We start from the raw sequence: 56551 nt of genomic DNA, 5'->3' as shown, positions 1-56551 counted from the left end.
GCCCGTGACCTGCGCGCGGGCGGCGCCACCGACATCCGGGCCTATGACGTGCTGCCCGCCGCTCGCGAACGCGCCGCGGCCTTCGGCGCCGAGGTTCCCGCCAACGCAGCCGAGGCGGCTATAGGGGCGGATGTCGTGTTCATCTCCGTCACGGCGGGATCCGCCCTCGCCGCGGCGGAATCGCTCGGCGGCGGATTGGCCCATGCCCCCTTCGTGGTCGATGTGAACTCGATCTCCCCCGCCGCGAAGCAGGCGAATGCGCGTGTGGTGGCAGCGGCGGGCGGCCGCTACGTCGAGGCCGCGGTGATGAGCAGCGTGCCGCCCCGGGGGCTGCGCTCCCCCATGCTGCTCGGCGGGGCGGATGCGCCGGCCTTCATCGAGCGGATGGCGCCCTTCGGGATGAAGATGACGGTCTTCTCGCCCGAGATCGGCAAGGCCTCCTCGGTGAAGATGTGCCGCAGTGTCATGGTGAAGGGGCTGGAGGCGCTGACGACGGAATGCATGCTCGCCGCCCGCCATTACGGCGTGGAGAAGGAGGTGCTGCGCTCCCTCGCCGACACGCTGCCGCATGAGGATTGGCGTGGCCTGGCCCGCTACGTGATCAGCCGCGCGCTGATCCATGGTCGGCGCCGCGCGGAGGAGATGCGCGAGGTCTCCCGCACTGTGGACGAGGCCGGGGTCGAGCCGCTGCTCAGCCGCGCCATCGCCGAGCGCCAGGACTGGGCGGCCGCGCGCGGGCGGGAGATGGACAAGGCGCAGCTCGCGACCACCGATCTGGACGTGCTGCTGGATGCGCTGGCCGCGACCATCCAGTCGCGCGCGGCCGCCGAATAGCGCCATCAGGCATCGCCCCGGCCGGGGTCGCCAAACAAGGGAGACAGGTGCATGTCCATCACACGCCGTGACGCGCTGCGGCTGGGCGGCATCGCCGCGGCCGGTACCCTGGGGGCCCCTGCCTTCGGCCAATCGCTGCCCGACAAGCCCATTCGCCTCATCGTGCCGAATGCCGCGGGGGGCGTGGCCGACCTGACGGCCCGGACCGTGGGCGCCGCGCTGTCAGAGCGACTGAAGCAGCCGGTGGTGATTGAGAACCGCCCCGGCGCGGGCGGGATCGTGGCGGGGCAGACGCTGCTTCAGGCGCCGGCGGATGGCGCGACGCTGATGGTGGCCACCAATGCCCATGCCATCAGCAAGTCGCTGTTCCGCTCCCTTCCCTTTGACCCCATCCGCGACTTCGCGCCTGTCGGGCTGATGGGCACCTTCGCCATCGCGGTTCTGGTGGCGCCCCAGTCGCCCATCCGGACGGCGGGAGACCTCATCGCCCAGCTGAAGCGCGATCCGCGCAGCGGGAATATCGGCACGATCAGCGTGGGCAGCACGCAGAACCTCGCCGCCGAGCTGTTCAAGACCAGCGCCGGGATCGAGGCGACCACGGTGCCCTTCTCCGGCACGCCCGCCCTGCTCACAAGCCTGCTCCGCAACGACGTGACGGCGGCCTTCGAGATCGTGGCGCCGCTGATGGGGCAGATCCGCGACGGCTCGCTGCGCGCCATCGCCGTCACCTCCGCCCAGCGGGCCGCCAACCTGCCGGACGTGCCGACCCTGCAGGAGGCCGGGATCGCGGGTTTCGACGTGACGTCCTGGAACGCCATCGTCGCGCCGGCGCGCACCCCCGCGCCGGTGGTCGAGCGCATCAACGCGGCGCTGAACGCCTCCCTGGCCGATCCGACCGTGCGCAGCAAGCTGCTGGAGGCTGGGGTGGAGGCCAGGGGTGACGCGCCCGCGCATCTCGGCCAGCTGATGGAAGCCGAGGCGGAGAAGTGGCGTGGCGTGATCGAGCGCGCGGGCATCGAGAGGCAATGAGCATGAAGAGCTGCAAGGCGCCGGACCCGAACCCGAAGACTCCGGCCTACAAGCTGCCGGCGGGGGCCTGTGACGCGCATTGCCATGTCTTCGGGCCGGCCGACCGGTTCCCCTACGCGCCGGACCGTTCCTACACCCCACCGGACGCGCCGGTGGAGGACCTACGCCGCGTGCACGCGGCGATCGGCGTAGAGCGGGCGGTGATCGTGCAGGCGAGCTGCCACGGCACCGACAACGCGGCGATGATCGACGCGATCGAGCGCAGCGAAGGCGCCTATCGCGGCGTCGCCATCGTGGATGGCGGCATCACCGATGCGGGGCTGGAGGAGCTGGACCGCGGCGGCGTGCGCGGCGTACGCTTCAATTTCGTGAAGCATCTCGGCGGCACGCCCGATCTGGAGGTGTTCGATCGCGTCCTGGACCGCATCCGTCCCCTGGGGTGGCATGTGGTGCTGCATCTCGACGCCGGTGACATCCTGGAGCATGCGGAGCGCATCTCCCGCATCCGCGTGCCCTTCGTGATCGACCATATGGGCCGGGTGCAGGCCAGGAACGGGCTGGAGCAGGAACCCTTCGGCCGGCTGCTCGAGCTGATGAGGAACGAGCTGGCCTGGGTGAAGATCTGCGGGCCCGAGCGCGTTTCCACCGAAGGCAGCCCCTTCCATGACGCCGTGCCCTTCGCGCGCAGGCTGGCGGAGATCGCACCGGATCGCACGCTGTGGGGTACCGACTTCCCGCATCCGAACATCGCGGGCGACATGCCGAATGATGGCGACCTGGTGGATCTCCTCGCCCTGGCGGTGGAGGATGAGGCCGTGCGCCGCAAGATCCTGATCGACAATCCGAACCGCCTGTACTGGGCGCGCTGAGAGGGATGAGCACCATGTCCGGGCAGCAGAAATCCGGCCTCGTCGTTACCGCCCATCCCGGCGACTTCGTGTGGCGCGCGGGCGGCGCCATCGCGCTGCATGCGAAGATGGGCTACCGCGTGAAGATCGTCTGCATGTCCTATGGCGAGCGCGGCGAGAGCCAGGGCGCCTGGAAGCAGCCCGGCATGACGCTTGAGGCCTGCAAGGCGGCGCGCAAGGCGGAGGCCGAGGCCGCCGCCGGGGTGCTGGGGGCCGAGATCGAGTTCTTCGATGCCGGCGACTACCCGCTGCGGATCACCGGTGCGATGATGGACCGGCTGATCGACATCTATCGCGAGGTGAATCCCTCCTTTGTCCTCACCCATGCGGTGAAGGACCCCTACAATGTCGATCACCCCGAGGCCGCGCGCATCGCGCAGGAAGCGCGCATCGTCGCACAGGCGGCCGGCCACAAGCCCGGCCCGGACGGCGTCACCTATTCCGCCCCGCAGGTCTTTCAGTTCGAGCCGCACCAGCCCGAGCAATGCGACTTCAAGCCCAACCGCATCCTCAACATCACCGAGGTCTGGGAGAGGAAGTGGAAGGCCTTCGAGCAGCTACCCGCCCAGCGCCACCTGTGGGACTATTATGAGCGCGTGGCGCTGAACCGCGGCATGCAGGGCGGGCGCAACTCGGGCAAGGCCATGAAGTATGGCGAGGCCTACCAGACCATCTTCCCGGATGCGGTGGAGGTGCTGGCATGACCCCCGTTGTCATCCGCCACAACCCGCGCGCCGACCTCGCCATCATCGAACGTTTCGCTCCCCTCGGCGTCTCCACCACGCATGAGGCGAGCGGCCGTGCGCCCAACCTGATGAAGACCTATATGCGCCCGGCCTGGGCCGGCGCCGCGGCGGTGGGCAGCGCGGTGACAGTGCTGGCGCAGCCCGGCGACAACTGGATGATCCATGTTGCCGTCGAGCAGTGTCAGGAGGGCGACATCCTCGTCGTCGCCTGCACCACGGACAACACGGACGGCATGTTCGGCGACCTCCTCGCCACATCGCTCAGGGCACGCGGCGTGCGCGGGCTTGTCATCGATGCCGGGGTGCGGGACGTGGCGGTGCTGCGGGAGATGGGCTTCCCCGTATGGTCCCGCGCCATCTCCGCGCGCGGCACGGTGAAGGCAACGCTGGGCTCGGTGAACATCCCCGTGGTTTGCGCGGGCGTTTCCGTGCGGCCAGGCGACGTGGTGGTGGCCGATGACGACGGCGTGGTGGTGGTGCCGGCCGCCGATATCGCCGCCACCCTCGCGGCCGCCGAGAAGCGGCAGGCGAATGAGGGGGAGAAGCGGGAGAAGCTGGCCGCCGGGGTGCTCGGGCTCGACCTCTACGGCATGCGCTCGGCGCTGGAAAAGGCGGGCCTGCGCTACCTGGACCGGCTCGAGGACATCTGATCGCCCGGGGCAGGGCGCCCTTGCCCCGTTGCAAAGCCGCAGGGCCGTTCTGCCCTGCGTTGCGGTGGCGTTGACGGTATTGCGAGTAACGTGCATTCGCACTTCATTACTTGAGCCGATGCCCTGCCGGATCCCCCATGGCCCTGCCCTCTCGCGCCCCCTGGGTGCATCCGTTGCTCTGGTTGATGGCCGGGGCGCTGCCTGCCGCCGCGCAGGTGGCACCACCTGCCGCCGCTGATGACCCGGTCCCCGGCGCGGTCGCGGTCCCTACGGTGGATGTGCAGGGCTCGGCGCCCAGTCAGGTCGGCTACCAGCCCCTGCGGGCGACCGTCGGAGCCGGAACCGAGGCCCGCATCCTCGATATTCCCCAATCCGTCGTCGTGGTGCCCTCCCGCGTGCTGCGGGACCAGGCGGCCTCGACCCTGGACGAGGCCCTGGCCAATGTCAGCGGCATCGCCCAGACCAACACGCTGGGCGGCACGCAGGACGCGGTGATCCGGCGCGGCTTCGGTGACAACCGGGACGGCGGAATCCTGATCGATGGGCTGCGGACCGCCCTGCCCCGCAGCTTCAACGCCGCCACCGATTACGTGGAGGTGCTGAAGGGTCCCTCCGCCACGCTCTATGGCATCCTCGACCCGGGCGGGCTGGTGAACGTGGTCACGCGCCGCCCGCAGCTCACCCAGGCCGGCAGCATCACGGGGCGCCTTTCCTCCTTCGGCGGCGGCTCCACCGGCTTCGACCTCACGGGGCCGCTGGGCACGGGTGGCTTCGCCTACCGGCTGATCGGCGAATACGAGAACCAGTCCTACTGGCGGGACTTCGGCTCCATCCGGCAGAGCATGATCGCGCCCTCCTTCGGCTGGTACGGGCCGGACACGACGGCGGAGTTCTCCTACTGGCATGTGGATTACGACGTGCCCTTCGACCGCGGCACCATCTTCGACACGCGGCGCGGCCAGTTCGTGGACATCCCGCGCGGACGCCGCCTCGATGAACGCTACAACATCACATCGGGTGATTCGGACCTGGCAGCCTGGCATCTGGGCCAGCGGCTGAACCAGGACTGGCGCGTGGACCTGCGCTACACCTACAGCATCAACAACTATTCGGATAACCAGGCGCGCGTCACCGCCTATGATTCCGCGACCGGAATCGCCACCCGCCGCGCGGATGCCACGCAGTCCTCCACCATCTTCAACCATGCGATGCGGGCGGATGTGAACGGGCAGGTGCGGCTGCTGGGTCTGCGGAACAACCTGCTCTTCGGCACCTCCTACGATTATTCCAGCACGCGCCGCTCCAACCTGATCCGCGGCACGGTGAACCAGCGCTTCAACATCTTCGACCCCGTCTATGGCCGGCTGGCGCCCAGCACGAATGTCGTCGCCTCGGACAGCGACCAGACGGAGCGGCTGGAGGCCTGGTCGGTCTATGCGCAGGATTCCGTGCATCTGAACGACCAGTGGATTGCGGTCGCGGGGCTGCGCTTCCAGCACTATGACCAGTTCGCGGGGCGCGGGCGGCCCTTCAACGTCAACACCAACGCCACCGGTGGGCGGCTGACGCCGCGCCTGGGGCTTGTCTATCAGCCGCGCCCGGACCTCTCGCTCTTTGTGAACTACAGCCAGTCCTTCAAGCCGAACTCCAATATCGCGAGCTATATCGGCTCCCAGCCGCCGGAGACCGGCGAATCCTGGGAGGCGGGCGTGAAGGCGGAGCTGCTGGAAGGCGTGACGCTGACGGCCGCCGTGTTCAACATCCAGAAGCAGAACGTGCTCTATTCCGTGACGACGGGCGGCGTCACCTCCACCTACACGGCGGGCCGCGTGCGCTCCTCCGGCTTCGAACTCGATCTCGCCGGCCGGATCACCGAGCGCCTGAGCGGAATCGCGAGCTTCGCGGTGACGGATGCGATCGTGGTGGAGGACCCATCCGTGCAGGGCAAGCGCCTGCCGAACGTGCCGCGCACCACCGCCTCCGCCTTCCTCACCTATGACTTCGGCCCGGTGCTGGGCGGCGAGGGCCTGTCCGTCGGCGGCGGCGTGCGGCATGAGGGGCGGCGGGCCGGCGATGCGGCGAACAGCTTCTTCCTGCCATCCTATGCGGTCGCGGATGCCTTCATGGCCTATGACTTCCGCCTGGACCGCACCCTGCTGCGCGCGCAGGTGAACGTGAAGAACATCTTCGACCGGACCTACTACACGTCGTCGATCGGCTCGAACAATCTGGGCGTCGCCTATGGCGAGCCGCTGGAGGCCGTGGCCTCGCTCACGGCGCGCTTCTAGTGATGGCCAGCCGCCGCAGCCTGCTTGCCGCTCTGCCCGCGCTCCTCGCCGCCCCGGCGGTGCGGGCGGAGGAGGAGGTCGCGGCGCAGGACCTGCTTGGGCGGCGCGTGCGGCTCCCGCGCTCGCCCCGCCGGGTGGTGCTGGCGCATGGCCGGCAGCTGAATCTCCTCGGCTTGCTGCACCCGGACCCGGTCTCGCTTCTGGCTGGCTGGGCCGAGGACATGCCGGCCGCCCAGCCCGGGGAGATGCCTCCCTGGCGCCGCCGCTTTCCCACCATCGACGCCGTGCCGCTCCTTCCGCGCCGGCTGGAGGAGGGGCCGGCTCTGGAACGGCTCCTCGTCCTCTCCCCCGACCTCGTCCTGCTGCCGCGCCCGGGCACCGGCGCCAGCGCCGGAATGGCCATGGTGCTTTCGGTACTGGAAGGCGCTGGCGTGCCCGCAGCGGTGGTGGACATCGCGGCCGACCCGCTGCGCGACACGCTGCCCAGCATCCGCCTGCTCGGCGCGCTGCTCGGGCGAGAGGCGCAGGCCGCCGCCCTTTCCGAATTCTACGCCACGCGGCGGGACCGCGTGGCGGCGCTGGTGGGCATCGTGCCCGAGCGCCCGCGCGTGCTGCTGCACAACCATGCCGGCGGGCGCGAGGGCTGCTGCATGACCATCGCCCGCGGCAGCTTCGCCGAGATGATCGCCTTCGCCGGCGGCCGCAACATGGCCGCGGAGATCCTGCCGGGCGCGTTGGGCGAGATGAGCCTGGAACATGTGCTGACCCGGCCGCCCGAGGTCTATCTCGCCACGGGCGGCGTCTACAACGAAAGGGGCGGCGTCGCCCTGGGCAGCGGGGTGGATCCGGCGGCGGCCCAGCGGAGCCTCGCGCGCGTCCTCGCCCGCCCCGGGCTCTCGGGGCTGGAGGCGGTGCGGCAGGGCCGGGCCCATGGCATTTGGCACGGCTTCAACGAGACGCCGCTGCATGTGCTGGCGCTGGAGATGCTGGCGCGCTGGCTGCACCCCTCGGCCGCGGCCGGCCTGGCGCCGGAGCAGGGGCTGGACGAGTGCAACCGCCGCTTCGCGGCCGTGCCGCTCGAGGGCAGCTTCTGGTGCAGTCTCTGACCCACGCCTGACGGATTGCCGCTGCGGCGGCCCACATGCGAGCCTTCTCCGACGGCCCCGGATGAAGGCGGGCCGCGAAGAGGAAACGCCATGTCGGATCTCACCGTGCCGCGCCGCGCGCTCGGCGCCATGATCGCCGTTGCGGCCAGCCTTCCCGGCGGGGCCGGTGCCCAGGGATCCAACCCGGGCGGAGGCGAGGCCTGGGTCACCAGCTGGGCGGCTTCCGTCCAGGGCCCCTATCCCATCGGCAATCCTTCCGCCCAGCCGAACCAGAGCTTCGCCTTCCCCTCACCCGAGGCGGGGGCACGGGACCAGTCCCTTCGCCTGATCCTTCGCCCCACCGTCTGGGGCCGGCAGGCGCGGCTGCGCTTCTCCAACGCCTTCGGCACGCGCCCGCTCGTACTGGATGGCGTCTTCGTCGGCCTCCAGCACGGGGGCGCCACGGTGCTGCCCGGCACCAACCAGCCCGTGCGTTTCGGTGGCCAAGCCGGCGTGACCATCCCGCCGGGCGGCGATGCGTGGAGCGATGCGGTCGCGCTGCCCTTCGCCGAGGGAGCGCCCCCGCTGCTCGCCGGGCGCAAGCTGGCCGTCTCCTTCCATGTGGCGGGGGAAAGCGGGCCGATGACCTGGCACGCGAAGGCCCTGCAGACCTCCTATGTCACCGCGCCCGGGGCCGGGGCGAAGGGCATGGAGGAGGGAGAGGCCTCCTTCCCCAACCCCACCGCCTCCTGGTTCTTCCTGGATGCGGTGGACATGATGATGCCCGCCGGCACGCCCGTGGTGGTCTGCTTCGGGGATTCGATCACCGATGGCACGGCCAGCACGATGAATGGCGACGACCGCTGGCCCGACGTGCTGCAACGGCGCCTCCACGCCGCCTTCCCGAACCGGGTGGCGGTGGTGAATGCGGGGATCGGTGGCAACCAGGTGGTGGGGCCGGCGGAATATGGCCCGCAGCGGCCCTTCCCCGGCGGCCCGGCGGCCTTGCAGCGCCTGGAGCGGGACGTGCTGAACCTCTCGGGCGTGACCAGCTTTGTCTGGCTTGAGGGCACCAACGACTTCTCCCGCAACGGCAATGCGACAGTCGAGGCGGTGACTGAGGGGATGCGCCGCGGCGTGGCCCTGCTGCGGGAGAAGCGGCCGGGCATCCGGGTGTATGGGGCCACGGTGGTGACGGCGCTGGGCAGCACGAGTGCGGCCCATGGCTTCCCCGAGCAGGACCAGAAGCGCCGCGCGCTGAACGACTTCATCCGCGGCGGCGGCACCTTCGACGGCGTAATCGACTTCGACCCCGCCATCCTGGACCCGACCACGGGCGGGATGCGGCCGGAATTCGTGCCGGACAGCACGGTGGGCGGCCCGGGCGACAAGCTGCACCCGAACCGCGCCGGCTATCTCGCCATGGCCATGGCGATCGACCCGGCGGCGTTGCTGCCCGGCCTGGCCCGACCGTAGCGCCTCCGGCGCCCCGGCCCGGAAAGGCCGGGGCGCCGCTCCTTTGGCCGCCGCGCGTCAGGGCGCGACCCGCACCCGCGGCGATATCGCGGGTGACGTTGACCGGGCGCCGCCATGCTAGGATCGACTCGGAAACGTCCTCGCGGTATCGGAAGCGGCCTCCGGCCCGACGATCCGGCGCCCGCCGAGCGCCCGTCGCGGAGGATCCCCGCCGCCCCCCGGCCCGGCCACCGGAACCCCGAGCCCTTCCGATGCCAGACGCCCGCCGCCCGCCGCCTTTTTCCCGTCGCGTCGCCTTTGGGCTGCTTCTCGCCGCCCCGGCGCGCGCGGATTCACGCTTGGCGGCGCCGATCGGGCCCGTTCTGCTGAGCGTGACCGGCCGCCTCTCCCGGCCCAATCGCGGCGCCCAGGCCGATTTCGACCGCGTGATGCTGGAGGCCCTGCCGCGCCACCGCCTCGACACCGCGACCAACTGGACCACGGGCGTGCGCCGCTTCGAGGGCCCGCTGGTGCGCGACGTGCTGGCCGCGGCGGGAGCGGAAGGCGAGCGCGTGACGGCCGTGGCGCTGAACGACTACACAATCGAAATTCCCCTCAAGGATTTCCAGGATTACGACGTCATCCTGGCGATGCGGATGGATGGGCAGGTGCTGACGGTGCGGAACAAGGGGCCGGTCTGGGTGGTCTATCCGCGGGACCGGCATCCGGAGCTTCGGAACAGCCTGTATGACAGCCGCTGGATCTGGCAGCTCAGGACCCTGCAGGTGCGCTGATGCCCAAGGCTGCCCCGGACCTCCCGAGGAAGCGGCGCTTCCTGGCCACCCTGGGGGCCGGGGCGGTCATCACGGCCTTTTTCGTCTCACTCGTCCTCACCTGCATCCATCTCCTCCGGCTGGAGCGGCAGCTGACCCCGCATCCCGGGGAAAGCGTGGTCTGGCTGGCGAGCCAGGCCCAGTTCGAGGCCATGCGGACCCTCGACGTCGCGGTCCGCCGGGTGGCGGGCGATCCGGAGGCGGACGAGGCCGCCGTGCAGCTGCGCTACGACCTGCTGCTAAGCCGGCTGGTGGTGCTGCTCGAAGGGCGGCCGCTGCTGCGCGTGCGGGAGACCGGCCTGTCCCAGGCCATGGAACGCCAGCACGCGGCCATCGCGTCGCTGGAGCCGGCGCTGTTGAGCCTGGCTCCCGGCGACCGGGATACGGAGGCCGCCCTGCGTGCCGCGCTGCATCCGCTCGCCGGCTTCCTGCGCGAGGTGGCCAACCGCGTGCTGCTGGAGGACCAGCGGAACGCTGCCATGCTGCGCCAGGCCCGGGGCCGGGCGGTGACCGAGATCCTGCTCTACGTCGTCGGCGTGCTGGCAAGCGGCATGCTGCTGATGCTGGTGCTGTTCCGGCAGCGCAAGGCACAGATCCGGGCCGAGGCCAGCCTGGAGCGGGAGCGGGAGGTCAGCCGCCTGCACCGCGCCTTCGTCTCCATGGTGTCGCACCAGTTCCGCACCCCGCTCGCCATCATCGATTCGAGCGCGCAGCGCATGATCCGCCGCGGCACCGCCATGCCGCCGGAGGAGGTCACGGCACGCGCGGGCAAGATCCGCGAAGCGACCCGGCGCCTGACCCGGTTGATGGAGAGCACCCTCAACGCCGCGCGGCTGGAGGCGGGGGAGATCAACTTCAACCCGCGGGATTGCGACATCGCGGCGCTGATCCGCGAGGCCTGCGCGCATCAGCGCGAGCTCGCCCCGAGCGCACTGCTGGAGGAGCAGCTGGACGGGCTTCCCACCCGCCTGCATTGCGACCCGACGCTGGTTGAGCAGGCCGTGGCCAATCTCGTGTCCAACGCGGTGAAATACTCCCCGCCTGGCGCCCCCGTGCTGCTGCGCGGCGCCACCAGCCCCGGGGGCGGCGCGGTGCTGGAGGTGGTGGACCAGGGCGTCGGCATCCCCGCCGACGAGCTGGGCCGGGTGTTCGACCGCTTCTTCCGCGCCCGCACCGCCGAGGGCGTGACCGGCACGGGCATTGGCCTTGCCTTCGCGCGCCATGTGGCCCGCTTGCACGGCGGCGACGTGACCGTGGTCAGCGAGGAGGGCAAGGGCTCCATCTTCACCCTGCGCCTCCCCCCTGCGCTGCCCCCGGCCTGGAATCCCGCGGGCCGGACGGAGCCGGTCGCGGCATGAGGCAGCGGCTGATCCTTTGCGTCGAGGATGAGGCCGACCTCCGCGCCGACATCGCCGAGGAGCTGCGCGCCGCCGGCTATGCCGTGGCCGAGGCGCCGAATGGCGAAGCCGCGCTGGCCCGTATCGCCGAGGCGGCGCCGGACCTCGTCCTTTGCGACATCAACATGCCGAGCATGGACGGCTTCGCCCTGCTGCGCCGGCTGCGCGAGGACCGACCGGACCTGGCGGACACACCCTTCCTGTTCCTCACCGCCCTGGCGGACCGGCGGGACATGGTGGCGGGGAAAGAGGCCGGGGCGGACGACTACCTCGTCAAGCCGATCGACTATGATGTGATGCTGGCCACCATCGCCGCCCGGCTGCGCCAAGTGGACCGGATGCGCGGCAAGGCCGCAGCCGAGATGGAGGCGGCCCGTGCCGCTTTCGGCGCCCTGGCCCGGACCCCGGAAGCCACGCTTCCCGCCCCGGACGGGGCGGCCGGCGCCGCGGCGGCCGCGCTGGACCGGGTGGCGCTGGGCGTCTTCCTGCTGGGTGGGGACCGGCGGGTGAGCTTCGTCAATCGTGCCGGCCGGGCGATGCTGGCCGAGGCGGAGGGGCTGCATCTCTCGCCCGAGGGCATGCTGCGCGGCGCCGCCGCCGCCCAGACGGCCGCCCTGCGCGAGGCCGTGGAGGCCGTCCTCTCCCCCCGGGGGTCCGGCGCGGCGAAGGGCGGGGCGGGGCTGGCCCTGCCCCGCCCCTCCGGGCGCCGCCCGCTGACGGCGCTGGTCTGCCCGCTGCGGGCGGAGGACGGGGCGGCCATCGCCCTCTTCGTCTCCGACCCCGAGCGCCAGCCGCAGCTCGCGCCCGATGTCATCGCCGGGCTCTACGGCCTCACCCCGGCCGAGACGCGGCTGGCCGTCGCGCTGACCCAGGGACAGCGGCTGGAGGAGATCGCGGAGGCCTTCGGCCTGTCCCGCAGCACCCTGGCCTATACGCTGCGCAACCTGTTCCGGAAGACCGAGACGGACCGGCAGGCCGATCTCGTGCGGCTCTTCCTCGCCAGCCCCCTGGCCATCGGCTCCACGGAGGCGTAGCGCCCGTTCATGAAGGTCCTGCTGGTTCACCCGAACTTTCCGGGGCAATACGCGCATCTCCTGCCTGCCCTCGCGGCACGGCGCGACACCCAGGTAGTGGGCATCGGAGCCCGGCAGTTTCCCGTGCCGGAAGGCGTCAGCCTGCGCGTCTACGAGCCCCCGCCGCCTCCGGCGGAGGGCGTGACCCGGCGCGCGCGGGCGGCCGATGCCGCCATCGCGCGGGCGGAACGCGCGGCCCACCATGCGCTGGACCTGCGGCGCGGCGGCTTCATCCCCGACGTGGTGTTCAGCCATATCGGCTGGGGCGACACGATCTTCCTGAAGGACGTCTTTCCCGAGGCCGCGCTGCTCCTCTATGCGGAGTTCTTCTACAGCGCGACGGGCGCGGATGTCGGCTACGAGCCCGGCAAGCCCTCGACCATCCAGGATGCGGTGCGCGTGCGCGCGATGAACATGCCGCTGGTCTCGGCCATGAACGCCTCCGACTGGGGCATCGCCCCCACGGCCTGGCAGCGCGCGCGCTTCCCCGAATGGTACCACAGCCGCATCAGCCTCGTGCATGAGGGCATCGACACCGAGCTCTGCCGCCCGGACCCGGACGCACGCTTCGACCTGCCCGATGGCAGCACCCTGCGCCCGGGCGACGAGGTGGTGACCTATGTGGCGCGCGGGCTGGAACCCTATCGCGGCTTTCCCACCTTCATGCGCGCCCTGCCCGCCCTGCTGGCGGCGCGCCCGCAGGCCCGGGTGGTGATCGTGGGGGGCGACGAGGTGCGCTACGGCCGCTCCCCCGAAGGCTTCGCCAATTGGCGGGAGGCGATGCTGGCCGAGGTCGGGCCGCTCGACCCCGCGCGGGTGCATTTCCTCGGCCGCATCCCGCATCCGGCGCTGCACGCGCTGTTCCGCGTCTCCTCCGTCCATATCTACCTGACCGTGCCCTTCGTCCTCTCCTGGAGCGTGCTGGAGGCGATGGCCTGCGGCGCCCTCATCCTCGGCTCCGCGACGCCACCGGTGCAGGAGGTGATCGTTGATGGAAAAAACGGGTTGTTGACCGACCTGTTCGACCACACCGCCCTGGCGCGCCGGACGGCCGAGGTCCTGGCGGATCCGCGGCGCTTCGCGCCGATGCGCGCCGCGGCACGCCGCACGATCGAGGACCGCTACGACCTGTGGCGCGTCTGCCTGCCGCGGCAGGTGCAGGTGCTGGAATCCCTCGCGGCCCGGCGCCGCCCTCCGACCTTCGCCTGACGCAGCGCGCGTGACGTTTGCCCGCCTCGGGCGTTGCGCGCGAAGGGGAAGAGAAGAGGTCGGTCTTGCGAAAAGCGCTGCTCCTCGCGGCGATCCTTGCGGTTCTGGGTGGCGGGGCCTTCTGGCTTCTCTCCGCGCCTCGCCCGGCTTTCGGCGAGGAGGACGCGGCGCGCTTCGAGAATGGCGATGCCGCCCGCGGGCGCCTCGTGTTCATGGCCGGGCAATGCGCCTCCTGCCATGCCTCGCCGGGGCAGCCGGACCGGCTGCGCCTGGGAGGCGGGCTCGCGCTCGCTTCGCCCTTCGGAACCTTCTTCCCGCCCAACATCTCCCCGCATCCGCGTGACGGCATCGGCGGCTGGCGCGGGATCGACCTGGCGAACGCGCTGATGTCCGGCGTGTCACCGGACGGCGCGCATTACTATCCCTCGCTGCCCTATGTCGCCTATGCGCGGATGCGTGCGGAGGATCTGCGCGACCTCATGGCCTATCTGCGTAGCCTGCCGCCCGTGGAGGGCCGGCAGCCGCCGCATGAGCTTCCCTTCCCCTTCACCATCCGCCGCGGCATCGGCCTGTGGAAGCTGCTCTTCCTCGATCGCACGACCATCACGGAGGATCCCGCGCGCGACCCGGCCTGGAACCGCGGCCGCTACCTGGTCGAGGCGCTCTCCCATTGCGCGGAGTGCCATTCCACGCGGAACCTCCTCTATGCGGTGAAAGAGAGCGCACGCTTTGCCGGCGGGCCGGACCAGGAAGGCACCGGCTTCGTGCCGAATATCACGCCCCATGCCATCAGCGCCTGGTCCGTCGAGGACATCGCCACCGTGCTGACCACGGGCCAGACACCCGACCTGCGAAAGGTCGGCGGCTCGATGGCGGAGGTGGTGGCGAACATGGCAGCACTGCCGGACGAGGACCGCCGGGCGATCGCCGTGTTCCTGCGCACCCTCCCCGCGCGGCCGACACCAGGACTTTCGAACTGATCTGTCGGAGCCCTGCGCCGGACCTTCTCGGTTGAGGGCTCCGCCCTCGCCCGCCAAGGGCCTGAGGCCCTTGGAACCCCGTCTGACTGCCGTGGATACCCCGGATTGAAGGCGTCTCTAGGTGACCGATACTCGATCCTGTCTTTGCAGGCGCCTGAGGTCATCGACCTTAGGCGCACCGGCAGCCGAGTGCTTCTAAACTCGAAGCAAAAGATGATGGTGAGGGGTCCGGGGAGCGGAAGAATTCCTTCTTCCTCTCCCCGGGACAAACCAACAGCTCAAACACCCGGCGAAACCCATCAACGGGCGTAGAGATAGGCCGCCACGTCCCGCGCCTCCGACTCGGTGATGCCGGTCCGCGGCATGGCCGAGCGGGGCGAGAGGGCGCGCGGATCGACGATCCAGGCGATCAGGCTTTCGGCCGAGTTGCGCGCGACGCCGCCGACATAGACGCGCTCCCGCAGCCCGCTCAGCGGCGCCGCCGCGCGGCCATCCGCGCCGGGCACGCCGGGAATGGCGTGGCAGCCGCCGCAGCCGTAGCGGATCATCAGGGCAGGCGCGCGGGAGGGGTCGCCGCCGGTCAGGGCTCGGGCGATGCGGTCCTTCTCATGCCTCTGCGCCAGCAGCCAGGCGGCGCCGCCCGCCCCGCCGAGCAGGACCAGGGCGGCCAGGCCGATCAGAAGGGCGCGACGCCCTGCCGGCGTGGGACGGGGGAGGGCTGCTTGTTGCGGCGGTGGGGCCGCGCCGCGCCCCGCACGCCAGGCCGCCCAGCCGAGCAGCCCGGCTGCGAACAGGCGCCAGGCGATCCTAGGGCGCGGGAACGGCATGCTCTCCCCCCCTGCCCTGCCCCGTCCGGCTGATCCAGGATGCGAGGAAGGCGAGCATCGCGCCAGCATAGACCGTGCCCGCCGGAATCCACATGACCAGCCCGGCCAGTTGCTGGTCCTCCATCGGCGTCAAGCCCCAGATTCCGGCCCCGGCCGTTTGGGTGTGGTAGAGAACGCGGGGAGCCAGTGCCATCAACGCGCCCAGGATGCCGGTGTGCATCATGGTGACGAAGAGATGCAGCGCGGCCGAGCCCGCCGAACAGCGCCGCAGCAAGGCCCACCAGAAGAGCAGCGCGGTGACGATGAAGCTCAGATGCTGCAGCCGGTGCAGCAGGACATCCACCACCGCCGCATCGAACAGCGCGGGGATGTGCCAGGCCCAGATTGCGACACCATGCGCGATGGTGGCGAAGATCGGCGCGGTCAGCGCAGCCCAGATCGCCCACATTGCCGGCCGGCGTCCCAGCCGCCCCATGGCGCGCCGCGCCGCGGGGGGGAGCGCCCAGGCCAATGCGCCGGCGGGGCGCGCCAGCACCAGGAGCGGTGCGGCGACGGCCATGACGATCTCATGCTCGATCATGTGGAGCGTGAAGACCCGTTCGCCGAACCAGTGCAGCGGCGAGAGCAATGCTCCGGCCATGAAGAGCCACCCCGCCAGGTAGAAACCCACCTGGCTGAAGCGGATGCCGCGCCCGGCACCGGCCCGCCGCCACAGCCGCAGCGTGCCGCCGAGATAGAGCAGCAGGGAGAGGAGCAGCGGGGCCAGCACCCAGGGGTCGAAGGTCCAACTCGCGGCATGGTCGTGGTGCTCGCCCCCATGCGCCAGGGCGCCGCCCGCGAGGAGCAGGAGCGGGAGGGCCGCCGCTAGCGCGCGCATCCGCTCACCATCACCATCGAGAGGGTCTGGAGCATCATGGCGAAGGCGACGAGGCACCCCAGCAGCGCGCCGATGGAGGCGACGAAGCCGGGCATGCCGCTGCCGCGCAGCCGCATGCCGGACACACGGTAGGACAGCCATGCCCCCGCCAGCGAAAGCAGCACCCCCAGCCCGGAGAGGAACAGGCCCGGGCGGAAGGAGGCCCCGCATTCCACATAGGGCAGGATCTGCCCGAGTTGCGTGTTCACGGCCCAGGCCGCCGGCCCGATGACATAGCCGGCCCAGCCGGACAGGGGAAAGAGCCTGGTATTCTCCGCCATCACAGCCTCGCAAGCCCGTAGAGGCAGGCATAGACGGGCAACCAGGTGAGCGTGACGAAGTTCCAGTACAGCGCGTTGTCCTGCACGTCGCCATAGCGGCGCTTGTTGTCGCCATGGCGGGTGAACATCACGGCCAGGAGCACGACCGTGTCCGCCACGTCGGTGATGAGATGCGTGGTGTGCAGCCCGAGCAGCACCCAGACGATCGAGCCATAGGCATTGCTGTCCCAGGAGACGTTGAGCGCGCCAAACTCATAGACGCGCAGCACCAGCGGGACGATCCCGAGCACCGTCATCACGATCAGCCCGATGCGGACCTTGCGCAGGTCATGCGCCGCCGCCCAGCGGGATACGAGCATATTCGGCACCACGCTGATCACCAGGGCGGCGGTGATCAGCGTGCCCCAGAGCGGATCGGGCGCCGCCGCCCCCAGCGGCCACTCGGGCGCGAGGCTGGCGAGGTAGAGGTAGACCCCGACGCCCAGCGCGAAGCCCGTCCCCTCGATGAGCATGAAAGCCAGCGTACCCCACCAGGTGAGGCTGGCGCTGCCCGCGCCATGGAGTGGCAGGTGCGAGAGGTCGGCGACGATCCGGGGCTTCACGAGTCGTCCTCCGGCGTTCCGCGCGGCCAGAACCAGCCGACCAGGGTCACCGCCACGGGGATGGAGCCCCAGACGACCGCCCAGGGGGTGAAGATGGAGCAGACGAGCATGATCGTCGTCGCGATGGCCGCCCAGAATGGCCAGGCGGAGTCGCGCGGCGAGGTCTCGCGCGCCTCCGGCCGCGCCTCGGCCGTGGTGGTGATGAGAAGCTCGCGCCGGTTCACGCTCAGCCCGGAGGCGACGGGCAGGGCGCCGCCATCATCCCAGAGCGGATTGGCGCTGCGCACCACGGGAATGCGGGTGAAGTTGTAGGGCGGCGGCGGGGAGGATGTAGCCCATTCCAGCGTCGCCGCCCCCCAGGGATTGTCCCCCGCCGCCTCGCCGGCCCGCGCGCTGCGCAGCGCATTCCAGACGAACAGCAGGAAGCCGGCCGCGAGGGCCAGGGAGCAGAGGCTGACGAACAAGTTCATCCCGCCCCAGGGTAGGTCCGCCTGGTAGGTGTAGATGCGCCGGGGCATTCCCTGCAGCCCCAGGATGTGCATGGGGAAGAAGGTGAAGTTGAAGCCGATGAAGAGCAGCGCGACGGACCAGCGCCCCAGCCTCTCGCTCATCATCCGCCCCGTCATCTTCGAAAACCAGTAGGTGACGGCGGCTAGCAGCGGGAAGACCGCGCCCCCCACGAGCACGTAGTGGAAATGCGCCACGACGAAGTAGGTGTCATGCACCTGGGTGTCGAGCGGCACGGAGGCGACCATCACCCCCGTCAACCCGCCGAGGACGAAGGTGAAGAAGAAGGCCAGGATGTAGAGGAAGGGCACGCGCCAGACCGGACGGCCCAGCCAGATCGTCGCCAGCCAGCAGAAGATCTGCACCCCCGAGGGAACGGCGATGGCCATGGAGGAGGCGGTGAAGAAGCTCTCCCCCACCCGTGGCAGGCCCGTGGTGAACATGTGGTGCACCCAGAGGCCGAAGGCGAGGATGCCGGTGCCGATCAGCGCCAGCACCAGGGGCAGGTAGCCGAAGATGGGGCGCCGCACGAAGGTGGGCAGGATGGAGGAGATCATCCCCACCGCCGGCAGGAAGATGATGTAGACCTCCGGATGGCCGAAGAACCAGAACAGGTGCTGCCAGAGCAGCGCATCCCCGCCTTCCGCCGGGTTGAAGAAATGCGTGCCCACCAGACGGTCCAGGATCAGCGCCGTGCTGGCCACCACCACCGCCGGCATGGCAAGGATCACCACGAAGGAGGTGACGAACATCGCCCAGACGAAGAGCGGGATCCGGTCCAGCGACATGCCGGGCGCCCGCTGCTTCAGCACCGTCACCACGATTTCCACGGCTATCGCCAGCGCCGCGATCTCGGTGAAGGTGATCATCTGCGCCCAGATATCCGCGCGCTTTCCGGCCGAGTATTGGGGGCCGGAGAGCGGCACATAGGCGAACCAGCCCACATCCGGCCCCACATCCAGCACGAAGGCGACCCAGAGCACGAGGCCGCCCGCGAGATAGATCCAGTAGGAGAAGGCGTTGAGCCGGGGGAAGGCGATGTTGCGCGTGCCCAGCATCAGCGGCACCAGCAGCACGCCCACGGCCTCCATCACCGGCACGGCGAAGAGGAACATCATGGTCGAGCCGTGGACCGTGAAGATCTGGTTGTAGAGGTCCGGCCCGATCAGCCCCGCTTCCGGCCGCGAGAGCTGCAGGCGCATGAGCAGCGCCAGCACGCCGCCGAGGAGAAGGAAGGCGAAGGCGGTGACGATGTAGCGCACCGCGATGCGCTTGTGGTCCACGGTGGTGAAGAAGCCCACCCAGCCCGGCGGCGTGTGCCAGGTCCGGGCCAGGCGCGACTCCAGCAGCACCTCGTCCAGCGCGGTGTCGCGCAGGTCGCGCTGCTCCAGCGCCTCGCTCACCGCAGCCTCGTCAGATAGGCGGAGACGGCCTGAAGCTCGTCCGCTGTGAGGGACACCATGGGCATGTTGTTGCCGGGCTTGATGGATTGCGGATCGGCCACCCAGGCGGCGAGGCTGCCGCGGGTGGTGGGAAGCATGCCGGCCGCGATGAAGCGCCGGCTGGCGACATGGGTGAGGTCGGGGCCCAGATTCCCGGCCGCCTCGGTGCCGCGCACCGTGTGGCAGGCGGCGCAGGCCTTGCTCTCCAGAACGCGACGGCCCTCCTCCTCCTCGGCGTCTTCGGGCGCCGGGGCCTCGGCGAGCTGGGCGGTGCGCCAGCGCTCAAAGGCCTCCGGCGGCTCGGCCACGACATGCAGCGCCATATGTGCGTGCTGCAGCCCGCAGAACTCCGCGCATTGGGCGCGATAGGTGCCGGGCTTCTCCGCCGTGAAGACGAGGCTGTTGCTGCGGCCCGGGATCATGTCCTGCTTGCCGGTGAGGTTGGGCACCCAGAAGGAATGGATCACATCGGCCGCCGCCAGCTCGATCCGCACCGGGCGGCCGGTGGGGATGTGGATCTCGTTGGCGGTCAGCAGGGTCTGGTCCGGCTGTTCATGCGGGTAGGTCACCTCCCACCACCACTGGTAGCCGCGCAAGCGGATCACCAGCGCCTCCGGCTGGTCGGAGGAGATGGCCCGCGTGGCGAGATAGCTCGCGAAGGTCAGCCCGGCGACGACCAGGACCGTGGCCGCCACCGCGCCGCCCACCACGCGCGCGGAACGCCGCCCGGCCGCCTCCGCCGCGCCCTTCGTGGCGGGCGGGCGCCGCAGCAGCGCGGCGAGCAGGACGAGCATCACCGCCAGCCAGATGACCGTGCAGGTGATGGTGAAAAGCCAGAACAGGCCGTGCAGGTCCTGCGCGGAGGGCCCCCGCGGGTCCAGGGCCGACTGCCAGCCTGAGCAGCCGGCAAGCAGGAGCGGGAGCAATCGCGATGCGCGCTTCACGGCCCGCCCTCATGGGGAGAGGGCAGGCGGGACATCGAAGGCACGCGGTTCTCCCCCGGGCGGGTCTGCATGGAATCGTTGCGGCCGGGCGTGGCAGCGGTGGACGATGTCGCGCCCAGGCTCTGCAAATAGCCGGTGAGTTGCCAGATCTGCTCCGTGGTCAGGCGCTCCCTGAAAGCCGGCATGCCGTTCGGGCGTCCGTCGCGAATCGACAGGAAGATGGAGACGGCATCGGGACCATAGCGCCACCAGCCATCCATCAGCGCGGGCGCGGAGCCACCGCCGCCATCGGTATGGCAGCCCTGGCAGTTGAACCAGGCATAGAGCCGCTTCCCCTGGGAGAGCTGATAGGCATTCGACCGATACGGCTCGCCCATGGCCAGCAGCACGGGCGGCGGACGGCCATTGATGCCGATCGGCAGCGTGGCCACGCTGTCCATCGCCTCTGCCACGGCCGGATCCAGCCGTGCCTGCCGCGTTTCCCGCTTACAGCCGGCCAGCAGCAGAAGGCTCAGGAGCGCGGCGTGCCAGGGCTTCATGGCAGGCCGAAGACGTAGAGGACGCCGCCCGCCTCGCGCGGCGGCGGCAGGCCGCGCAGGGCGTGGGCCAGGCCGGAATCGGCACTGGCGTCGCGCGGGTCGATCTCCCGCCCGGCCCCGCGCCCATCCCCGGCGAGGATCGCGAGGTAGGGCCGGCCATCGCGCCCGAGGAAGCCCACGGGCCGGCTGACCGCGCCCGTGCCGAGGTCGAAGCGCCACAAGAGCTGCCCGCTGCGTGCATCCACGGCCTTCAGCGCGCCGTCGCGCGTTCCGTAGAAGACCAGCCCGCCCGCGGTGGCCAGCGCGCCGCCGCCGAGGGGAAACGGCTCCTCCACACGCCAAGCGGCCCGCGCCGCCGCCACGTCCCAGGCCACCAGCGCCCCGCGGGGCGCACCGGGCGCCGTGCCGAGGCGGATGTTCGCGCCGGTATAACCCGTGCCGCGGATATAGGCGGCATCGCGGAACTCGATATCCATGCAGAGCAGGCTGGCCGGGATGTAGAACAGCCCCGTGTCGCGGGAGAAATCCGGCTCGCCGCCCACCGCGCCCGGACGGCCGGGGCACACCTCCCGCAGGATGCCGTTGGCATCAAGGAGTTTCGCTCCGTTCCACTGCGGACGGCCGTTGGCGAGATCGACGCCCGTGGTCGAGTTCACCGGAGCGAAGGGCTCGGCGGAGAGCATCTCTCCGCTCGCCGGGTCGAGGAGATAGACCCGGCCATTCGGATCGGGATGGATCAGCAGCCGCCGCGGCCGGCCCTGCCAGGACAGCTCCACCAGCGCATTGGCCGTCGCGCTGCCGAGCGCATGCGGGTCATGCGGGCTGATGCTGTCGAACCACCGGGCCATGCCGGTTTCCGGGTCGCGGGCGAAGAGACCGGCCGTCCATTTGTTGTCGCCCGGCCGGCGGGCCGGGTTCCATGGCGCCGCATGGCCGGTGCCGTGGAAGAGCAGGCCCAGGGTGGGATCCCACAGGATCGGGCCGGTGACGCCGCCGCCACCCTGACGCCAGGCGGAAGGCGGCCAGCTGGCCTGCCCGAGGTCGCGGCCCTGATCTGCGTGATGGTGCGGCCGGAAATCCGGGCCGATCCCCACATCGGAATCCGGCCCGGTGGTGTAGCGCCGCCAGAGGGGCCGACCCGTCGGCGCCTCCCACGCCCCGATCCAGCCGCGCACGCCGAAATCGTCGCCGGCATTGCCGAGGAAGAGCCGGTCACCCACCACCAGGGGGGCCGCGCCGAGGGTTTCCCCCGCCCCGGGATCGGCAGCGCGCGAGTCCCAGAGCACCGAGCCCGTGGCAGGCTCCAGCGCGGTCAGGCGCCCATCCAGGGTCGCGAGGAACAACCGGTTTCCGGCGGCGGTGACGCCGCCCGACGCGCCGCAACAGGCTTGGCCAGCGGCGCGTCCGTCCGCCTCGGGAACATGACGCCAACGCAGCGGCGCCGTCGGCGAGGCGGGGTCCAGCGCGAGCAGGTGATGCGGAAAGGGGGTGAGGACGAAGAGGAGGCCATCCGCGGCCACGGGCGCGGCGAGATGCGGCTGGGCGCTGCCGGTCCGCAGCGTGAGGACTGGCCTCAGCGTCGCGACATTCGCCGGCGTGATTCTGTCGCGCGCGGCCTCCTGCGCGCATGGCGCCGCCATCGGCAGCACCATCGCCATGAGCACCACGGCGACGCCCGCCCGGAGGAGGGGCCGCATGACCCGGCTCAGTCTTTTCATCCGATGCAGCGGCCCCACCCGCCCGCGTGTCCCATCGGGCACAGCAAGCGAGGAGCAGCTACAAAGTTGCCGGAGCCGCGCGAGCTCAGACGATCTCCGTCCGGATTGTCATCCCGCGGGAAGGTTCAGGCCGAGAGACGGAAGGAGGATGTCCCGGCCGGGGATCGGGGCGCGAGCAGCCGCCGCCGAAGGGAATGCACGCCATCTCGCCCTATCCTGTGCCCGTCGAGCAGGAAGAGGTTGGCCTCCCGCAATGCGGGGACGATGATCGCGCAGCAATCGGCGCCGATCTCCAACATATGATGCAGCACGATGGCGGCGAGCGCCTCGCGTTCCATTTCCGTGCGGCTTGCGGGCAGTGCAAGCGAGGTGACACCGCCGCCGGGTGACGGGAAGAAGGCACAGGGCGCGGCGATGCGCCAACCCGCCTCCGCCACCATCCGCTCGACCCGGTCCAGCAGATCCTCGAGCTTCTTGCCGCCCGGTTGAGTCATCGCCGGCATCCGCGTTGAAGACAGGGTAACGCCGGGGCTCCGCGAAGGATTCAACGCGCCGGGCGCTTTCGCTGGCGAATCAAGGTTTCCAGCCGGAACTTCACACGGGAACGCAGGTCCAGCCGCTAGCAGGCTGGCGGGAATGACTCTCCCGAGGACGTCATGCCGAACCGCTAAGATTCGGATTTCCTTCGAAAAACTGCCGCCGACATCCTTCGTTGAGCGGAAGGATCAGTCGCCTGGGGATGCCGTCATGCCTGCTCGCCCAACCTGGGAGGGCCATCTTCGCCTGTCCCTCGTCACCTGCCCCGTCGCCCTTCACAAGGCGGTGGGGGAGCCGCCGGATTCGGTGCACTTCCATCTTCTGAACCCCGACACGCACAACCGGGTGAAGCAGAAGTGGTGTGATCCCGAGATCGGCAAGCTGGTGGACCGCCGCCAGCTCGTCCGCGGCTTCGAGGTGTCGAAGGGCGAATACATCATCGTTAGCGAGGAGGAGCTGAAGGGCATCAAGCTCGAGAGCACGAAGGTGATCGACATCGAACGCTTCGTGGCGGCGGACGAGATCGACCGGCTCTACTGGGACCAGCCCTATTACATGGTGCCCTCCGGCAAGACGGCGGCGGAACCCTTCGCGGTGATCCGGGAGGCGATGGCGGGGCAGAAGCGCATCGGCCTGGGCAAGGTGGTGATGGCCAACCGCGAGCGGCAGGTCGCGATTGAGGTGCGCCAGAACGGCATGCTGGTGAGCACGCTGCGCTCGCATGACGAGGTGCGATCCGACAGCGAGACGCTCGGCGCCATCCCGGATGCGAAGGTGACGCCGCAGATGGTGGAGATCGCGAAGCAGATCATCGCGCAGACCGCCGGCCCCTTCGACCCGGAGGAGTTCCGCGACCGCTACGAGGATGCCGTGCGCGAGATCGTCGAGGCCAAGGGCGGCAGCACGAAGCCGAAGCGCCGTGCCGAGGCGCCGAAGGAGAGCAACGTGATCGACCTGATGGAGGCGCTGAAGCGCAGCCTGAAGGGCGAACCGCCCAAGGCCTCCGCCAAGGCTCCCGCCCGTCGCGCGCCCGAAAAGGCCGCGCCGGAGAAGGCCGCGCCGAAGAAGGCGCCCGCGCCCAAGCGCCGTGCAGCCCGCGCCGGCTGACGCTGGCCGGCCGGAGCGGGACACGCCGCGCGCGCGGTCCCGCTGGGCACGGCGCGGCACCCCGCGCCCGGCGCCGGTTCCCGCCGATCCGTCCTTCATCGCGCCCCAGCTCTGCGCCGTGGCGCAGCAGCCGCCGCAAGGCCCGGGCTGGGTGCATGAGATGAAGCTGGACGGCTACCGCATCCAGGCATTGATCCGGGGCGGCCGGGCCAGGCTGTTCACGCGCAACGGCCATGACTGGACGAGCCGCTTCCCCGAAACGACGGCGGCGCTGGCGCGTCTGCCGGATGCGGTGCTGGATGGCGAGCTGGTGGCGCTGGATGCGGAGGGCCAGCCGGACTTCCCAGCGCTGCAGGCCGCGCTGGATGCGGGGCGCACCGGCACGCTGCGCTACTATGCGTTCGATCTCCTGTCCGAGGGCGGCATCGACCGGCGCGGCCAGCCCCTGGGCGAGCGCAAGGCGGCGCTCCGCCGCCTGCTGGCGCAACCGCCGCGCAACACGCTCTTCGTCGATCATTTCGAGGCGGCGGGCGATGCGGTGCTGCACTCCGCCTGCCGCCTCGGGCTCGAGGGGATCGTCTCCAAGCGCCTCGACGCATCCTATCGCTCCGGCCGGGGCGAGGCCTGGGTGAAGACGAAATGCCGGGGCTCGGACGAGTTCGTCATCGGCGGCTTCGCCACCGGCGCGAAGGGCTCGCTCAGCCTGCTCCTCGGTGCATGGCGGGATGGGGCGCTCGTCTATCTCGGCCGCGTGGGCTCCGGCATCTCGGGCGCGAAGGAGGCCCTGCTCGCGCAGCGCCTCGCTCCGCTGCGGCGGCCGCGCTCGCCCTTCGCGAAGGGAGCCGGGGGTGGCGAAGCCCGCTGGGTGGAACCGCGCCTGGTGGCCGACATCGCCTATGCCGGCTTCACCGGCGACGGGATGCTCCGGCAGGCCAGCTTCCGCGCGCTGCGGGAGGACAAGCCGGCCGGGGAGGTCGAGCCGCCCGCGCCCGCCCTGGTGCGTTCGCGCGCCCAGTCCTCCGTCGCGGGCGTGGCGCTCAGCCATCCGGACAAGCCTCTCTGGCCGGAGGAGGGTATCACCAAGCGGGCCCTGGCCGAGTATCTGGCGGCAGTGGCCGAACCGCTCCTCGCCTATGCCGGAGGGCGGCCCCTCACCCTGCTGCGCGCGCCGGACGGCATCACGGGCCAGCATTTCCACCAGCGCCACGCGGGCGCCGGCACCTCCGCCCTGCTGCGCCGGGTCCCCATCGCCGGGGAGGCGAAGCCCTATCTGGCGGTGGAGGACGCGCCGGGCCTCGTCGCCCTGGCGCAGGCCGGGGTGGTGGAGTTGCACCCCTGGGGCTCACATGCAGAGGACCCGGAGCGCCCGGATCGCCTGGTCTTCGACCTCGACCCGGAGGAGGGCCTGCCCTTCGCCCGGGTGATCGAAGCCGCGCGGCTCATACGCGACCGGCTGGCCGCGCTGGGCCTGACCGGCTTCCCCAAGACCACCGGCGGCAAGGGGCTGCATGTGGTGGTGCCCATCATCCCCCGCGCGGAATGGCCGGAGGCGAAGGCCTTCTGCCGCGCCTTCTGCGAGGCGATCGCGCGGGAGGCGCCGGACCGCTACACCACCGCCCTCGCCAAGCGCGCCCGGGCCGGGCGCATCTTCCTCGACTACCTCCGCAACGAGCGGCAGGGCACGGCCGTCGCCGCCTGGTCTCCCCGTGCGCGGGCCGGCGCCACCGTCTCCGTCCCCCTCTCCTGGCGGGAGGTGACGGCCCGGCTGGACCCGCGCGCCTTCACCATCGCCACGGCCCCGGCCCGGCTGCGCCGCGCCGATCCCTGGGCGGGGTATGAGGCCGCCGCGCGCCCCCTGCCCGCGGCGGAATCTCCCCTTCCCTCCGGCCGGACACGCCGTGCTAGCCTCCCCTCCCATCGAGCAGGGCCATAACCCGCCGAGCGGAGGAAACATGGCCGGGACCAGTCCCCGCCCGCATGCCGAGCAGATCCGCGCCGCGTTGGAGGACGGCATGGCGGCGCGTTCCGCCATCGCGGCCTCCTGGCGCCGTTCCATGACGCTCTACGGGCTGGACCCCGAGAACCACTGCCCGCCCCGAACCCTTTCCTCCACCGAGCTGCGCCTGGCGCGGGAACGGATGGAGCCGATGATCCGCCTGGCCCAGCCCGCGATGGAGCGCCTGTTCCAGGCCGTGGGCGGGATCGGCTGCTGCGTCATGCTCACCGACCGGCACGGCGTGCCCATGGAGCGCCGCGGGCTCTGCGGCGACGATGCCCAGTTCCGCCAATGGGGGTTGTGGACCGGCACGGTCTGGAGCGAGGAGGCCGAGGGCACGAACGGCATCGGCACCTGCCTCGCCGAGCAGCGGCCCCTGACCGTGCATCGCGACCAGCACTTCCACACCCGCAACGCCGACCTCTCCTGCACCACCGTGCCCATCTTCGACCATGAGGGGCTGCTCGCCGCCGCGCTCGATGTCTCCTCCTGCCGGGCCGACCTGACCGAGGCGGTGACCGGGCTCATCGCGGCCGCGACGCTGGAGGCGGCACGGCGCATCGAGGAACGGCATTTCCGCCAGGCCTTCCCCCGCGCCCGCGTGGTGCTGGCCGATGACCGCGCCGCCGGCGCGCTCCTGGCGATCGATGCCGACGACCTCGTGATCGGCGCCACCCGGGCGGCGCGCCAGGCGCTGGGCATCACGCCGGAACGGCTGCGCCGCCCCCTGCCCGCCGCGGACCTCCTGGGCGCCGATGCCCCTGCGGCCGACCTGCTGCAGGCCGAGCGTGGCGCCGTGCAGCGCGCGCTCGCCCGCGCCGGGGGCAATGTCTCCGCGGCAGCCGAGGCGCTGGGCATCAGCCGCGCCACGCTGCACCGCAAGCTCCACCGGCTGGGGCTGCGCGTGGCGCACTGATGGGGTGGCTTTCGTTCTGGGCTGTTGGTTTGTCCCCGGGGAGAGAAAGAAGGAATTCTTCCTCTCCCCGGCCCCCTCTCCATCATCTTCTTTTTCGAGTTTGGAATCACTCAACTGACGGTGCGCCTGAGGTCTGAAACCTCAGGCGACGGCAAAGGCAGGAAGAAGCACCCTCAACCAGAGACCCCACCTATCCGGGGTATCCACGGCGGTCAGACGGGGTTCCAAGGGCCTCAGGCCCTTGGCGGGCGAGGGCGGAGCCCTCACCTCAACCACATCGGGCCTGCATGAGGCGCCGCCTGTCGCAGAACTGCGACAGCCGCCGGGCGCATCCGCCGTGGGATGGATGACAGGCGCGCCGCCTCCGCGCCAGCCTCTCACCGATGCCATCCACGAACGGAGGCACGGAGGGAAGCATGACCAAGATCGACGGCCTGCAGGTGGCGGATTCCCCCTTCAAGCGCCGCTACGGCAACTTCATCGGCGGGCAATGGGTGGAGGCGGCGAGCGGCCGCGTCTTCTCCAACATCTCGCCCGTCAACGGGCGCGTGCTCTGCGAGATCGCGCGCTCCGATGCGGTGGATGTCGAGCGCGCGCTGGACGCCGCCCATGCCGCGCGCGAGGCCTGGGGCCGCACCAATGCGGCCGAGCGCGCGCGGCTGTTGAACGCCATCGCCCAGCGGATGGAGGACAATCTCGACCTGCTGGCGCGGGCGGAGACGCTGGACAACGGCAAGCCGATCCGTGAGACGACCGCCGCCGACCTGCCGCTGGCCATCGACCATTTCCGCTACTTCGCCAGCTGCATCCGCGCGCAGGAAGGCACGCTGAGCGAGATCGACCACGACACCATCGCCTATCACTTCCATGAACCGCTGGGCGTGGTCGGGCAGATCATTCCCTGGAACTTCCCGCTGCTGATGGCCTGCTGGAAGCTGGCGCCCGCGCTGGCCGCCGGCAATTGCGTGGTGCTGAAGCCCGCCGAGCAGACCCCGGCCTCCATCATGCTCTGGGCCGATCTGATCGGCGACATCCTGCCGCCGGGGGTGCTGAACATCGTCAACGGCTTCGGGCTGGAAGCCGGGAAGCCGCTCGCCACCAGCCCGCGCATCGCCAAGATCGCCTTCACCGGCGAGACGACGACGGGCCGGCTCATCATGCAGTATGCCAGCCAGAACCTCATTCCCGTGACGCTGGAGCTGGGCGGCAAGTCGCCCAACATCTTCTTCTCCGACGTGGCGGCGGAGGATGACGACTTCCTGGACAAGGCGCTGGAGGGCTTCACCATGTTTGCCCTCAACCAGGGCGAGGTCTGCACCTGCCCCAGCCGCGCCCTGATCCATGAAAGCCTGTATGACCGCTTCATGGAACGCGCGCTGAAGCGCGTCGCCGAGGTCAAGCAGGGTGACCCGCTCGATCCCTCCACCATGATCGGCGCGCAGGCCTCCAGCGAGCAGCTGGAGAAGATCCTGGGCTACATCGATATCGGCCGGCAGGAGGGCGCGGAGGTCCTCATCGGCGGCGAGCGCAGCATCCTGCCGGGCGAGCTGCAGGGCGGCTTCTACATGCAGCCCACCGTCTTCCGCGGCAACAACCGCATGCGGGTCTTCCAGGAGGAGATCTTCGGGCCGGTCGTCTCCGTCACCACCTTCAAGGACGACGAGGATGCGCTGGCGATCGCCAATGACACGCTTTACGGCCTGGGGGCCGGCGTGTGGACGCGCGACGTGAACCGCGCCTACCGCTTCGGCCGCTCCATCCAGGCCGGGCGCGTCTGGACTAATTGCTACCACGCCTATCCCGCCCATGCGGCCTTCGGCGGCTACAAGCAGTCCGGCGTCGGGCGCGAGACGCACCGGATGATGTTGGATCACTACCAGCAGACCAAGAACATGCTGGTGAGCTACAGCCCGAAGAAGCTGGGCTTCTTCTGACAGCGCGGTGGCGCCTGGGGGTCTCGCATTCCTCCCCAGGCGCTGCCGGAGGGCTCGACCGCGCCGCCCGGGCATGGCACTCCGGGCCATGCGGCCGAGCCTCCACCCGCGCCTCCTGAACGGCCGCACCGGCGACCCCGGCGTCTATGTCGAGGCGCTGCATCTGCCGGATGCGGTCTTGCTGGATTGCGGGGACCTCTCCAGCCTCTCGCCCCGGCATCTCCTGCGGGTGGGGCTGGTGGCCGTGTCCCACGCCCATATGGACCATTGGGCCGGCTTCGACCGGTTGCTGCGCCTGCTGATCGGGCGGGAGAAGCGGCTTCGCCTCGTCGGCCCCGCGGGCTTCGCGCAGCGGCTGTTCCACCGGCTGCAGGCCTATACCTGGAACCTCGCGAACCGCATTCCTGCCGATCTCTCCTTCGAGGTGACGGAGGTGCAGGCAGCCGGATCCTGGCCACGCACCCGCTTTCGCCTGCATGGCGGATTCCAGCCGGAGCCGATGCCGGCGCAGCCCGCCTCACCGGATGGCACGGTGCTGCATCTCGGGCCGCTCCGCCTGCGGGCCGCCGTGCTGGACCATGGCACGCCCTGCCTCGGCTTCGCCCTGGAGGAGGAGGCGCATCTGAATGTGTGGCGCAACCGGCTGGCCGAGCAGGGCCTGCCGACCGGCCCCTGGCTCTCCGCGCTGAAGGCCGCCGTGATGGCGGGGCGCCCGGATGACGAGCCGATCCCCATCTATGCGCGCCGCGGCGAGGCGCCTGGCGCGCCGGTGCAGCCCCTCGGGCAGCTGCGCGGCCTGATCGGCGTCACGCCCGGGCAGCGCCTGGCGTATCTGACCGATTTCGCGGATCTTCCGGCCAACCGCGCGGCCGCCATCGCCCTGGCCCGGGACGCCGACATCCTCTTCATCGAGGCCCCCTTCGCCGCGGCCGATGCCGAGATCGCCCTGGACCGCCGGCACCTGACCACCCGGGCCGCGGGGGAGATCGCCCGCGCGGCAGGTGCGCGCCGGATCGAACCCTTCCATTTCTCGCCACGCTATGCCGGCGAGGAGGAGCGGCTGCTGGCCGAGGTGGCACAGGCCGCCGGTCATGGTGACCCCTGACCAGCCTGGAGAGGGGCAAGGCAATCTTGCACCCCGCGCCATCCGATCCGACACTGCGACGCCTCCGGCCCTAAGGCCATCCTGTCCCTGATCGACCGCTCCGGATCCCGTCCCGCCGCCATGCCCAGGGCCACGCCCCCATGATCCTCGTCAGCGGCATCGTCCACCGCAAGCCGGAGCTGATCCGCGAGCAGATCCTGCTCTACAACGCGGCCATGGGCGGCGAAGCCGCCTGCCACCACCTCCTGCATGTGAATGCCGAGGCGGTCCGGGAGGGGCTGCTGCAGGCGCTCGACCTGCCCGCCAATGTGACGATCAACCCCACCCATCTCCATTCGCGCCGGCCGACCTTCCTGGCCTGCCACGTGCTCAACCTGCTCCATGCTATGCGCGCCGGCATGGAATACAGCCATGCCTATCTGCACACGGAATCCGACATCCCGTACCGCCCCGGTCTCGGTGAGCATATCCGGGCGCATGACCTCGGCTTCGCGCGGCCGGCCATCTTCCACCCGGAGAAGAGCCGCAGTGCCTGGGCGGGACCGGTGTCGGAGGACTGGCGGCTGCAGCGCTTCGTGGAGACGATCGGCGACGGCTGCATCTACACCTCCCGCTACGAGGGGATGTTCGCTACGCGCGGGCTGATGACCGAGATCTTCGCGCAGATGATGGCGGTCTGGCCGATGGACGAGAACCATTGGCGCGGCGACTACCCCTATGAGGAATACGCGCTGCCCACGGTCACGGCGGCCGTCGTGCGCAACCGGGCCTTGCGGCGCACGCGCCACGCGGTGCTGACCACCTGCTCCAGCCGCGCCTATGGCCTGGCGGACCGGGAGACAGTGCGCCCCGAGAGCATCCCGCTGCTGGAAGCCGAGCCGCCCGAGATCTTCGCCGCGAAATTCGTGCCGCATGATCTCCGCTCGCCAGTCCGGGTCTTCGCCCGGCGGGCGCTCGGGCTGGCGGAGTAGGCGGCCCGGTTGGCCCGGGATGGCGGCCGCCCCTATAGCTGGCACCCGTGACCTCCGCCCTCTTCGAATCGCTCCCCCCCGCCCGCGCGCAGCCATCTTCGGAAGGCGCCGTCCGCCATCAGCGGGCCGATGGCGTCGCCGAGTTGCGCTTCGAGCGCCGGGGCGAACGGAGCGTGCTACGCCATCTCTACCAATCCGCGCCGCTGCGCGTGCTCTTCCCGCAACCGGAGATGGGGGAGCCACCGCTGGCCGCGCTCGTGAATACGGCGGGCGGGCTGGCAGGTGGGGACCGGCTGCGGGTGGAGGCGCGTGCCTGCGCCGCCACCACCGCCACGCTCTGCACCCCCGCGGCCGAGAAGCTCTACCGCTCCCTCGGTCCCGAAACCCGCATCGACAGCGCCCTGCATGCGGAGCCCGGCGCCACGCTCGAATGGCTGCCGCAGGAGACCATCCTGTTCGACGGCGCGCGGCTCCGCCGCCGGCTCGATGTTGATCTTGCCCCCGATGCGAAGCTGCTCGCGGCGGAGATGCTCGTTTTCGGCCGCACGGCCCGGGGCGAACAGTTCCGGCAGGGAAGCCTGCATGATTCCTGGCGCCTGCGGGTGGGCGGCCGGCTGCGTTGGGCGGATGCGCTGCGCCTCGCCGAACCCGGCGAGGCGCTGGCGGACCGCTTCGGCTTCGGCGGCGCCGGGGCGTTCGCCACCCTTCTCTACGCCGCCCCGGACGCGACCGCCCATCTTCCGGCCCTGCGCGAGGCCGCCGGCCCGCTCGGCGCCGCCACCCTGCCGCGCGAGGGCGTGGCGCTGATCCGCTGGCTCGGCCCCTCGGCCCCGGTGCGCGCCGCTCTCGCCGCCGCCATCCCCTCGTTACGCGCGGCACTGCTCGGCCTTCCCCCCCTCCTCCCCCGCCTCTGGACCAGTTGAGCCGGCGCCCGCCATACTTCCAGCCCTCCCCAACCGGAACGACCGATGCATCTGACGCCGCGCGAGAAGGACAAGCTGCTGATCGCCATGGCCGCGCAGGTGGCCCGGCGGCGCCTGGAGCGGGGCGTGCGGCTCAACCATCCCGAAGCCGTGGCACTAGTGAGCGACTTCGTGGTGGAGGGCGCGCGGGACGGCCGCAGCGTGGCGGAGCTGATGCGGGACGGCGCCACCGTCCTCACCCGGGAACAGGTGATGGAGGGCGTGGCCGAGATGATCCACGAGATCCAGGTGGAGGCGACCTTCCCGGACGGCACGAAGCTCGTCACCGTCCATCAGCCGATCCGCTGAGGAGGCGCGCATGATCCCCGGAGAGGTTTTCCCGGCCGAGGGCGAGATCGAGCTGAATGCCGGCCGCCCCGTGACGGAGCTGGAGGTGGCCAATACAGGCGACCGTCCGGTGCAGGTCGGCAGCCACTACCATTTCGCCGAGACCAACCCCGAGCTGGCCTTCGACCGGGAGAAGGCACGGGGCCTGCGGCTGGACATCGCGGCCGGCACCGCGGTGCGCTTCGAGCCCGGGCAGACGCGCACCGTGCGGCTGATCCCCCTGGCCGGGGCACGGATCGTGCACGGCTTCCGCGGCGACGTGGAAGGAAAGCTCTAGACGATGCCCGCCCGCATCTCCCGCTCCGCCTATGCCGGCATGTACGGCCCCACCACGGGCGACCGCGTGCGGCTGGCGGATACCGACCTCATCATCGAGGTGGAGCGCGACCTCACCACCTATGGCGAGGAGGTGAAGTTCGGCGGCGGCAAGGTGATCCGCGACGGCATGGGCCAGTCCCAGGTCGGGCGCGACGGCGGCGCGATGGATACGGTGATCACCAACGCGCTGATCCTCGACCACACCGGCATCTACAAGGCCGATATCGGCTTGCGCGACGGCCGCATCGCGGCCATCGGCAAGGCGGGCAACCCCGACACCCAGCCCGGCGTGGATATCATCATCGGGCCGGGCACGGAGATCATCGCCTGCGAGGGGCGCATCCTCACCGCCGGCGGGATCGACGTCCACATCCACTTCATCTGCCCGCAGCAGATCGAGGAGGCCCTGGCCTCGGGCGTGACCACCATGTTCGGCGGCGGCACCGGCCCGGCCCATGGTACGCTGGCCACCACCGCGACACCCGGCGCCTTCCATCTTGCCCGCATGCTGCAGGCGGCCGAGGGCTTCCCGATGAATCTCGGCTTCCTGGGCAAGGGCAACGCCGCCCTGCCCCGGGGGCTGGAGGAGCAGATCCTGGCCGGCGCCGCTGGGATGAAGCTGCACGAGGACTGGGGCACGACGCCCAAGGCGATCGACAACTGCCTCGCCGTGGCCGACGCCATGGACGTGCAGGTGGCCATCCACACGGACACGCTGAACGAGAGCGGCTTCGTCGAGAGCACCATCCGCGCCATCGGCGGCCGCACCATCCAGGCCTTCCACACAGAGGGCGCGGGCGGCGGCCATGCGCCGGACATCCTGCGACTGGTGGGCGAGGCGAATGTGCTGCCCAGCTCCACCAACCCCACCATGCCCTACACGGTGAACACGCTGGACGAGCATCTCGACATGCTCATGGTGTGCCACCACCTCGACCCGCGCATCCCCGAGGACGTGGCCTTCGCCGAAAGCCGCATCCGGCGCGAGACGATCGCGGCGGAGGACATCCTGCACGACCTCGGCGCCATCTCCATGATGTCCTCCGACAGCCAGGCGATGGGGCGCGTGGGCGAGGTGATCATCCGCACCTGGCAGACCGCGCATAAGATGAAGCAGCAGCGCGGCCGCCTGCCCGGCGAGAGCGGCGATAACGATAACCTGCGCGCGCGCCGCTACATCGCCAAGTATACGATCAACCCAGCCATTTCTCAGGGCATCGCCGATCATGTGGGCAGCCTGGAGGTGGGCAAGCTGGCGGACCTGGTGATGTGGTCCCCGGCCTTCTTCGGCGTGAAGCCGGAGATGGTGCTGAAATGCGGCACCATCGCCATGGCGCCGATGGGCGATCCCAACGCCTCCATCCCCACGCCCCAGCCCGTGCATTATCGCCCCATGTTCGGCGCCTTCGGCCGCGCGCTTCCGGCGGTGGGCGTCACCTTCACCTCCCAGGCGGCGCTGGAGGCCGGGATCGGCGACAAGCTCTGGCTGGAACGCCCCTTGCTTGCCGTGCGCAACACGCGGGGCGGGATCTCGAAGCGCGACATGGTGCTGAACGACCTTTGCCCCCGCATCGAGGTGGATGCCGAAACCTATGAGGTGCGCGCGGATGGCGAGCTGCTGGTCTGCGAGCCCGCCAAGGTGCTCCCCATGGCGCAGCGCTACTTCCTGTTCTGAGACCTGAGATGACCGAAGACACCCTGCCGCGCGCCACGAAGGTCCTGCCCGCCGGGCAATGGAACACCGCCGAGACGCGCGACACCGTCACGCTCGACTTCGACGACCGGCACCGCCGCCGCCGCCGCTACACCGGGGAAGGCGGCATGGCCTTCCTGCTCGACCTGCCGGAGGCCACGGTGCTCCATGACGGAGACGGGCTCGTGCTGGAGGATGGCGGCACCATCGCCGTGCGCTCGGCGCCGGAGCCGCTGGTGGAGATCACCGCCGGGGACCGCGCGCATTTCGCCCGCCTCGCCTGGCATCTCGGCAACCGCCACCTGCCGGCCGAGATCGGGGCGGATCGCATCCTGATCCGCGACGACCACGTGATCACCGCCATGCTGCGCGGCCTCGGCGCCACGCTGCGCGCGGTGCAGGCGCCCTTCAACCCGGAGGGCGGCGCCTATGGCGAGCACAACCGGCAGACCGGGCACCATCACGGCCCGCAGCACGGGAATCACGACCACGATCACGGCCATAGCCACGACCACGGGCATGGCCACCACCATCACTGACCCCATCCAGGGGGGCGACGCCGCCCTCTACCGGCTGCTGGCCTGGACATCGCCGGCCTATCCGGTGGGCGCCTATACCTACAGCCATGGGCTGGAGACGGCGGTGGAGGATGGGGCGGTGACTAACCGCGCCGGGCTGATCGCCTATGTGGAGGCTGCGCTGGGCCGCGGCGCGGGCGCCGTGGACGGGCCGCTGCTCTCCGCCAGCTGGCGTGCCGCCGTGGCCGATGACGCGGCGGCACTGGACGAGGTGGCCGAGCTGGCCGCCGCCTGGCGCGGCACCGCCGAAACCGCGCTGGAAAGCAGCGCGCAGGGCGCCGCCTTCGCCTCTGTCACCGCCGCCGCCTGGCCGGAGCCGCGCTTCGCCGCCCTCATGGCGCGGCATCCGCGCCGGCTGGTGCATCCCGTGGCCTTCGGCGCCGCCGCGGGCTGGAGCGGTATCCCGCTGCGGACCGCGCTGTTCAGCTGGCTGGGAGCCTTCGCGGCCAATCTGGTGTCCGCCGGCGTGCGGCTGGTCCCGCTGGGCCAGACGGATGGCCAGATCGCCACCGCCACGCTGCTGCCCGCCGTGCAGGCCGCGGCCGAGGCCGCCCTTACCACCGAGCTGGACGAGGTCGGTACCTCCGCACCAGTGCTCGATCTCTTCTCCATGCGCCACGAGACGCAATACACGAGGCTCTTCCGATCATGAGTAACGGCCCCTTCCGCGTCGGCATCGGCGGCCCCGTCGGCTCCGGTAAGACCGCGCTGACCGACCGGCTGTGCAAGCATCTGCGCGACACGCACGATATCGCGGTCATTACCAACGACATCTACACGCGCGAGGACGCCGAATTCCTCACCCGCTCCGGCGCGCTGGCGCCCGAGCGGATCACGGGGGTGGAAACGGGCGGCTGCCCGCACACCGCGATCCGCGAGGACGCCTCGATCAACCTCGCCGCCGTGCAGGACATGAACGAGCGCTTTCCCGGGCTGGAGATCCTCTTCATCGAGAGCGGCGGCGACAACCTGGCCGCCACCTTCTCCCCGGAGCTGGCGGACCTGACGATCTACGTCATCGACGTCTCAGCCGGAGATAAGATCCCGCGCAAGGGCGGGCCGGGCATCACGCGGTCGGACCTCCTGGTGATCAACAAGATCGACCTCGCCCCGCTGGTCGGCGCGGATCTCGGCGTCATGGACCGGGATTCGAAGAAGATGCGCGGGCAGCGCCCCTTCCTCTTCACCAACCTGAAGGAGAACCAGGGCGTGGCCGAGATCGCCGAGTTCATCCTGCAATCCGGGGGTCTCGAAGCCCGCCGCCTTGGGAGTGCCGCCTGATGCGCCGTCTGCTTCCTGCCGCCCTGGCCGTGCTGCCGCTGCCGGCTCTCGCCCATACGGGCGCGGATCACGCGATGGGCTTCACGGCCGGCTTCGCCCATCCGCTGGGCGGTGCGGATCATCTGATGGCGATGGTGGCAGTGGGCCTCTGGGCCGGGCTGCTGGGCGGCCGCGCCGCCCTCGCCCTCCCCGCAGCCTTCCTCGCCGCCCTGACACTGGGCTTCGGCCTGGGCACGGCGGGCGTGGCGCTGCCCATGGTGGAGGCAGGCATCGCTGCCTCGGTGATCGTGCTCGGCGCCGTGGTGGCGCTGGCCACGCGGCCGCCTCTGGCCGTCTCTCTCGCCCTCGCCGCGCTTTTCGGCCTCGCGCATGGGCATGCACATGGCACGGAGATGCTCGCCGGCTCCGGCGTCGTTGCCTATGCCACCGGCTTCCTGCTCGCCACAGCCGCGCTGCATGCGGCGGGCTTTGCAATGATGCGCCTGCCGGCCCCGCGCATACTGGCCCGTTCAGCGGGCGCGGCCATGGCACTGGGCGGTCTCTTCCTGCTCGTGCAGGGCTGACGGAGGGGCGGGGGAGCGCTTCCTCCCCAGCCTTTCCATGCCGCCGGGCGCTCGTTCTGGTCTGTTGGTTCGTCCCGGGGAGTGGAGAAGGAATTCTTCCTCTCCCCGGACCCCTCACCATCATCTTTTTCTTCGAGTTTGGAATCACGGGGCTGACGGTGCGCCTCGGGTCATGGACCCGAGGCGACTGCAAAGGCAGGAAGAGACACCCTCAACCAGAGACCCCTTCGATCATCGTATCCACGGCAGTCAGACGGGGTTCCAAGGGCCTCAGGCCCTTGGCGGGTGAGGGCGGAGCCCTCTCTTCCTGCCCCACCCCCTCCGCAGAACGGGATCACATCCCCTTCAAGGCCTCGATCCCGATCGCCGTCAGTCGGTACACGCCGCGCTCCGCGCGCTCGAACCATCCATAGACATTGCGCTGCAGGATGCGCGCGGCATCGGGCGCCGCGAGCCGTATCTGCTTCACGGGCGCGGGTCCTTCCCGCAGGGCTTCGGCGCAGGCGAGCGCCTGCTGGCGATAGGCCGTCATGATCGGCGTGCGGGACGCACCGCCCTGGTTCGGGTCGCCCTTGCGGTTCCGGTGCTCTCGCAGCAGCAGGGCACGCCGCTTGGGGTTGGGGCGCGGGCGGTAGGCGGCTGGCTCCGCCAGTACCTCCACCCGCTTCCCGGCCGCATCCACCGCCAGCAGCCCGAAGCCGAGCAGACGGCACAGCTTATGGACACGCCGGTCCCGGTCGCGCCCGCGGCGCGATGCCCGGATGGCGAGCCAGACCTCGTCCGCGACGGCCAGGCGGTCCACGCCTTGCAGCAGCAGGTCGAGCGTGAAGCTCATCTTCAGTTCGGTGATGACGAGGAAAGGCGGCTCGCCCGGCCGCAGCGCGACGATGTCGCAGCCGCACACCTCTCCCTTGGCCTCGTAGCCCAGGGATTCGAGATGTGCCTTGACCGCTTCGTAGAGCGACGTCTCCGGCGCGCGGGCCCGCCTTGGCGTGGCCTTGGCGCGCCGGAGGGAGCGTGGCGCCGGAATTACTCGCCCTTGGACTTGGCGGCCTTGCGCTTGGCCTTCTTGGCGCCGGCGAAGGCTGCGGCCTTCAGCGAGGGGCTCGCCTTGAACTTCACGGTGGCGCCGGCCTTCACGGCCACCTTCTCGCCCGTGCGCGGGTTCAGCGCGGTGCGCTTCGGCGTCTCGCGCACGGTGAAGGAGCCGAAATCAGGCAGGGAGAAGCGCCCGTTCTCGACGATCTCCGACTTGATCGCCGCGATGATCTCGGCCGCCAAGCGGCCGGCGGCGACGCCGGTCATCTCGGACGACTGCTGGATGACGTCGGTCAGGAACTTCTTCGACACTCTCTCACCTCTCCTCAAGCCGGATCACGATCCCCCGGAAGGGCCGATCCGAATCCCCTATGGAAAACACGGCGCTCTTACGGCTTTCACGCCGGGGCTGTGAAGGGGCAAGACCCCTTTACGCCGCCACCGGCCGGGAACCGACCAAGCGGCGCACGGCGCCCACGAGGTCCTCGGGCCGGATCGGCTTTGTCAGCACGGGCGCGCCCTGATGCCCGGCGGGCGCCTCTCCATAGCCTGTCGCGAAGAGGACGGGCACCCCACGCGCGACCAGCATATCGGCCAGGGGAACGACCTCCTCGCCGGCAAGGCTGACATCGAGGATCGCCGCGTCGATCGGGCCTGCCCGAGTGGCGAGGGCGATGCCCTCGTCCAGCGTCGCGGCCGGGCCCAGCACCTCGCATCCCGCCGCCACCAGGGATTCGGCAGCCTCGATCGCCACCAGGACCTCGTCCTCCACCAGCAGGACCCGAGCCCGCTTCAGGTCGCCGCCAGCGAGGAGGGGCGCGTCCGGAGCCGTGGCATTGCGCGGCGGAGCCGGTGAGGCGCCGATCCCGGAGATGCAGCCCGATCCCACCTCGATCCGCGCGACCAAGCCTTCGGGCTTCCAGTCCAGCGACACCGAGCCGCGGAGTTGATGGCGCACGGTGACCTCGATGAGGCGCGATCCGAAGCCTTTCCGGGCGGGCGGGGATGACACGGGCGGGCCGCCCTGCTCGGTCCAAGTCAGCAATATCCCTGGCCCGTTCCCTGGCCCACCATCGCCCTCCCGCGCCGCGAGTTGCCAGCGTAGAGTCACCCTACCCTCCTGGCGGGAGAGGGCGCCGTATTTCGTGGAATTCGTGACCAGCTCATGCAGCACCATGGAGAGCGGCTGCACCACGTCCGGCTTCAGCATGATGGCTGGGCCGTCGAGCTCCACGCGGCTCGGTCCGCCCTGCCCCTCCTCGCGCGCCGCCACCTCCTCCTCGGCCAGGTCACACAGCGAGGCGCCCTCCCAGCGGTCGCGGGCGAGCAGGCTGTGGGCGCGCGCCATCGCCGAGATGCGTCCCTCGATCGCCTTTCCGAAGGACGCTGGGTCGCTCTTGGGCGAGAGCTGCACCAGGGACCGGACCACCGCCATCACGTTCTTCGCCCGATGATCGATCTCGCGCATGAGCAGTTGCTGATGCTGGTCGGCCGCACGGCGTTCCCGCAGATCCCGCAGGATGACGGAGACGCCGATCACCCGCCCATCGGTCGCCAGCATGCGCGTCATGGTGATGGCGACAGGGATGCGCTCCCCGTTCCGGGCAAGGCGGATCGCCTCTCGGTCGCGGATCGTCTCCCCCGCCAGGGCGCGCGGATAGAAGATCCCCTCTTCGTCCTCCGGCGGGAGCAGCAGGCCGATGCTCTGACCGACCGCTTCCTCCGCCGAGTAGCCGAACAGGGTTTCGGCCCCCCGGTTCCAGGTCATGATCCGTCCGTCATGGCCGGACAGGCTGATGATCGCCTCTGCGGCCGAGGTGACGATCGCCGCGAGCCGCGCATTCGACTCCTCGGCCAGACGCTGCTCCGTCACGTCCTGCACCACGGCCACCGCCCGGGTTGGCACGCCCTCCGTCCGCTCCGACACCGAAGCGAAGACGCGGAGCCAGCGCACCGTTCCATCTCCCCGGGTGATCCGGTGCTCGATGGTGCTCTGGCCGATCCGCCGGAGCCGACCGAGGCTCTCCATATGGCCGCGCAGGTCCAGCGGATGCACATGGGCGGACAGGTCGTGGCCGACCAGCGCCTCCTCGTCCCGCTCCAGGATGTCGCAAAGGCGCCGATTCACCCGCTCGATCCGCGCATCCCGGAGGTCCAGCTGGGCCACGCCGACGGCCGCCGTCTCAAAGATCGCGCGGAACTCGGCCTCGCTGTCGCGCAGGGAATGCTCGCGCGCCTCGGTCGCCTCGGCCATGGCGTTGAACGCGGCCGCCAGCCGGGCGAATTCGGAGCGCCCACCCTCCGCGCCTTGGAGGCGGGCCGAGGTGTCGCCCGCACGCCAGCGCTTCGCCGCATCCAGCAGCCGGCCCACCGGGCGCCGGACCAGGGTGCGGGCCCCGAGCACCGTAAGCCCCAGGGCGAGAAGCGTGGTGCCGAGGAGGACGAGGGCGCCGTGCCGCTGCGCGCTGGATGCCTCGGCCCGCATCGCCGCCTGGTCGAGGCCGACCACCACCAGATGCGTGCCGCTCTCGCCCGGCGGCAGATAGGCATAGATCCGGTGCGTGCCGCTGTCGCTCACCGCCTCTTCAACCCCCTCTGCCGGGCGGTCGAGAAAACCGCGGATCGGGCCGCGGACGGGCTCGCCGACCTTCTGGCCATGCCCGGGGCGGGCCGCGAGGACGATGCCATCCCGGTCCACGATGGTCAGGACCGCCGCTGCCGGCAGCGGCACGCGCGACATCTGCTCGCCCAGCCAGTCCAGCCCGATGGAGGCATGGACCACTCCGGCCATCCGCCCCTCATTGTCACGGAAGGGCTGGGCGAAATGGAAGCTGCTCTGCCCGGAGGAGCGGCCCAGCACGAAGCCGCCGACCACGAAGCGCTGCTCAGTCAGCGCCCGGCGGAAATAGGCGCGGTCCGCGATGTTGTTGCCATAGGCGGTGGGCTGGGCCGAGCAGACCACCCGCCCGTCATTCAGGGCCGTTGCCAGCACGACATAGCGCGGGAAGTCCGCCATGATCCGCTGGAAGAAGGACTGGCACTCCTCCTGGTCCAGGGCCCTCACCGCGCGCAGGTTGCCCAGGGAGGTGAGCAGCTGCCGGGCCCCGTCCGCCAGGCGCTGATGATCGGCCGCGACCAGCCGCGCGAGGCGGAGCGCATCGTCCCGCGCGGCCGCCTCCCGGCCACGGCCAGCTTCCAGCGCGCCCCAGACGAGCGCCGCCAGGGCGGGCAGCAAGGCAAGGCCCACCAGCGACAAGAGGCGAGACAGAAGCGACATCGGGCCGTATCCAACGCAAACTGCCGGGGCGCTGCAACCTGGTGTCTATGCTGCCCCGCCTCTTACTCCCGCCCGCTGTGGCATGGCAGCCACGTAGGCCAGGCGGCAACCCCTGCCTTGCGTTAGATCAAGGCGTCCTTAACGGCGGGCGTGCGACGGGCGGCCATGCTGTCCGACTGCCTGCACGGGCTGACCGCCCTTGGCGCCGAAGGGATGCTCGCCCTGATGGGCGCGATGCTGCTGGCCGGCCTGGCAGGCGGGGTCACGCATTGCGCCGGGATGTGCGGCCCCTTCGTGATCGCCCAGATCGCCGATGCGCAGCCCGGCGGCCGCCTGGCGCGGCTAGCCGGCGCGGCGCTGCTGCCCTACCACGCCGGCCGGCTGATCGGTTATGCCGGGCTCGGCGCGCTGGCCGGCGGGACGGCCGGGCTCCTTTCCTCCACGCTCTCGCGCGGCCTCCTGGCTGTGCCGTTGGCCCTGGCGGCCATCGTGATGCTGTCCCAGGCCGGAGCGCGCCTGCCCTTGCCGGCCTGGCTGCGCCTGCGTCTGCCGCACCCCTCCCTGCCGGGCTTCACCGCCCTCGGCAGGGTGCTCCGCGCACCCCCGGGCCCCGGGCGCGGCTTCCTCCTCGGCCTCATGCTCTCCGCCCTGCCCTGCGGCCTTCTCTACGGCGCGCTCGCGGGCGCCATGGCCGCCGGCAGCGCCCTGGGCGGGGCGCTCGCCATGACCGCCTTCGTCGCCGGTACCGTCCCGGCCCTCGCCGGGGTCGCGCTGCTCGGGCGCTTCTTCGGCCGGCGCTTCGGCGCCGGGCTGCGCTTCGCCTCGGCGGCCGCGCTGGCGGTGAACGGGGCGGCGCTCGCCGCCCTCGCCCTCCGCACGGCAGGTGCCGGTTGATCTTGATCAAGGAACCCCCGCGCGGGTCGTGGGACCACGCGTGGATCAACAGGAGTGCCCCATGCCAGAGGGTTTGACAGCCCAGGCCGTACCGATCACCGGCACCGGCCCTCTATCGCGCCCGCAGCCCGACTATGTGGATGCGCCGCTGCGCGCCTTCGCCATCGCCACGGTGTTCTGGGGCATTGCCGGCTTCCTGGCCGGCGTGGTGATCGCGCTGCAGCTCGCCTATCCCCAACTCAACCTGGGAATCGAGTTCACCACCTTCGGGCGGCTGCGGCCGCTGCACACATCGGCGGTGATCTTCGCCTTCGGGGGCAACGCGCTCTTCCTCACCAGCCTGTATGTCGTGCAGCGCACCTGCCGCGCGCGGCTTCTGGGCGGGGATGACGCGGCCTGGCTCCTCTTCTGGGGCTACCAGTTCTTCATCGTCATTGCGGCCACCGGCTATTTGCTGGGCATCACCCAGGGCAAGGAATACGCCGAGCCCGAGTGGTACGCCGACCTGTGGCTGACGGTCCTCTGGGTCTCCTACCTCGTTGTCTTCGGCGGCACGATCCTGCGGCGCGAGGAGCCGCATATCTACGTCGCCAACTGGTTCTTCCTGGCCTTCATCATCACCGTCGCCGTGCTGCATCTCGGCAACAACGTCGCCATCCCCACCAGCTTCGGCAGCGCCAAGTCCTATGGCGCGGCTTCCGGCGTGCAGGATGCGATGATCCAGTGGTGGTATGGCCACAACGCGGTGGGCTTCTTCCTGACCGCCGGCTTCCTCGGGATGATGTACTACTTCGTGCCGAAGCAGGCGGACCGCCCGATCTACTCCTACCGCCTGTCCATCGTGCACTTCTGGGCCATCACCTTCCTCTACATCTGGGCCGGCCCGCACCACCTGCACTACACCGCGCTGCCCGACTGGGCGCAGGTGCTGGGCATGGTGTTCAGCATCATGCTGTGGATGCCCTCCTGGGGCGGCATGATCAACGGCCTGATGACCCTCTCGGGCGCCTGGGACAAGCTGCGCACCGATGTCGGCCTTCGCTTCTCGGTGGCGGCCGTCGGCTTCTACGGCATGGCCACCTTCGAGGGTCCGGTCATGTCCATCCGCGCCGTGAACTCGCTCTCGCACTACACGGACTGGACCATCGGCCACGTGCATTCCGGCGCGCTGGGCTGGAACGGCTTCATCACCTTCGGCGTGCTCTACTGGCTCGTGCCGCGGCTCTGGGGCCGCACCAAGCTCTACTCGGAGCGCCTGGCGAGCTGGCACTTCTGGATCGCGACCCTCGGGATCCTGCTCTACATCACCTCGATGTGGGTGTCCGGCATCATGCAAGGCCTGATGTGGCGCGCCTATGACCATCTCGGCTTCCTCCAGTACTCCTTCGTGGAAACGGTGGCCGCGCTGCACCCCTACTACGTGATCCGCGCCACGGGCGGCGTCCTCTATCTCACCGGCGCCCTGCTCATGGCCTACAACCTGTGGCGCACGGTGCGCATGCCGGTGGCGGAGGCGAACGTCGCCCTGCCCAACGCATCCACCCTGCCGGCCGCGGCCTGAGGGAAGGACCGGCAATGTTCGGCATCCGCTTCAACCACGGCACGATCGAGCGGAATCTCATCCTGCTCGGCTTGCTCACCCTGATCACCATCTCGATCGGCGGCCTCGTGCAGGTCATCCCGCTCTTCACGGTGGAAAGCACCATCGAGCGCGTGGGCGGCATCCGCCCCTACACACCGCTCGAGCAGGCCGGGCGCGACATCTATGTGCGCGAGGGCTGCTACACCTGCCACAGCCAGATGGTCCGCCCCTTCCGCGACGAGCGCGAGCGCTACGGCCACTACTCGCTCGCGGCGGAGAGCATGTTCGACAAGCCGTTCCAGTGGGGCAGCAAGCGCACCGGGCCCGACCTCGCCCGCGTCGGCGGCCGCTACTCCGACGAGTGGCATGTGCTGCACCTTCGCGACCCGCGGCACCTGGTGCCGGAGAGCATCATGCCCTCCTACGGCTTCCTCGACCGCCCGCTGGACTATCGCGACATCGGCCAGCGCCTGGCCACGCTGCGCACCGCCGGCGTGCCCTACACCGATGCGATGGTCGCCAATGCCCGCGCCGACCTGGAGGCGCAGGCGAGGCCCGCGGAGGACGGCAGCGCCTTCTCCGCCCGCTACGGCCGCGCCCGGCAGATGGACCCGGACGGCAACGCCCGCGCCATCACCGAAATGGATGCGCTCGTGGCCTATCTGCAGATGCTCGGCACCCTGGTGGACTTCACCGAGGCGACCCCCGAGCGGCTGCGGCAGCAGTGAGGAGGGCGGGATGACCATCGAAGAATTCCACAGCCTGCTACTGACCACCTGGATCGTCTGGTTCTTCGTGCTCTTCGGCGGGATCGTCACCTGGGCGCTGCTGCCCAGCCGCCGGGAGAAGTTCGAGCGCGCGCGGCAGATCCCGCTGCGCGAGGCCGAGTAGGAGCGCGCCGCGATGTCCCATGTTGTTGAACGCGACGAAGTCACCGGCACCGCCACCACCGGCCATGAGTGGGACGGCATCCGGGAGCTGAACACGCCGCTGCCGAAGTGGTGGCTCTGGACCTTCTACGCCACCATCGCCTTCGCGGCGCTGTGGGTGGTCCTCTACCCCGCCCTTCCCATCAGCGGCGCCACGGGCCTGCTCGGCTACACCGCGCGCGGCGCGGCCGACCAGGACCGCGCCGCCCAGGCCAGCGCGGCCGAGCCGATGCTGGCCCGGCTGCGCGCGACGGAGCCCGCGCAGATCGTGGCCGACCCGGACCTGCGCGCCTATGCCATGGCGGGTGGCCGCGTGGCCTTCGCCAACACCTGCGCCGGCTGCCATGGCGCGGGCGGCCAGGGCGCGCCCGGCTTCCCCAACCTGGCGGATGACGAGTGGCTCTGGGGCGGCACGCTGGCCGATGTGGAGCAGACCATCCGCCACGGCATCCGCGCCCCGGATGACGACGCCTCCCGCACCTCCCTCATGCCCCGCTTCGTGGCGGATGGCATGCTGACCGCGGCCCAGGCGAATGACGTGGTGGAGCACGTGCTCTCCCTCACCAACCGCGCGACCGATGCGGCCGCGGCCCGGCGCGGCGCCCCGGTCTTCGCCGAGAACTGCGCGAGCTGCCATGGCGAGCGCGCCGAGGGCAACCGGGAGATGGGCGCGCCGCGCCTGGATGATCAGGTCTGGCTCTTCGGCGGCGACAAGGCGAGCCTCCTGCGCACCGTGTCCTTCGGGCGCGGCGGCGTGATGCCCGCCTGGGAGAAGCGGCTGGACCCGGCGACCATCCGGATGCTGACCGTCTACATCCACAGCCTCGGCGGTACGGAGGCCGCCCCGCAGTGAGCCGTATCCAGAAGCCCGAGGCCTTCGCGGCCGACGACCGGGAGCAGCCGCTCTACGCCGACCGCGTGCGGGTCTATCCGCAGGCTGTGCAGGGGCCGGTCCGTCGCGCGAAGTGGGTCATCCTGACCCTCTGCCTCGGGCTTTACTACCTCGTGCCCTGGCTGCGCTGGGACCGTGGTCCCGGCCAGCCGGACCAGGCGGTGCTCGTGGATATGGAGCATGGCCGCCTGTTCTTCCTCTGGCTCGAGATCTGGCCGCAGGAGGTCTACTACCTCACGGGCCTCCTGCTGCTGGGGGCGATCGCGATCTTCGCGGCCACCTCCCTCTTCGGGCGCGTCTGGTGCGGCTTCACCTGCCCCCAGACCGTCTGGACCGACCTCTACATGCTGGTCGAGCGCTGGATCGAGGGCGACCGCAACGCCCGGATGAAGCGCGACCGCAAGGAGCGCTGGAGCGCGGCCGACTGGGGCCTGAAGATCGGCAAGCACGCGGCCTGGGTCGTGATCGCCGCGATCACGGGCGGCGCCTGGGTGATGTACTTCACCGACGCCCCGACCCTCGCGCGCGAGGTGCTCGCCTTCGACGTGCCGCTGACCACGCTCGGCTTCATCGGCCTCTTCACCTTCACCACCTACCTTCTTGCCGGCTGGGCGCGGGAGCAGGTCTGCACCTACATGTGCCCCTGGCCGCGCTTCCAGGCCGCGATGCTGGACCAGGACAGCCTGGCCGTCTCCTACCGCGCCTGGCGCGGCGAGCCGCGCGGCAAGGCGCGCGATGCCGGCGTCGGCGACTGCGTCGATTGCCGCGCCTGCGTGAATGTCTGCCCCACCGGCGTGGACATCCGCGACGGTATGCAGCTCGCCTGCATCAACTGCGGCCTCTGCATCGATGCCTGCGACGGCATCATGACGAAGCTCGGCCGCGAGAAGGGGCTGATCGGCTTCGAAACCGTGGGCAACCTCGCCGCCGCCGAGGCCGCGACCGCCGCCATCCCCCCGGGCCCGGCCCGCTGCGCGCCCGGCATGGCTGCGCGCCGCCCGGCGCAGCTTCTGCGCCCCCGCACCTATCTCTACGCGGCCGCCCTGACCCTGATCGGCGGAATCATGCTGATCGGCCTCGCCAGCCGCGTGCCGGTTTCCGTCGAGGCGCTGCGCGACCGCTCGCCCCTTTTCGTGCGCCTCGCCGATGGCGGGATCCGCAACAGCTACACGCTGAAGATCTCCGAGCGCCGGCACAGCCCCGACCGCCTCGCCGTCGCCGTGGAGGGGCTGCCCCCCGGTGCCGCCTGGCAGGTGCTGGACGCGCATGAGACCGATGCCGCGGGCCGCCCCGTGGTCGCCACCCGCCCCGATGGCGTGGCCGAGTTCCGGCTCTTCGTCGTCACCTCCCCTCTCGGCCGGCCGGATGAGGAGAGCACGCCGCTGATCATCCGCCTGCTTCCCGCTGAGGGCGGCGCCGAGCGCGCCTCCGTCGGCACCACCTTCCTGAGGCCCCGCACATGAGCGCGATGGCTACTCCCGCCCGGCGCGGGCGCTGGATCCCCTGGGCTTTCGTCGGCGCCTTCGGCGTGGTGATCGCGGTGAACGGCGTGCTGATCACCGCCGCGGTCCGCACTTATAGCGGCACCACCACGGCCGGTGCCTATGACCGCGGGCGCGGCTATGGCGAGGTGCTGGCCGAGGCCGCCCGGCAGCGGGCCCTGGGCTGGCAGAGTGAGATCACCCGCGATCCGGGCGCCGTCGCCGTTTCGGTGCGCCTGCCCGATGGCAGCCCGCTTCCCGCCGATGCGCGCGTGACGGGCAGCCTCCAGCGCCCGCTGGAGCGCGCCTCCGTGCCGCTGGACTTCCACCCCGCCGCCCCGGGCGGCTGGCGCTCGGCGGTCGAGCTTCCCGCCCCCGGCGCCTGGGAGGCGGTGCTGACCGTCACCCGCGGCACGGACCGGGTGGAGCTGCGCGAAAGGCTGATCTTCCCGTGACCGCCCTCCCCGCCCGCTTCGAGACCGAAGCCCCGCGCGTCTCCGCCGCGGCCTGCGCCCATTGCGGCGCACCGGTCCCGCCGGGCGGCGGCCGCTATTGCTGCACGGGCTGCGAGGGGGCGGCCGCCCTCATCTCCGGCCTGGGGCTCGATGCCTTCTACCGCCGGCGGGAGGCGAGCTTCGGCTCCATCCGCCCCACCGCCCTGCCCCCCGTGGATTTCGCCGCCCGCGCGGAGCCGCTGCGCGGCGGCACGGAGCACCGGCTCGACCTCATGGTGGCCGGCCTGACCTGCGGCGCCTGCGTCTGGCTGGTCGAGCAGGCGCTGGCCGCCGATCCGGCGGTGCTGAGCGCGCGCGCGAGCCTCGCCACGCGGCGGCTGACCGTCACCTGGCGCGGCCCGGCGGAAAAGGCCGAGGCACTCGCCGGCCTGGTCGCGCGGCTGGGCTTCCAGGTCGCCCCCTGGTCCGCCGCCTGCCTCCGCGCCACCGAGGATGCTGAGGAAAAGGCGCTGATCCGGGCGCTGGGCATCGCCGCCTTCGGCGCCTCCAACGTGATGATGCTCTCCGTCGCCGTCTGGGTGGGCAGCGACATGGGCGAGGGCACGCGCGGGCTGATGCACTGGCTGGCGGCGCTGGTCGCGATGCCGGTGGTGCTCGTGGCCGGCATGCCCTTCTACCGCTCCGCCATCGCTGCCCTCCGCGCCGGGCGGATCAACATGGATATGGCCGTCTCCCTCGGCGTTCTCGCCACCACGGCGATGAGCCTGTCGGAGGCCCTGCGCAACGGCCCCTTCACCTGGTTCGACGGCGCCACCGCGCTGCTCGCCCTGCTGCTCGGCGGCCGGGTTCTGGACCGCGCCGCCCGCCGCCGCGCCCGCCAGGCCTGCGCGGAGCTGCTGGCGCTGCAATCGGCCGAGGTGACGCGGCTTGACGCGGATGGCGCGCCGCACCGCATCGGCGCCGAACAGGTGCGCCCGGGCGACCGGCTGCTGGTCGCCCCCGGCGAGCGCCTCTCGCTCGACGGTGTGCTGGAGGAGGGCGAGGCCCTGCTCGACACCGCCGCGACCACGGGCGAGAGCCTGCCCCGCCGTTTCGCCACCGGCGCGCCCCTGCCGGCCGGCGCCGTCAATCTCGGCGCGGCCCTGGTGCAGCGCGTGACCGCCGCCGCTTCCGAAGGGTCGCTGGCCGCCGTCGCGCGGATGCTGGAACGCGCGGAGCAGGCGCGCGGCCGCTACGTCTCCATCGCGGACCGTGCCGCGCGCGTCTATGTGCCGATTGCCCATGTCGTCGCGCTGGCCACCTTCCTGGGCTGGTGGTTCGGCATGGGCGTGTCCTGGCAGGCCGCGCTGGTGCCGGCTGTCGCCTCGCTGATCGTCACCTGCCCCTGCGGCCTCGCCATCGCGGTTCCTGCCGTGCAAGTGGTGGCAGTGGGGGCGCTGTTCCGCCGCGGCGTGCTGGTCGGTTCCCCCACGGCGCTGGAGCGGCTGGCCACCTGCGACGTGGCGGTGCTGGACAAGACCGGGACGCTGACCACGGGCCGCCCGGAGCTGCTGGCCGATGCGGCCCGCCCCGCCGGCGCGCTGGAGGCCGCCGCCGCGCTGGCCGCGAACAGCCGCCACCCGCTGTCCCGCGCCCTGTCCGCGGCCTGCCCTGCCGTTCCGGCCGCCGCGGGGGTGGAGGAGATCCCCGGCGCCGGGCTGCGCCGCGGCGGCGAGCGCCTGGGCAGCGCCGCCTTCTGCGGCCTCCCCGACGCGGAGGAGCAGGGCCCGACCCTGTGGTACCGCGCCGCCCCGGATGCCGAGCCGCTGGCCTTCCGCTTCGCGGACCCGCTGCGCCCGGATGCGGCGGAGGCGGTGGCCGCGCTCCGGCGGCTCGGCCTACGGGTGGAGCTGCTCTCGGGCGATGCGCCTTCCGTCGTCGCCCATGCGGCGGAGCAGCTCGACATCGCCGAATGGCAGGCCGGCGCCAACCCCGCCGACAAGGCCGCACGGATCGAGGCCCTTCGCGCCGCTGGGCACCGCCCGCTGATGCTGGGAGACGGCATCAACGACGCGGCCGCGCTTGCCCTCGCCCATGCCTCGGCCAGCCCGGCCGGCAGCACGGACCTCGCGCAATCCGCCGCCGACCTGGTCCTGCGGGCCGAGGGCCTCTCGCCCCTGCCCGCCGCGATCGCCACGGCGCGCAAGGCGCAGCGCGTGGCCCGGCAGAACATCGCCTTCAGCCTAGTCTACAACGTCATCGCCGTGCCGACCGCCATCACCGGCATCGTCACGCCGCTGATCGCGGCGCTGGTGATGGCCTCTTCCTCGCTCGCCGTTATCCTCAATGCGCTCCGCGTGGGGCGGGAGGCTTCCAAGTGACCGCGCTCGCCCTTCTCGTGCCGCTCGCCTTCGGGCTGGGCGTGCTCGCCCTGCTGTTCTTCGGCTGGACGCTGAAGAACGGCCAGTATGACGACCCCGACGGGGCCGCCAGCCGTATCCTCTTCGACGAACCACGGGAGAACCCGCCATGCCCGCCAACGGCTTCACGCTGAGCCGCGTACTTTACATCGTCCTTTCGGCGCTGATCGCCCTGATCGGCCTCTTCGCCGTGTCGCGTGCCGGCGATGTCGGCTTCGCCCTGTTCGGCTACGGGCTGATCTTCTTCGGCTATGCCTTCGGCTTCTGGATGCTGAAGCGCGGCCTGGACGCGCGCGAGACGGCCGCCGGCTGAAGCCCGGCCTGAGGAGCGGCGGACGGTGTTCTGATCCGTCCGTCCCGGGGAGAGGAAGAAGGAATTCTTTCTCTCCCCGGACCCCTCACCATCATCTTTTTCTTCGAGTTTGGAATCACTCGGCTGACGGTACGCCTGAGGTCGATGACCTCAGGCGACTGCAACGGCAGGATCAGCCTCCAACCAGAGACCCCGCTGATCCGGGGCATCCACGGCAGTCTGATGGAGCTCCAAGGGCCTCAGGCCCTTGGCGGGTGAGGTCCGGAGAGGGCAGCGCCCTCTCTGGCCCCCAAGAACCTCGGCAGGAGGGCATCAGGCCGCCGCGGCGCGGTTCCAGGGCATCCGCCGAAGCAGCGTCGCCATGCCGCAGGTGCCGGTGAGGCCCGCGAAGACCAGCCCCGCGCCCACGAAGCCCGAAAGCGCGAGGAACCAGGGCGAGACGAGCGCGGCCAGCACGAGGCCGAGCAGCACGAGGGAACCAGCGGCGATCTGCACCTGCCGCATCAACTCGATCGGCCGGCGCCGGTCTTCCGCAACGGGTAGGCCGGCCGCCTTCCAGCCATCCAACCCGCCTTCGACCAGATAGGCCTCGCAGAGTCCGGCCTTCGCGGCCAGGCGCTGGCTGTTGGCGCCGGTGCGCGCGCCGCTCCGGCAGTGGAACAGCACGGGCCGGCCCTCCTGCACGGCAAGTTCCGCAGCCTCCAACCGCGAGAGAGGGAGGTTGCGCGCGCCCGGAATGCGCTCGCGCGCATGCTCGTCGGGCTCGCGAATATCCACCAGCATGGCGCCCTCACGCATCAGCCGTGCCGCTTCCGGTGGGGTGATCGTCCTCATGTCCTGTCCTCCTTGCTCCGCTCAGTCTTCCGGCGGGCAATAGAGGTCGCGCAGCAGCGTTAGCAGCCGCTCGGCCTTCGGATCGGCGAGGCGGTAGAACACCGCCTGCGCTTCCTTCCGCGTCGTGACGAGCCCGTCCTCCCGCAGCCGGGCGAGATGCTGGGAGAGCGCGGGCTGGGAAAGGCCGATCGCCTCCGCCAGCGCCCCCACCGTCATCTCTCCCTGGCCGACCAGATGGCAGAGCAGGAGAAGCCGGTTTTCGTTGGCGAAGAGCCGCAGCATCCGCGCCGCCTCCGCCGCCTTCTCCTGCAGGACCTCGAGGTCCCGGGTCTTTGTCCCCAACGCGCACCCACCTTCCATAAGATGACTCTTATTAAGATATCCCTTATGGATGGTTCAAGCCCGGAACTCCTATCCAATCGAGACGGGCACCGGCGGCTCAAAGGCCTGAATCGGAGGAAGATTCCCCTCGAAGCGCTCCACTTCCAGGATGGTGAGCTGCCCCGTGCAGCCCTGGGCGAGGCGCGATGTGCCCGCATCCCGCGTCAGCACATTCGGGTTGCCATGGACGCAGAGAGGCTTGTCCTCCGTCGGGTCCGCCGGGTCGTACCAGGCACCGGTGGGGAGCTGCACGACGCCTGGCCGCACATCCTCGGTGATGGAGGCGCAGGCAAGGCAGGCGCCGCGGTCGTTGAACAGGCGCACGATGTCGCCCTCCGCGATCCCGCGCGCGGCGGCATCGGCGGGGTTCATGCGCGCAACCTCACGCCCCCGCCGCTTCTGGCTGGCGCTGTACCCACCGAAATCCAGCTGGCTGTGCAGCTTGGTATAGGGCTGGTTCGCGACCAGCTGCAGCGGGTGCCACGCATCTGGCACCTCCACCTTCGGCAGCCAGGCCGGGTGGCCGGGGCAGTCGTCATAGCCGAAGCCCGCCACGGTCTCGGAGAAGATCTCCACCTTGCCGCTGGGCGTGGGCAGGGGCTGGCCGTCCGGATCCTCGCGGAAGGCGCGCAGGATGCCACCGTCATCCGGGGCGGAGGGAAGCGTGATCTCCCCTGCCTCCCAGAACTCGTCGAAGGAGGGGGCGGGCAGGCCCTTCCCGGCCAGCGCCTCCTGCGTGCGGGTGTAGAGGTGGCGCAGCCATTCGCGGGCGGTGCGGCCCTCGGTGAAGGCCTGCTCCGTGCCCAGGCGGCGGGAGAGGGCAGCGAAGATCTCGTAATCGTCCCGCGCCTCGCCGAAGGGCTCGGCCAGCTTGTGCATGGCCACCATCAGCGGGTCGGTCGCGGCGGCGCCGATGTCGTCGCGCTCCAGCGTCATGGTGCAGGGCAGGACGATGTCCGCATGGCGCGCGGTCGCGGTCCAGGCCAGCTCATGCACCACCAGCGTATCGATGCGCGCGAAGGCCTCGCGCAGCCGGTTCAGGTCCTGGTGGTGGTGGAACGGATTGCCACCGGCCCAGTAGACCAACTTGATGTCCGCATAGGTCATCCGCCGGCCGTTGTAGTCGTAGTCAGCGCCGGGGTTCAGCAGCATGTCGGCGATACGCGCGACGGGGATGAAGTTCTTCACCCCGTTCGTGCCCTGCGCGAGCGTCGGGATGGGCACCGCGTTCTGCTGCTTGCCGTAATGCGCCAGGCTGCCGAGCGCGTAGTTGTAGCCGCCGCCGGGAAGCCCGATCTGGCCGAGCATCGCCGCCAGCACCGCCGCCATCCACACGGGCTGCTCGCCGTGCTCCGCGCGCTGCAGCGACTGCGCGACGGTGATGAGGGTGCGGCCCTTCGCGATCTGCCGGGCGAGGGCGACGATGCGCTCGGCCGCAATTCCGCAGATGGCGGCGGCCCAGGCGGCGTCCTTCGCCTGCCCGTCCTCCTGGCCCAGGAGGTAGCATTCGAATTGAGGGTAGCCGACGCAGAAGCGGCCGAGGAAGGCGGTGTCGTGCAGTCCCTCGGAGGCCAGCGTATGGGCCAGACCGAGCATCAGCGCGACATCCGTGCCCGGCACGGGCGCCAGCCATTCCGCGCCCGCCTCATCCGGCAGGTCGGTCCGCAGCGGTGAGACGAGGATGAAGCGCGTGCCCCGCTCCTTGGCACGGGCCATGGACTCCCGTTCGATATGCCGGCTGATGCCGCCGCTCGCCACCGCGCTGTTCTTGATGGCCATCCCGCCGAAGGCGAGGACGTGGTCCGTGTGCTCCAGGATCTGCGTCCAGGTCACGTTCCGGCGGCAAACCGCGTCGAAGGGGCCGAGGATATGGGGCAGGATCACCGCCGAGGCCCCGGCGCTGTAGGAGTTGACCGAGCGCACATAGCCGCCGAGCGCCGTGTTCAGAAAGCGGTGCACCTGGCTCTGCGCATGGTGGAAGCGCCCTGCGGAGGACCAGCCATAGGAACCGCCGAACACCGCCTCCGGCCCATGGGCATCGCGCACCCGCGCCAGCTCCCGCGCCAGCAGGTCCAGTACCTCGTCCCAGCCCATCTCCACGAACTCGTCCCGGCCGCGACGGTGGTCGGGCCCAGGGCCGTTCTCCAGCCAGCCGCGGCGCACCATCGGGCGCGCGATGCGGGCGCGGTGGCGCAGCGCATCGGGGAAGTTCTGCAGAAGGGGGGAGGGATCGGGGTCCGCCGGGTGCGGGGCGACCACCAGCCGCCCATCCGCCCAATGCGCGCGGAACACGCCCCAATGGGAGCTGTGGGTACGCGGCTGGTTGGGGCTGGCATTATGTGTCACGGGCTGACCTCGAGCGACGGGGGAGGCTGGTAACCCTGCCCCTCTTGCTTCACTGAATGAAATTGTTTTTATTGGTTGAAGTGGAAGCCTAGAAACCGGCCAGGCCGACGTCAAGCTTGGCCCGATATCAGCGGATAACAGCATGACGGCAGGCGCGACGCCCGGGAATAAGGCGCCTCCCACCGGCGTATTGGAGCGCGCGCTCCTCGTCCTCTCCTGCTTCACCGAGGCACATCCGCGCCTGCACCTGCGCGAGCTCGCTGCCCACAGCGGGTTGGACAAGGCAACGCTGCTGCGGATGCTCGGCACCTTCGCCGCGCATGGCTTCGTCCGCCGGGGAGAGGACGGGCGTTATGCCCCGGGGCCCGCCGCCCTGCGCCTCGCGGCCCTCTACGGCGCCACCAATGATTTCCCGGCGCGGATGATGCCGGTGCTGAAGGCGGTCATGGAGCGGACCGAGGAGAGCGCCGCCTTCTACGAGCGAGACGGGGATGACCGCGTATGCGTGTGCCGCGTGAACGCGCCGCGCGCCTTGCGCCACCAGGTGGAAATGGGGGAGCGGCTTCCCCTCTCGGCCGGCGGCGCCGCGGCGCATGTGCTGCTTGCCCATACGGGCGGCGAGACACCGCGCGCGGAGGAGGTACGGGCCCAGGGCTATCTCAGCACGGCAGGACAACGCGACCCCGGGCTCGCCTCGGTTGCGCTGCCGGTGTTCGATGAGGAGGGGCGGTTCATCGGGGCATTGGTCGTCAGCGGCCCCATCAGCCGCCAGACCGGGGAGGGCTTCGAACGCGCGCGCGCCATCGCGGCGGAGCTGCTGCGGGAGCAGGGCTTCTCGACTGGAACGGGGCGTTGATGTGGCGGGATCTGTTGGTGCATCCCGGGGAGAGGAAGAAGGAATTCTTCCTCTCCCCGGCCCCCTCGCCATCATCTTTTTCTTCAAGTTAGAGTCACTCGGCTGACGGTGCGCCTGAGGTCTAAAACCTCAGGCGACTGCAAGCGCAGGAAAAAGCCCGGAACCAGAGACCCCACCTATCCGGGGCATCCACGGCAGTCAGACGGGGTTCCAAGGGCCTCAGGCCCTTGGCGGGTGGAGGGCGGAGCCCTCAATAAGATCAACCTAACCCGACCATCTTCCCCGGATTGAGAATGCGCGCGGGATCCAGCGCGTCGCGCAGGCGTCCCATCAGTTCCATCTCCACCGGGTCCTTGTAGCGCCGCAGCTCGCCGGCCTTCAGCAGGCCGATCCCATGCTCGGCCGAGATGGAGCCCCCGAGATCGACCACGATGTCGTGGACGATTCCGTTCATCTCCTCCCAGCGCGCCAGGAAGGCGGCCTTTTCCATCCCCTCGGGCTGGGTGAGGTTGTAGTGGATGTTGCCGTCGCCGAGATGGCCGAAGGCGCAGATGCGCGCGCCCGGCATGGCCGCCGCCACCGCATCCCCGGCGCGCTTGAGGAAGGCCGGCACGCGGGAGACGGGGACGGAGACATCGTGCTTGATGCTGCCGCCGGCCTTCTTCTGTGCCTCCGGAATGCCTTCGCGCAGACGCCAGAGGGCGGCGGCCTGCTCCAGACTTTCAGCGATCACGGCATCCGCCACCAGCCCCGCCTCGAAGGCCTGTTCCAGCAGGGATTCCAGCACCGGCCGCAAGGTGCCGTCGGCATCCGAACCCGCCAGCTCGATCAGCGCGTAAACGGGGTGGCGCTCCGTGAAGGGGCTCTGCCCGCCCGTATGGTGCTCGACGATCTCCAGCGCGAAGGAGGAGACGAGTTCGAAAGCCGTTACCGCCTCCCCCGCCCGGTCGCGTGCCATGGAGAGGAGGGTCAGCGCATCGGCGGGGTCCCGCAGCGCGCAGAAGGCCACCTGCCGGTCCGTCAGGCGGGGGAAGAGCTTCAGCACCGCGCGGGTGATGATGCCCAGCGTGCCCTCGCTGCCGATGAACAGGTGCTTCAGCGCGTAGCCGGTGTTGTCCTTGTGCAGGGCACGCAGGCCGTTCCACACGCGGCCATCGGCCAGCACCACTTCCAGCCCCAGCGTCAGCTCCCGCGCGTTGCCATAGCGCAGCACGTTGATGCCGCCCGCATTGCTCGCGAGATTGCCGCCGATCTGACAGCTTCCCTGCGCGCCGAGGCTGAGCGGGAAAAGGCGCCCATGCGCCTCCGCCGCCGCCTGGATATCAGCCAGCACGCAGCCCGCCTGCACGGTCATGGTGAAGTTCAGCGGATCGACGTCCTCGATCCGGTTCATGCGGCCGAGGGAGAGCAGCACCTCATGCGCGCCCGAGACGGTGCCGCCGACCAGGCCGGTATTCCCGCCCTGCGGCACGATGGGGACGCAGGCCTCGGCGCAGATTCGCACCGCCGCCGCCACCTCCGCCGTGCTGCGGGGGCGGAGGACGATGGGCGCCTGGCCGCGATAGAGGCTGCGTTCCTCCACCAGATAGGCCGTGCGATCCCCCTCCTCGGTCAGCACCGTGCCCTCCGGCAGGGCCGCGCGCAGCCGTGCCGCGAGCTCGGCGGGCACGCGCCGCGCGTCGCGGGCCGTGGGACCGGGCGCCAGGGAAAAGGGCGCGCCGCTCATGCCGCGCTCTCCAGGCCATGCCGCGCCGGCTGAAACACCGGGCCGAGGCGGCGGTCCAGCCCCGCCTCCCCCGCCCCGAAGCCGCGGCACCAATCGACGACCGCCTCCCGCGCGCGCGCGTCCCGCATCGAAAGGCCGGCGATGCCGTGGAAGCGCTCCACGAGCGGCTCCCATTCCCAGGGCGCCTCCGGGTCGCCGCGGCGGAAGCTCCGCTCCTCCACCAGCACGCGGCCGTCCCGGGTCCGCACCGTGATCCGCGCGGGCCGCTCCTTCGGGTAGCGGGCGGAGAACTCGGCCGGCGCCAGCACCTCCACCCGGTCCGCCAGGGCCTGCACCGCCTCATCCGCCACCGCACGCCCGTCGAAGCCGGTGAAGGAGAGATCGCCACCGGCCAGCAGCAGCGCGACGCAGAAGGCGGTGGAGAACTTCGCATCCGTGGCATTGGCGGGCCGGCGGATGCCGGCGATGTCGAGCAGCGCCTGGGGCGCCTCCACCTGCACGCGGTCGATTTCCTCCACCTTCAGCCGCGCGGCGCGCACCAGGTCCTGGGTGGCGTCAAGCAGGCTGTGCATCTGC

The 56551-nt window shown here is 70.8% G+C and carries 55 protein-coding genes (2 of these 55 cut by a window edge); 38 read left to right on the top strand and 17 right to left on the bottom strand.

Annotated elements, in window-relative coordinates:
• The 13 genes from BUB97_RS04525 to BUB97_RS04465 all read left to right on the top strand — a co-directional run.
• Window positions 1–834, top strand: partial view of an NAD(P)-dependent oxidoreductase gene (locus BUB97_RS04525; protein WP_073131966.1) — the 3' portion only. The gene continues 48 nt to the left of window position 1, outside the view; the window shows 834 of its 882 coding nt (coding positions 49–882); its start codon lies beyond the left edge, outside the window; it ends in the stop codon at window positions 832–834.
• A 51-nt stretch (window positions 835–885) separates the two neighbouring features.
• Window positions 886–1863 carry a Bug family tripartite tricarboxylate transporter substrate binding protein gene (locus tag BUB97_RS04520; protein WP_073131963.1) on the top strand — a complete coding sequence of 326 codons (978 nt, stop codon included), beginning with the start codon at window positions 886–888 and terminating at the stop codon, window positions 1861–1863.
• 2 nt (window positions 1864–1865) lie between these two features.
• Window positions 1866–2732: an amidohydrolase family protein gene (locus BUB97_RS04515; RefSeq protein WP_073131960.1), complete on the top strand. Its 867-nt coding sequence runs from the start codon at window positions 1866–1868 to the stop codon at window positions 2730–2732.
• 14 nt (window positions 2733–2746) lie between these two features.
• Window positions 2747–3475, top strand: a complete 729-nt coding sequence (locus BUB97_RS04510) for a PIG-L deacetylase family protein (protein WP_073131958.1) — start codon at window positions 2747–2749, stop codon at window positions 3473–3475.
• Entirely contained in the window at window positions 3472–4167 is a 696-nt protein-coding gene (locus tag BUB97_RS04505) for a 4-carboxy-4-hydroxy-2-oxoadipate aldolase/oxaloacetate decarboxylase (protein WP_073131955.1), read from the top strand. Before BUB97_RS04510 ends, BUB97_RS04505 begins: the two co-directional genes overlap by 4 nt.
• 137 nt (window positions 4168–4304) lie before the next feature.
• A complete protein-coding gene (locus BUB97_RS04500; protein ID WP_073131953.1) occupies window positions 4305–6455 on the top strand; it encodes a TonB-dependent siderophore receptor in 2151 nt (716 codons plus the stop codon).
• Window positions 6456–6457: 2 nt separating this feature from the next.
• Window positions 6458–7561, top strand: a complete 1104-nt coding sequence (locus tag BUB97_RS04495; protein WP_073131950.1) for an ABC transporter substrate-binding protein — start codon at window positions 6458–6460, stop codon at window positions 7559–7561.
• A gap of 90 nt (window positions 7562–7651) precedes the next feature.
• Window positions 7652–9016: a GDSL-type esterase/lipase family protein gene (locus BUB97_RS04490; RefSeq protein ID WP_073131947.1), complete on the top strand. Its 1365-nt coding sequence runs from the start codon at window positions 7652–7654 to the stop codon at window positions 9014–9016.
• Window positions 9017–9267: 251 nt separating this feature from the next.
• Window positions 9268–9789, top strand: a complete 522-nt coding sequence (locus BUB97_RS04485) for a putative pterin-binding protein (protein WP_217659572.1) — start codon at window positions 9268–9270, stop codon at window positions 9787–9789.
• Window positions 9789–11186, top strand: a complete 1398-nt coding sequence (locus BUB97_RS04480; protein ID WP_073131942.1) for a sensor histidine kinase — start codon at window positions 9789–9791, stop codon at window positions 11184–11186. Before BUB97_RS04485 ends, BUB97_RS04480 begins: the two co-directional genes overlap by 1 nt.
• Complete coding sequence (locus BUB97_RS04475; RefSeq protein WP_073131939.1) at window positions 11183–12259, top strand: response regulator; 1077 nt, start codon at window positions 11183–11185, stop codon at window positions 12257–12259. The genes BUB97_RS04480 and BUB97_RS04475 overlap by 4 nt, the downstream gene beginning before the upstream one ends.
• Window positions 12260–12268: 9 nt before the next feature.
• Window positions 12269–13507: a glycosyltransferase gene (locus tag BUB97_RS04470; protein ID WP_073131937.1), complete on the top strand. Its 1239-nt coding sequence runs from the start codon at window positions 12269–12271 to the stop codon at window positions 13505–13507.
• Between the two features lie 65 nt (window positions 13508–13572).
• Window positions 13573–14487, top strand: coding sequence for a cytochrome c (locus tag BUB97_RS04465; RefSeq protein ID WP_073131934.1), 915 nt, complete (start codon window positions 13573–13575; stop codon window positions 14485–14487).
• Window positions 14488–14786: 299 nt separating this feature from the next.
• On the opposite strand, the gene BUB97_RS04460 is transcribed toward BUB97_RS04465, so the two are convergent.
• From BUB97_RS04460 to BUB97_RS04420, 9 genes are all read right to left on the bottom strand, one after another.
• Complete coding sequence (locus BUB97_RS04460; RefSeq protein ID WP_245818191.1) at window positions 14787–15314, bottom strand: c-type cytochrome; 528 nt, start codon at window positions 15312–15314, stop codon at window positions 14787–14789.
• Complete coding sequence (locus BUB97_RS04455; RefSeq protein WP_073131932.1) at window positions 15295–16191, bottom strand: cytochrome c oxidase assembly protein; 897 nt, start codon at window positions 16189–16191, stop codon at window positions 15295–15297. The genes BUB97_RS04460 and BUB97_RS04455 overlap by 20 nt, the downstream gene beginning before the upstream one ends.
• Window positions 16179–16511 (bottom strand): hypothetical protein, encoded by a 333-nt coding sequence (locus BUB97_RS04450; RefSeq protein ID WP_073131929.1) that lies wholly within the window; start codon window positions 16509–16511, stop codon window positions 16179–16181. Before BUB97_RS04450 ends, BUB97_RS04455 begins: the two co-directional genes overlap by 13 nt.
• Window positions 16511–17113, bottom strand: coding sequence for a cytochrome c oxidase subunit 3 (locus BUB97_RS04445; RefSeq protein ID WP_073131926.1), 603 nt, complete (start codon window positions 17111–17113; stop codon window positions 16511–16513). Before BUB97_RS04445 ends, BUB97_RS04450 begins: the two co-directional genes overlap by 1 nt.
• On the bottom strand, window positions 17110–19023 hold the full coding sequence (ctaD, locus tag BUB97_RS04440) for a cytochrome c oxidase subunit I (RefSeq protein ID WP_073131923.1): 1914 nt from the start codon (window positions 19021–19023) through the stop codon (window positions 17110–17112). Before ctaD ends, BUB97_RS04445 begins: the two co-directional genes overlap by 4 nt.
• Window positions 19020–20006, bottom strand: coding sequence for a cytochrome c oxidase subunit II (gene coxB, locus BUB97_RS04435; RefSeq protein ID WP_073131920.1), 987 nt, complete (start codon window positions 20004–20006; stop codon window positions 19020–19022). The genes ctaD and coxB overlap by 4 nt, the downstream gene beginning before the upstream one ends.
• A complete protein-coding gene (locus BUB97_RS04430; RefSeq protein WP_073131918.1) occupies window positions 20003–20545 on the bottom strand; it encodes a c-type cytochrome in 543 nt (180 codons plus the stop codon). Before BUB97_RS04430 ends, coxB begins: the two co-directional genes overlap by 4 nt.
• Window positions 20542–22242 (bottom strand): outer membrane protein assembly factor BamB family protein, encoded by a 1701-nt coding sequence (locus BUB97_RS04425; protein ID WP_175562555.1) that lies wholly within the window; start codon window positions 22240–22242, stop codon window positions 20542–20544. The genes BUB97_RS04430 and BUB97_RS04425 overlap by 4 nt, the downstream gene beginning before the upstream one ends.
• A 146-nt stretch (window positions 22243–22388) precedes the next feature.
• Entirely contained in the window at window positions 22389–22757 is a 369-nt protein-coding gene (locus tag BUB97_RS04420) for a hypothetical protein (RefSeq protein WP_073131915.1), read from the bottom strand.
• Window positions 22758–23010: 253 nt separating this feature from the next.
• On the opposite strand from BUB97_RS04420, the gene ku reads away from it, so the two are divergent.
• From ku to BUB97_RS04350, 14 genes are all read left to right on the top strand, one after another.
• Window positions 23011–23907 carry a non-homologous end joining protein Ku gene (ku, locus tag BUB97_RS04415; RefSeq protein WP_073131913.1) on the top strand — a complete coding sequence of 299 codons (897 nt, stop codon included), beginning with the start codon at window positions 23011–23013 and terminating at the stop codon, window positions 23905–23907.
• Entirely contained in the window at window positions 23888–25840 is a 1953-nt protein-coding gene (gene ligD, locus BUB97_RS04410; protein WP_073131910.1) for a DNA ligase D, read from the top strand. The genes ku and ligD overlap by 20 nt, the downstream gene beginning before the upstream one ends.
• A 19-nt stretch (window positions 25841–25859) precedes the next feature.
• On the top strand, window positions 25860–26819 hold the full coding sequence (locus BUB97_RS04405; protein WP_073131907.1) for a GAF domain-containing protein: 960 nt from the start codon (window positions 25860–25862) through the stop codon (window positions 26817–26819).
• Between the two features lie 416 nt (window positions 26820–27235).
• Window positions 27236–28753 carry an aldehyde dehydrogenase gene (gene adh, locus BUB97_RS04400; RefSeq protein WP_073131905.1) on the top strand — a complete coding sequence of 506 codons (1518 nt, stop codon included), beginning with the start codon at window positions 27236–27238 and terminating at the stop codon, window positions 28751–28753.
• Between the two features lie 88 nt (window positions 28754–28841).
• Entirely contained in the window at window positions 28842–29858 is a 1017-nt protein-coding gene (locus tag BUB97_RS04395) for an MBL fold metallo-hydrolase (RefSeq protein WP_073132224.1), read from the top strand.
• Between the two features lie 140 nt (window positions 29859–29998).
• Window positions 29999–30829, top strand: coding sequence for a hypothetical protein (locus BUB97_RS04390; protein WP_073131903.1), 831 nt, complete (start codon window positions 29999–30001; stop codon window positions 30827–30829).
• A gap of 47 nt (window positions 30830–30876) precedes the next feature.
• Entirely contained in the window at window positions 30877–31752 is an 876-nt protein-coding gene (locus BUB97_RS04385) for an urease accessory protein UreD (protein WP_086061898.1), read from the top strand.
• 45 nt (window positions 31753–31797) lie between these two features.
• Entirely contained in the window at window positions 31798–32100 is a 303-nt protein-coding gene (locus tag BUB97_RS04380) for an urease subunit gamma (RefSeq protein ID WP_073131900.1), read from the top strand.
• Between the two features lie 10 nt (window positions 32101–32110).
• Entirely contained in the window at window positions 32111–32416 is a 306-nt protein-coding gene (locus BUB97_RS04375) for an urease subunit beta (RefSeq protein ID WP_073131897.1), read from the top strand.
• Window positions 32417–32419: 3 nt separating this feature from the next.
• Complete coding sequence (ureC, locus tag BUB97_RS04370) at window positions 32420–34132, top strand: urease subunit alpha (protein ID WP_073131895.1); 1713 nt, start codon at window positions 32420–32422, stop codon at window positions 34130–34132.
• Between the two features lie 8 nt (window positions 34133–34140).
• Window positions 34141–34689 carry an urease accessory protein UreE gene (locus BUB97_RS04365; protein WP_073131892.1) on the top strand — a complete coding sequence of 183 codons (549 nt, stop codon included), beginning with the start codon at window positions 34141–34143 and terminating at the stop codon, window positions 34687–34689.
• Entirely contained in the window at window positions 34670–35380 is a 711-nt protein-coding gene (locus BUB97_RS04360; RefSeq protein WP_073131889.1) for an urease accessory protein UreF, read from the top strand. The genes BUB97_RS04365 and BUB97_RS04360 overlap by 20 nt, the downstream gene beginning before the upstream one ends.
• Entirely contained in the window at window positions 35377–36009 is a 633-nt protein-coding gene (ureG, locus tag BUB97_RS04355; protein ID WP_073131887.1) for an urease accessory protein UreG, read from the top strand. The genes BUB97_RS04360 and ureG overlap by 4 nt, the downstream gene beginning before the upstream one ends.
• A complete protein-coding gene (locus BUB97_RS04350) occupies window positions 36009–36572 on the top strand; it encodes a HupE/UreJ family protein (protein ID WP_073131884.1) in 564 nt (187 codons plus the stop codon). Before ureG ends, BUB97_RS04350 begins: the two co-directional genes overlap by 1 nt.
• A 334-nt stretch (window positions 36573–36906) precedes the next feature.
• On the opposite strand, the gene BUB97_RS04345 is transcribed toward BUB97_RS04350, so the two are convergent.
• The 3 genes from BUB97_RS04345 to BUB97_RS04335 all read right to left on the bottom strand — a co-directional run bounded on the left by BUB97_RS04345 (window position 36907) and on the right by BUB97_RS04335 (window position 40887).
• Window positions 36907–37476, bottom strand: coding sequence for a DUF2161 family putative PD-(D/E)XK-type phosphodiesterase (locus BUB97_RS04345; RefSeq protein WP_245818190.1), 570 nt, complete (start codon window positions 37474–37476; stop codon window positions 36907–36909).
• A gap of 125 nt (window positions 37477–37601) precedes the next feature.
• The gene (locus BUB97_RS04340; protein WP_073131879.1) at window positions 37602–37922 is read right to left on the bottom strand and encodes an HU family DNA-binding protein; all 321 of its coding nucleotides are present in this window, start codon (window positions 37920–37922) and stop codon (window positions 37602–37604) included.
• A 118-nt stretch (window positions 37923–38040) separates the two neighbouring features.
• Complete coding sequence (locus BUB97_RS04335) at window positions 38041–40887, bottom strand: PAS domain S-box protein (protein WP_073131876.1); 2847 nt, start codon at window positions 40885–40887, stop codon at window positions 38041–38043.
• A 165-nt stretch (window positions 40888–41052) separates the two neighbouring features.
• Between BUB97_RS04335 and BUB97_RS04330 the strand changes: the two genes are divergently transcribed.
• The 10 genes from BUB97_RS04330 (at window position 41053) to BUB97_RS04285 (ending at window position 49832) form a co-directional block, all read left to right on the top strand.
• Window positions 41053–41781: a sulfite exporter TauE/SafE family protein gene (locus BUB97_RS04330; protein WP_073131874.1), complete on the top strand. Its 729-nt coding sequence runs from the start codon at window positions 41053–41055 to the stop codon at window positions 41779–41781.
• A 61-nt stretch (window positions 41782–41842) separates the two neighbouring features.
• The gene (gene ccoN / locus BUB97_RS04325) at window positions 41843–43342 is read left to right on the top strand and encodes a cytochrome-c oxidase, cbb3-type subunit I (RefSeq protein ID WP_086061897.1); all 1500 of its coding nucleotides are present in this window, start codon (window positions 41843–41845) and stop codon (window positions 43340–43342) included.
• A 14-nt stretch (window positions 43343–43356) separates the two neighbouring features.
• Window positions 43357–44091 carry a cytochrome-c oxidase, cbb3-type subunit II gene (gene ccoO, locus BUB97_RS04320; protein ID WP_073131872.1) on the top strand — a complete coding sequence of 245 codons (735 nt, stop codon included), beginning with the start codon at window positions 43357–43359 and terminating at the stop codon, window positions 44089–44091.
• A 10-nt stretch (window positions 44092–44101) separates the two neighbouring features.
• Window positions 44102–44254 carry a cbb3-type cytochrome oxidase subunit 3 gene (locus BUB97_RS04315; RefSeq protein ID WP_245818189.1) on the top strand — a complete coding sequence of 51 codons (153 nt, stop codon included), beginning with the start codon at window positions 44102–44104 and terminating at the stop codon, window positions 44252–44254.
• Between the two features lie 12 nt (window positions 44255–44266).
• The gene (gene ccoP / locus BUB97_RS04310) at window positions 44267–45145 is read left to right on the top strand and encodes a cytochrome-c oxidase, cbb3-type subunit III (protein ID WP_073131869.1); all 879 of its coding nucleotides are present in this window, start codon (window positions 44267–44269) and stop codon (window positions 45143–45145) included.
• On the top strand, window positions 45142–46647 hold the full coding sequence (gene ccoG / locus BUB97_RS04305) for a cytochrome c oxidase accessory protein CcoG (protein WP_073131866.1): 1506 nt from the start codon (window positions 45142–45144) through the stop codon (window positions 46645–46647). The genes ccoP and ccoG overlap by 4 nt, the downstream gene beginning before the upstream one ends.
• Window positions 46644–47120, top strand: a complete 477-nt coding sequence (locus BUB97_RS04300; RefSeq protein WP_073131863.1) for a FixH family protein — start codon at window positions 46644–46646, stop codon at window positions 47118–47120. Before ccoG ends, BUB97_RS04300 begins: the two co-directional genes overlap by 4 nt.
• A complete protein-coding gene (locus tag BUB97_RS04295) occupies window positions 47117–49480 on the top strand; it encodes a heavy metal translocating P-type ATPase (RefSeq protein WP_073131860.1) in 2364 nt (787 codons plus the stop codon). The genes BUB97_RS04300 and BUB97_RS04295 overlap by 4 nt, the downstream gene beginning before the upstream one ends.
• Window positions 49477–49653: a cbb3-type cytochrome oxidase assembly protein CcoS gene (gene ccoS, locus BUB97_RS04290; protein ID WP_073131857.1), complete on the top strand. Its 177-nt coding sequence runs from the start codon at window positions 49477–49479 to the stop codon at window positions 49651–49653. Before BUB97_RS04295 ends, ccoS begins: the two co-directional genes overlap by 4 nt.
• Window positions 49629–49832 carry a hypothetical protein gene (locus BUB97_RS04285; RefSeq protein WP_073131855.1) on the top strand — a complete coding sequence of 68 codons (204 nt, stop codon included), beginning with the start codon at window positions 49629–49631 and terminating at the stop codon, window positions 49830–49832. Before ccoS ends, BUB97_RS04285 begins: the two co-directional genes overlap by 25 nt.
• 312 nt (window positions 49833–50144) lie before the next feature.
• On the opposite strand, the gene BUB97_RS04280 is transcribed toward BUB97_RS04285, so the two are convergent.
• The 3 genes from BUB97_RS04280 to BUB97_RS04270 form a co-directional block, all read right to left on the bottom strand.
• Window positions 50145–50666 carry a rhodanese family protein gene (locus BUB97_RS04280; RefSeq protein WP_073131853.1) on the bottom strand — a complete coding sequence of 174 codons (522 nt, stop codon included), beginning with the start codon at window positions 50664–50666 and terminating at the stop codon, window positions 50145–50147.
• Between the two features lie 21 nt (window positions 50667–50687).
• Window positions 50688–51008: an ArsR/SmtB family transcription factor gene (locus tag BUB97_RS04275; protein WP_338141769.1), complete on the bottom strand. Its 321-nt coding sequence runs from the start codon at window positions 51006–51008 to the stop codon at window positions 50688–50690.
• A 69-nt stretch (window positions 51009–51077) separates the two neighbouring features.
• Window positions 51078–53393 (bottom strand): molybdopterin guanine dinucleotide-containing S/N-oxide reductase, encoded by a 2316-nt coding sequence (locus BUB97_RS04270; protein WP_073131847.1) that lies wholly within the window; start codon window positions 53391–53393, stop codon window positions 51078–51080.
• Between the two features lie 142 nt (window positions 53394–53535).
• On the opposite strand from BUB97_RS04270, the gene BUB97_RS04265 reads away from it, so the two are divergent.
• Window positions 53536–54249, top strand: a complete 714-nt coding sequence (locus BUB97_RS04265; protein WP_073131843.1) for an IclR family transcriptional regulator — start codon at window positions 53536–53538, stop codon at window positions 54247–54249.
• A gap of 259 nt (window positions 54250–54508) precedes the next feature.
• Here the strand turns inward: BUB97_RS04265 and BUB97_RS04260 are convergent, their stop codons facing one another.
• Both BUB97_RS04260 and BUB97_RS04255 read right to left on the bottom strand, forming a co-directional pair.
• Window positions 54509–55975, bottom strand: a complete 1467-nt coding sequence (locus tag BUB97_RS04260) for an FAD-binding oxidoreductase (RefSeq protein WP_086061895.1) — start codon at window positions 55973–55975, stop codon at window positions 54509–54511.
• On the bottom strand, window positions 55972–56551 hold the final stretch of the coding sequence (locus BUB97_RS04255; protein WP_086061894.1) for an MmgE/PrpD family protein. The gene runs 824 nt beyond the window's last position; only the last 580 of its 1404 coding nucleotides appear in the window; the start codon falls outside the window, past its right edge — the gene reads right to left on this strand; it ends in the stop codon at window positions 55972–55974. Before BUB97_RS04255 ends, BUB97_RS04260 begins: the two co-directional genes overlap by 4 nt.

This window comes from Muricoccus roseus, assembly GCF_900141905.1.
GTDB lineage: Bacteria > Pseudomonadota > Alphaproteobacteria > Acetobacterales > Acetobacteraceae > Roseomonas > Roseomonas rosea.
This window is presented reverse-complemented; position numbering and strand designations above follow the sequence as displayed.

Coding starts and splice junctions, on each gene's coding strand:
- BUB97_RS04280 (WP_073131853.1), bottom strand. CDS start 50,666: ATGAGGACGATCACCCCACCGGAAGCGGCACGGCTGATGCGTGAGGGC.
- BUB97_RS04475 (WP_073131939.1), top strand. CDS start 11,183: ATGAGGCAGCGGCTGATCCTTTGCGTCGAGGATGAGGCCGACCTCCGC.
- BUB97_RS04375 (WP_073131897.1), top strand. CDS start 32,111: ATGATCCCCGGAGAGGTTTTCCCGGCCGAGGGCGAGATCGAGCTGAAT.
- BUB97_RS04520 (WP_073131963.1), top strand. CDS start 886: ATGTCCATCACACGCCGTGACGCGCTGCGGCTGGGCGGCATCGCCGCG.
- BUB97_RS04420 (WP_073131915.1), bottom strand. CDS start 22,757: ATGACTCAACCGGGCGGCAAGAAGCTCGAGGATCTGCTGGACCGGGTC.
- BUB97_RS04330 (WP_073131874.1), top strand. CDS start 41,053: ATGCTGTCCGACTGCCTGCACGGGCTGACCGCCCTTGGCGCCGAAGGG.
- BUB97_RS04265 (WP_073131843.1), top strand. CDS start 53,536: ATGACGGCAGGCGCGACGCCCGGGAATAAGGCGCCTCCCACCGGCGTA.
- BUB97_RS04260 (WP_086061895.1), bottom strand. CDS start 55,975: ATGAGCGGCGCGCCCTTTTCCCTGGCGCCCGGTCCCACGGCCCGCGAC.
- BUB97_RS04480 (WP_073131942.1), top strand. CDS start 9,789: ATGCCCAAGGCTGCCCCGGACCTCCCGAGGAAGCGGCGCTTCCTGGCC.
- BUB97_RS04495 (WP_073131950.1), top strand. CDS start 6,458: ATGGCCAGCCGCCGCAGCCTGCTTGCCGCTCTGCCCGCGCTCCTCGCC.
- BUB97_RS04460 (WP_245818191.1), bottom strand. CDS start 15,314: ATGCCGTTCCCGCGCCCTAGGATCGCCTGGCGCCTGTTCGCAGCCGGG.
- BUB97_RS04285 (WP_073131855.1), top strand. CDS start 49,629: ATGCCCGCCAACGGCTTCACGCTGAGCCGCGTACTTTACATCGTCCTT.
- BUB97_RS04515 (WP_073131960.1), top strand. CDS start 1,866: ATGAAGAGCTGCAAGGCGCCGGACCCGAACCCGAAGACTCCGGCCTAC.
- ku (WP_073131913.1), top strand. CDS start 23,011: ATGCCTGCTCGCCCAACCTGGGAGGGCCATCTTCGCCTGTCCCTCGTC.
- ccoP (WP_073131869.1), top strand. CDS start 44,267: ATGTCCCATGTTGTTGAACGCGACGAAGTCACCGGCACCGCCACCACC.
- BUB97_RS04300 (WP_073131863.1), top strand. CDS start 46,644: ATGAGCGCGATGGCTACTCCCGCCCGGCGCGGGCGCTGGATCCCCTGG.
- BUB97_RS04395 (WP_073132224.1), top strand. CDS start 28,842: ATGCGGCCGAGCCTCCACCCGCGCCTCCTGAACGGCCGCACCGGCGAC.
- BUB97_RS04505 (WP_073131955.1), top strand. CDS start 3,472: ATGACCCCCGTTGTCATCCGCCACAACCCGCGCGCCGACCTCGCCATC.
- BUB97_RS04335 (WP_073131876.1), bottom strand. CDS start 40,887: ATGTCGCTTCTGTCTCGCCTCTTGTCGCTGGTGGGCCTTGCCTTGCTG.
- BUB97_RS04450 (WP_073131929.1), bottom strand. CDS start 16,511: ATGGCGGAGAATACCAGGCTCTTTCCCCTGTCCGGCTGGGCCGGCTAT.
- ccoN (WP_086061897.1), top strand. CDS start 41,843: ATGCCAGAGGGTTTGACAGCCCAGGCCGTACCGATCACCGGCACCGGC.
- BUB97_RS04455 (WP_073131932.1), bottom strand. CDS start 16,191: ATGCGCGCGCTAGCGGCGGCCCTCCCGCTCCTGCTCCTCGCGGGCGGC.
- BUB97_RS04360 (WP_073131889.1), top strand. CDS start 34,670: ATGGCCACCACCATCACTGACCCCATCCAGGGGGGCGACGCCGCCCTC.
- BUB97_RS04485 (WP_217659572.1), top strand. CDS start 9,268: ATGCCAGACGCCCGCCGCCCGCCGCCTTTTTCCCGTCGCGTCGCCTTT.
- ccoO (WP_073131872.1), top strand. CDS start 43,357: ATGTTCGGCATCCGCTTCAACCACGGCACGATCGAGCGGAATCTCATC.
- ureC (WP_073131895.1), top strand. CDS start 32,420: ATGCCCGCCCGCATCTCCCGCTCCGCCTATGCCGGCATGTACGGCCCC.
- BUB97_RS04380 (WP_073131900.1), top strand. CDS start 31,798: ATGCATCTGACGCCGCGCGAGAAGGACAAGCTGCTGATCGCCATGGCC.
- BUB97_RS04470 (WP_073131937.1), top strand. CDS start 12,269: ATGAAGGTCCTGCTGGTTCACCCGAACTTTCCGGGGCAATACGCGCAT.
- BUB97_RS04390 (WP_073131903.1), top strand. CDS start 29,999: ATGATCCTCGTCAGCGGCATCGTCCACCGCAAGCCGGAGCTGATCCGC.
- BUB97_RS04350 (WP_073131884.1), top strand. CDS start 36,009: ATGCGCCGTCTGCTTCCTGCCGCCCTGGCCGTGCTGCCGCTGCCGGCT.
- BUB97_RS04405 (WP_073131907.1), top strand. CDS start 25,860: ATGGCCGGGACCAGTCCCCGCCCGCATGCCGAGCAGATCCGCGCCGCG.
- BUB97_RS04490 (WP_073131947.1), top strand. CDS start 7,652: ATGTCGGATCTCACCGTGCCGCGCCGCGCGCTCGGCGCCATGATCGCC.
- BUB97_RS04425 (WP_175562555.1), bottom strand. CDS start 22,242: ATGCGGCCCCTCCTCCGGGCGGGCGTCGCCGTGGTGCTCATGGCGATG.
- BUB97_RS04510 (WP_073131958.1), top strand. CDS start 2,747: ATGTCCGGGCAGCAGAAATCCGGCCTCGTCGTTACCGCCCATCCCGGC.
- ureG (WP_073131887.1), top strand. CDS start 35,377: ATGAGTAACGGCCCCTTCCGCGTCGGCATCGGCGGCCCCGTCGGCTCC.
- BUB97_RS04315 (WP_245818189.1), top strand. CDS start 44,102: ATGACCATCGAAGAATTCCACAGCCTGCTACTGACCACCTGGATCGTC.
- adh (WP_073131905.1), top strand. CDS start 27,236: ATGACCAAGATCGACGGCCTGCAGGTGGCGGATTCCCCCTTCAAGCGC.
- BUB97_RS04365 (WP_073131892.1), top strand. CDS start 34,141: ATGACCGAAGACACCCTGCCGCGCGCCACGAAGGTCCTGCCCGCCGGG.
- BUB97_RS04500 (WP_073131953.1), top strand. CDS start 4,305: ATGGCCCTGCCCTCTCGCGCCCCCTGGGTGCATCCGTTGCTCTGGTTG.
- BUB97_RS04430 (WP_073131918.1), bottom strand. CDS start 20,545: ATGAAGCCCTGGCACGCCGCGCTCCTGAGCCTTCTGCTGCTGGCCGGC.